Raw genomic sequence first — 54,897 nt, forward strand, 5'->3', positions numbered from 1 at the left:
ACGGTAGTAGTCCTCCCGGGACAGGAACTCCACCGGCAGCGAACCGGGCAGGGTCACCACCCCCACCGTCGGGCCGGGGGAGGCGGCGACCCGGGTGGCGAGCGCGTCCCGCTCCGGCGGGGACAGGTCGACCAGGTCGGAGTGGGCCAGCCGGAACCCGGCCACCGCGCGGCGTACCTGCCGGGCCAGCGTGGTGACCAGGGCGGCCGGGCCGGTGAGCGCCAGCGCCGGCTGCCGGATGGTGCGCAGCGCGTCGCAGACCACCCGCAGCTCGGACGTGTCGTCGTCGATCTCGACCAGCTCCAGCCGGGACGGCCACTGCCAGCGGATCTGACCGCTGACCAGGCGGGACAGCCGGACCGGGCGCCGGTGCCGGGCGCCGGTCGGGCCGTCCCGCCCGGGGACCAGGGACAGCTCGGAGCCGGTGCAGAGGTACGCCAGCCGCCGGTCGGTCACGGTGACCGACGCCGCGTCGGGCAACGCCCAGCAGCGTTCGTCCTCGGTGGGGCCGAGCAGGTGACCGGTGACCGGCAGCCGGTGCTGGGCGAGCAGCCGCTCACCGGGGTCGAGCACCAGCGCGTAGCGCCGGTCGAGCAGGGGACGGCTGGGGTCGTCGTCGGCGTCGAAGCGGTGTGGCCCGATGAAGAAGGGTGCGGCGTCCTCCGGCACGGTACGACCTCCCGGGACGGTTGGCGGTACCGGTGAGCCTGACCGATCACCGGGGCGGCTGTCATGACACCCGTTAGGGGGTCGGCCGGTCGGCCGACGCCTGTGACCGGTAGATGCCGATCTCTTCCGGTCGGACGAGGCCGTCCTCGATCGCGCGGGCGAGCAGCGCCGCCTTGGTGGCCGCCGGACGTCCGGCCCGGGTGTACTTGATCCGGGCCCGGTCCACGTACTGCTTCACGGTGTGCTCGCTGATCTGCATCCGGCGCGCCACCGACGCCTTCGACATCGACTGGAACCACAGCAGCAGCGCCTCACGCTCCTTGTCCGACAGGGACGGCCGGTCCGGCCGGGCGTCGCCGACCATCGCGCCGGCCAGGGCCGGCGGCACGTACGGGCGGTCGCTCGCCGCCGCCAGCACGGTGGCCACGCAGTGTTCCCGCCCCTCGTGCTTGGCGAGGAACGCGACCGCGCCAGCGTCCAGCGCGGCAAGCATGGTCTGCGGGTCGGTGTGCTCGGAGTAGACCACCACCCGCCGCCCGGCGGCGCTCAACTCGGCCAGCTTGTCGAGCACCATCCGCCCGTGCAGCCGCAGGTCGAGCAGCACCACCTCGGCCCCCGGCGCGGCCCGCAGCACCGTGTCCGGATCGTCGCCGGTCGCCAGCACCCGCAACCGGGGTTCGGAGGAGAGCCAGGCGCGAACCCCGTCGATCACCACGGGATGGTCGTCGACGATCGCCACCCCGACCGGCTGCCCGGCGTTCACGCCTGCCGCCAGCGGGTCTGCGTCCATCTGATCTCCCCGTCCCGCTCGTGCAGGTACGCCACCGGCCCGTCTGAGTCGGGCGGCGGCAGCGGATCGTCCGGGCCGTCGTGATCCGGTGTCACCAGGCTGACCACCACCTCGTCCGGACCGGCGACCACCGTCAACCGCGCCCCGCCACGGGCGCCGGCGAGCGCCGCCGTCAGCGGGTCGGCCAGGGCCCGGCGCACGTCGACCGGCAGTTCCGGCGGCGTGCCGACCGCCACCAGCTCGATCGGCAGACCGTTCCGCTCGGCCAGGTCGGCGGCGGCCCGCAACTCGTGCAGCAGCGGGTCGGGCACGTCGTCGGACTCGGCGATCAGCCGGCGCAGCCGGGCCGCGGCCAGCACCGCGCGGCGGCGTACCGCCGGGTCGGCCGGGTCGGCGTCGCCGGTCGCCAGCGCCGCCAGGACCTCCTCGGCGGTGCCGCTGACCAGGGCGAGCCGGGCCTGCCGTTCGCTCCGGGCCCGCTCGGCGGCCTCCCGTTCGGCGGCCACGGCCAGCGTCGCCGCGGCGGTGCCGGCCCGGTCCCGGGCCAGCGCGGTGAGCGCTGCCGCGCCGGCGAAGACCGCCACCGGCAACGTGGAGGTGCCATAGACATACATCGCGTACCGGCTCAGGTCGGCCGGCGCGGTGGTGCCGTGCAGCACCACCGCCACCAGCGCGATCGTCGCGTGCGCGGCGAGCAGCGCCAGCAGCCAGCGCACCGGCCGCTGCCAGAGCATCAGCAGGAAGAACCAGGCCAGCCCGCCCCACACCCAGTTGGCGGTGGTGAACAGGAACCGCTCACCGGCCGCCGCGAAGACCGCCGCGTCGACCGCCAGCAGCACCGCGGCCAGCCGCCGGGCCGGGGGCAACCCACCACCCAGCAGGCGTACGCCGGTGGCGACGCCGACCAGCGCGGTCACCAGCCAGCCGGCCGCCACCACCGCCGGAGCGGCCATGCCCGGCCCGGCCGCCAGCACCGCCGGCAGGCTGACCGCCAGGTGCCAGGCCAACGCGATGCCGACCGCCACGAGCCGGGCGCCCCGGTCCGACGCGTCCGCCACGGCGTGCGCCTGGGGTGCCGCCCCGGCCGTCCCGGCGCGGGCCACCGGCCGGATCCGGGGCGCCGCGCCCACCGCCGGGCCGGTGTGCACCGCCGTGCCGCCCGCCAGCGTCGTACCCGACTCAGTCGCCATCGGACCACTCCAGCCGGACCCGGGTGCCGGCGCCAGGGGCGGAAGTCACCACCGCCCGGCCGTTCACGGTGGCCATCCGCCCGTGGATCGACTCGCGCAGCCCGTACCGGTGGGCCGGGACCGTGGTCGGGTCGAAGCCGGGACCGTCGTCGGCCACCTCGACCACCACGGTGCCGCCCGCGCGGACCAGGCGCAGCGTGGTGGTCGCGCCCGGCGCGTGCCGGGCCACGTTGGCCAGCGCGGCGGCGGCGCTGTCGGCGAGCGCCGCGGCGACCTCCGCCGGCAGCCGGCACGGCGGCAGCGTCGCGGTCACGGCCAGCTCCGGCAGCCCGGCCAGCACCGTGCGCAGCCGCTCGTCGAGGTCCACCTCGCCGGGTGCGGTCGCGGTGCGCGCCCCGGCCAGGGCGCTGAGCGTACGCAGATCCGCCGCGCACCGCTCGCGCAGCGCCACGGAACTGCCTCCGACCGCGCCCAGCCCGACCATGGTCAGCGTGCCGAGCACGGTGTCGTGCAGGTCCCGGTTGTGCCGCCGTTCCGCCTCGCGGGCGGCGCGCGCCACCACCGCCTCGCGGGACAGCCGCTGGTAGCCGGCGAACGCGGCGTCGGCCCGGCCGAGCCAGCCGCGCATCACCGCGGTCATCACCGCCGCGCAGCCGGTCTGCACCAGCAGCGTGCCGGTGTGCGCGCGGGCCTCGACCGGGTTCCCGGCCAGCGTGGCGCCGGTCGCGTAGGCGGCGGTGACGAGCAGGCCGGCCGGCACCGACCAGCGGGCCGGCGCGGTGGCCTGCGCGTTGATCACGGTGGTGCTGGCCAGCACCGCCACCCAGCTCGCCTCGCCGGGCAGCACCTCCGGCGCGACCAGCCACGGCACGGCCAGCGCGGTGGCGGTGGTCAGCGCCACGTCGCCGGCCACCAACGCGCCGCCGACGCCGTGCCGGAACGCGCGGACCGCGTACCAGCCGGACCACGCGGTGAGCGCGACGACGGCCGGGACCAGCAGCGCCACCCGCACCGGCGCCGTCCGCACCGACAGGGCGGCCACCGCGCCGACCAGCCCGCAGGTGAGCCGGAGCAGCGCCGGCAGCGTGGTGAAGATCAGCGTGAACGCGCCGCCGGCCGGACGGTCCAACGGGGACCGTGGCAGGCTCGTGGCGGCAGCCACCGGCATCGGGGAGGTGTCCTTCCGGCAGCGACCCGTCCGGGTCCGCGCGGGATAGATTGACGCCGGAGAATAACACGCTTTGTCGGAACCCGTCACCCTCGGTACGCGGTGCGTCGCTACTCGGCCGGCGAAAGCGGAGCTGAACCGTCCGGTTTTCGGGTCAGTCGTGCCGGCGCAGCCACTCCAGGGCCGACTCGGCGTGCCGGAGCACGGAGATGTGCCCGTCCTCGGGGAAACGGCGCAACTCGGCCGACGGGCAACGGCCGGCGAGCCACTCGGCGTGCGCCACCGGCGCGATGCCGTCGCGGTCGCCGTGCAGCAGCAGCACCGGCCGCGCGACGTCGGCCGGATCGAAACCCCACGGCCGCACGTACGCCAGATCGTCGTCGATCAGCGCGCCCGGACCGGACGCGACGGCCGGGCCGACCACGCTGTCGAACCAGGACCACTCGGCACGCAGCGCGGCCAGGTCGGTGTCGGTGAACCCGAAATCGTACGACTCGTCGGCGGCCTCGTGCGCCTCCTTGGCGGCCCGTCCCGCGGCGGCGGCCCGCAGCGACGCCGCCCCGGACGGCGCCATGCCGGCGAACCAGTCCAGCCCGGTCGCGCCGTACGGCGCCAGCCCGGCGCCGGCCACCACCGCGACCACCCGCTCCGGCAGCAGCGCGCCGCAGGCCAGCGCGTGCGGTCCACCGCCGGAGTGGCCCATCACGGCGAACCGGTCGAGGCCCAACGCGTCGGCCACCGCAGCCACGTCGGACGCCACCGACGCGACGTCGCGATCCGGCAGCGGGGTGGAGCCGCCGTAGCCGGGCCGGTCGTACGACACCCAGCGCAGCCCGAGGCGGTCGGCGGCGGCGAACAGCGGGGCCGGCGGGGCGCCGACGTTCGGCGTGCCGTGGTGCCAGAACACGGGCAGCCGGCCCGCCCCGCCGGTGTCGTAGACGTGCAGGACGCGGCCGTCGGGCCGGCGGAGATGCGTCTCGGTCACCATGGACGGACCCTAGCGGCGACCGCCGACACTCCCACCCGCGCGGATGCGGATGTGGTGCACTCTTCGGATGGCCCCACCGCCGGCACCTCTCCCGCCCGACGTCGACGCGCGACTCGCCCACGAGCGAAACGTCTGGCTGTGCACGTTGCGCCCGGACGGCTCCCCGCACCTGACGCCGGTCTGGTTCGTCCACGTCGACGACGTCTGGTGGGTCGGCTGCGAGGCCGGCAGCGTCAAGGCCCGGAACGTGGCGGCGGACTCGCGCGTCTCCCTGGCGCTGGAGGGTGGCGACCACCCGGTCGTCGCGGAAGGCGCCGCCCGGCTGCGCCACGGCGACTTCCCACCCGCCGTCGTCGCCGCCTTCGCCGACAAGTACGCGGGCTGGGACATCCGGAAACCCGTCACGCCGGACGGGGCCCGGGTCCTGCTGGAGATCCCGGTTCGGCGGTGGCTGCTCGCCGGCACGGCACGTTAGCGCCTCAAACTTGCCAGGGCGTCATGTCCAGGTGCGGGTAACGCTGGGCCACACCGGCGACGGTCTCGGCGGTCCAGTAGGGGTGGCCCGGTGGCGGGAAGCCGAACAACGCGAGCTGCGCCGGGGTCGCCCGGCTCACGAAGCCGTACCAGCCGGGCTCGTGACTCCGCCCGGCCCAGGCGTGCCGGTCGCCCCACCCGACGGCGGCCGGCCGGAAGCAGAGATGCATGGTGTAGCGCGCCCCGCGTGGCGTGGTCATGGCGGTGCCCCGGTGGAACGTGCCGGGCCGGAACGCGACCACGGTGCCCGCCGGACCGGCGCCGGACACCTCCGCCTCGTAGAGATGTGGACTGCCGGTCGGGGCGACGAAGTCACCGAACCGTGCGCCCACGTCCGTTCGCGGGTACCAGTTCGGCTTGGCCGGCAGGTCCCGGGTGTGCCGCGTGGACAGCAGGTGCGGCGGGCCGAGGCCCTCGGGCACGTCGACGAGGTAGACGAACATCTCCACCTGCCGGTACCCGGGAGCGTCCGTCGGCACCAGCAGGGTGTGGTTCAGGTAGTCGCGGTGCAGCTCCTGGTCGTAGTCGGCCGCTCCGGTGAACTTCGCCCACGCCTCGGCCGAGGAGACCCGGAGATCGTCGGTACGCAGCAACGTGCGTGCGAGTCGCACCAGGCGGTCACCGGTCGCCAGGAGGCTGAGCGCCACGCTGTCGAACGGGAACCCCTGGATGCCGGCGAACTCGTCGCCGAGGTAGCGGGCCCGTCGCGGATCCGTCCCGTCGTGGAAGCCCGCCGGCGACGGGAACATGCTCTCCAGCTCGCCGAGCGCCGGCGTCAGTTCGACTGCCGGGAGGAAGCCGGGCAGGACCACGAAACCGTCTGCCTCCCACGCGTCCCGGAGGGCGTCATCGTCCACCCGGGCAGTATTCCGACGGATCAACGCGCGTGCATCCGATTTGCGCGCCGGTCGTGGTAGACCGGTACGAGAGTCCGGACGGGGGAGGACGACAGTGGAACAGCGCGCCTTCTGGCTCGACGAGAACTTCGATCGGGAGCGTGGCGCCGACGGGCGCGGTCGCTTCGAGAACGAGGTGCTCCGGCGTACGGATGAATTCGCCGGCACGTGGGGTGACATCGCGCCGGTCGCCTTCGCCGCGACGGCCTGGCGGCTCGCCACCGGGCTGACCCCCGGCTACGTCCGCTGGCACCGGCGGATCGTGTCGGCGACCTGCGCGCCGAGCCCGTGGGACGGCAGCCTGATCGGTGCCGTGTCGGTGGTGTCCCGATGGCCGGCCGAACTCACCTGGACCCGGCAGTGGCAACGCGACCGGGGATGGCGGGACTGGCCGCAGATGTTCGGCCAGTACACGACGCCGACCGACCAGGACCTGACGCGCAGCCCGCACCTGCGCGCCATGCTTCAGGTGGAGGCGCCGATCCCGTTCGGGGACCTGCCGCCCGCTCCCGACGGCCCGGAGGATTCCGTGGCGTCCGCGGCCCGGCGGGCGGTCGTCGTGCTGACCCGGGAACTCAACGAACTACTCGGCCCGGTGATCGGACAACTGGAGGCCGGGGTGCCGGCGAAGGGTGCCTGACCGTCCTGAAACGGGGCCGACCGTCGATCAGTCCGGCTTGGGGGCGAACGGATTGCGGCGGGGTTGTCGCAGCTCACGGTCCGCCGCGCAGAGGTGGCTCCAGGCGGCGCCCGCCACCGAGGCCAGATCCGGCAGCGCGCTGCCCCACCTCGGCGGGCGGTCGCCGACCTGGTCGAGATAGTGCTGGTAGACCACCATCTCGCGATACCGTCGGTCGTGCCGCCAGAGCGCGTACGGCTGCTCGCGCAGCCACTCGCAGGCCGCATCGCCCTCGGCGATCAGATCGGCGGTCGGCGGCAGCGTGCGCAGCGGCTCGCCGCTCTGCCGGTCGCCGTACTGCCGGAGGAGGGCCAGGTAGCCGTCCTCGTCCCGAGGATAGGTGACATGGACGCCGAGGACGGTGAGCGGTACGGCGAGCACGCCGGCCACCGCGAGTCCCAGCACCGTACGCAGGTGCCTGCGTGTGCGGCTCCGCATGCGGCGATGATAGGTCGAGACGATCGTGCCCGCGGACCCCGAGGATCCTGTATGTCGACCGAACCGGAGCCGGGCCTCGCGCCCGAGCACGTGGGACCCCGCCATACCGGGGACAAGCCGATCATGATGACGGTCGACGGGCAGGAGTTTCGGGTCAGAAGGCGGGTCGGACGGCCCGCCGCCTACGACTTCGACTGGTTGAGTGGGCCGCACGACTACGGCTTCACCAGTTCCGGACCGGCGATGAACCGGACGGAGATGGCGGAGGCCATCCGCGCCTTCCTCCGGGACATCGACCCGGCCACCGGCTACCTGCGGGAGTAGCAGTCGCGCTCTCGGGATCACGACTCCCAGGCGACGTAGGTGCCTCGATGCGGAACGGTGACGACCAGGCCGCGCTCGCGTAGTAGTGCCACCGCTTGCCGAGCTGTTCCCCGGGCGATGCCGTACGTCTGCTGGATCTGAGACTCGCTCGGGATCGGCTTCCGAGGTTCCAGCTTCCCCGCTTCGATCTGCTTCGCGATCAAATCCGCCACCTGGACGTACAGCGGCGTGGGGGAGAACGGATCGACGCTCATGACGTCACCTTCCCTGTACGTCTCTAGACGACTTGCTCCCGCTACGTCTATGGACGTACAGGACGTACAGGTCTACCTTCGGGGTGGGAGCCCAAACCTCCGGAGGTAGCCGTGGGGCGGTACGTCAAGGAAGACGATGAGGCACCCTTCGACATCCAGATCGCCTGGTACACGCTCGATCACCACCGTGCGCGAGGCAGGTGTGGCAGGTGTCGCGAAGGGTGGTGCCCGGTCGTCGTGGTGGCTGTCGCCCGCATCCGCGCGTGGCGGAAGGCCAAGAGGGCGTGAGCGGCTTCAAGGCAGGTGACCTGCTGCACGTCACGCGAGCGGCAGGCCCTCAGTTCGTGCGGCCGTTCGGCTTCCGCCTCATCCGTGCCCTGGACTGGACGACCTTCGACGGCTGGATCTGGCTGGACGGCTACCAGCTCGACGAGCGAGGCGACGCCGTAGCCCGGCGTTCGATCTTCGTGATGCAGAGTGGCTTGAGGCCGGCTGGATGCGCACCTTTAATCCGGCCGGGGATAAGCCGGCCGGATGTCCAAAGGAATGATTAGTCGCGCACCCGTACGACGCAGTACGTGGTGTCGGGAGTCGCCGGTACGGACAACCGCGCGTTGACCGCGTACAGGCTTGAGCCGAAGGAAACCACAGCCGACGGCTCGTCGAGGTCGCAGTCACGGATCACGTCGACCGGCGTGGCCCGGGTGAGCTGCTCGTTGAGACGGAACTTGGCGATCACGTTGTTCCGGTTGCGCACCACGTACAGCGTGCGCCCCCGGAGCAGGAGACCGTCGCCGTTGGCGACCGACACACCGCCCGTGCTGATCCGGGCGGCCATGCCCGCTTGGGGATCGAAGCAGTAGAGCCGGCCGGTCCTGGCCTGCACCACGATGAGCTTGCCCGCCCAGGCGGCCACGATGCCGGTGTTGCAGGCGTCGGAGTCACCGAGCCCGGCCGGCAACGGCAGCGCGCGTACGCCCGACTGCCCGGGCAGCGACCCGTGGCGGCCGAACTCCACGCAGTAGACCTTGGCCTTCTCCGAGTCGGTGAAGAACACGGCCTTGTCCGTGGCGGCCACGCTGTCGATGAACCCGCCGCCGAAGTCGTACGTCGCCAGGCATTCGCCTGTCGACTCACGGTAGACGGCCGCGCCGCCCATATTGCCGCAGGCCGCCCAGATCCGGCCCCGTTCGACGGCCAACCCCGTCGCCTGGGTGCCGGCCACCGGCGGCACGAGGAGCATCCCGTGGCCGGTGCGCAGGTCGGCGCACCAGATACATCCGTCGGCCATCGAGCTGACGTAGATCTTCGTGCCGGTGCCGCGGGCGATGCCCTCCGGGCAGAACCCGTTCGGCAGGTTGATCACCGAGGGATATCGGCCGTTCCGGTGGTGGGCCGAGGCCGGGGCCGCGCCGATGGCGACCCCGACGGGCGCGGCAACGGCCGCGGCCAAGAGCGTTCGTCTGTGCACTGTCGTGCCCCTTCTGTAGGCGAGCGAACACCTATATGGGTACCTGTGGATCAAATGACGGAGCCACCTCACCATTGCTCGACAGGTGGTCGCACGGAGCCCCGCATGTCGAACTCGCCGATCGGCTGCGAAGCATCTGCGCGGAGCTTCACGCATACCGGCGACTTTCCACCCGTTCCCGAAAACGGGATTGCCATCGGGCCGACGATCGCCCTGCGGCATTCTCAACCTGGCTCATCCACCCGCTGGTGTCGGTGGCACTGCAGGAGCGGCCGGGGTAAGCATCACCCGAGCGTGCAGGCGGGATCGAACCCCGCACCCTTGCCCCTTGCGCAAAAGGTGCTCCGTCTGTTGAGCTACCAGCATCATTGCCGCACGAATGCCGCCGGCACCGTGGTGTACGTAGTCATGCCGTCAGGCCGATTCTCCGTAGCCGGACTGCTCGATCGGTTCGGAGTGGCGCGCATGGGGACCGATCTCGTCGGAGTGAACGAGGCCATCCTCAATGGCTCGTGCCAACAGTGCTGCCTTGGTCGCGGCGGGTCGGCCGGTCCGGGTGTACTTGATCCGCGCTCGATCGATATATTGCTTGACGGTGTGTTCGCTGATTCCCATTCGGCGTGCCACCGACGCCTTCGACATCGACTGGAACCAGAGCAGCAGGGCCTCGCGTTCCTTGGGAGATAGAACCGGCCGGTCGGCGCTCTGGTCGGCAACGATCGCCCCAGCGAGGACGGGTGGCACGTAAGGCTGATCGCTGGCCGCTGCAATGAGTGCCTGGACGAAGTGCTCGCGCGGCTCATGCGTGCCGAGGAAAGCGATTGCGCCTGCCTCCAGCAGCGACATGGCAGTGTCGGGGCTCGTGTCTTCTGAGTAGACCACCACCCGCCTGCCTGCCCTACTAAGTTCGGCGACTTTGTCGATCACCAATCGACCGCCCGACCGCAAGTCGAGTAGGATCACGTCGACCGGTGACTGTTCATCGGCGAGCAAAGTCTCTAGGTCCGCGCCGGTCGAGCGCAGCGCCAGCCGAGGTTCGGCGGCAAGCCACGAGCGAGCACCTTCGATTACCATCGGATGCTGATCAACGATTGCCACGCTGATGCGGGATTGTGGCGGCGCTTCCTCGTCACCGGGCGGCACTGTTGACTGTTCGGTCGCTCCGGTTGCCTCCTGTGGAGGATCGGTCGGGTTTGCGAGCTGCGACGATGCCAGGGGATGAGTAGCCGACTTGCTGCGATAGTTCGCAATGAGCCTGACCGGTTCGGGCGTTTCTCGGCCGAGCTTTTGATCTAGTACGAGACGCAGTCTGGCGGCTGCCACGTGCTCTGCGGTTATGTCACGCTGCTGGGTCATAGCGACGGCCGCCCTCACTGTTGCCCGAGAGATCGCTCAAGAGTTCGTCGAGCACACGACCCTGGAACACATCGATCAGCAGGCATTCATCGCGCTTTGCCAATTCGGACTGGGCGAGCTTGGTCAGCAGCTTGAGTCCTGTGACCCGCTTTACCGGAGCATCATCTAGTGCGAGTTCTGCCGCCCAGGTGAAGCGCCTCCACCATTCCTCACGACGCCCTGCCAGCTCTCGCTGTTCGGTCGCCCGATCAGACCCGTGCACGGACAGTCGGACTCCGATCAAGGCGCCGGCCGCAGTCATCAAACCGACCACGACCGCCATACCGGCCTGCAACCAGGTATTCACCATCTCGTCCCGGGCTGTTGAGGTTTGGAGATAGATGCTACTGCCATAGGCGATGGACTGATATCCCACGAGGGGCGTGGCTGCCGCAACGATCGTGCGGGTGGTCGGTGACCGACGTGCCATGGCGATCGCTGCCGCGCCGGCCAACGTTTCCGCAGCTAAGAAGGTGTGCGCCCGGCAGGATTCGAACCTGCGGCCTTGGGATTAGAAGTCCCCTGCTCTATCCGCTGAGCTACGGGCGCGCGTCGACGGTCGTCGCGCCAAGAGGGTACCGCCGGCCCTGGCCCGCCCGGGGGTACGGGTCGGCGCGTCCACGTCGCCGCCCAGCGTGCCACGCCGGTGCCCGGACCGGCATCCCCGTTCCGGCGGGTCCCGGCCCGGCGACCGTATCTCGATCCGTACCCTCGGCGGATGCTGCTCGACCAGGACACCGAAAACGAGATCATCTTCGCGCTGTGCCAACACCTCGGACGGGCCATCCTGCCCGTTTTCGGGGGGACAGGACCGGGGGCTCCGGCTGGCACGGTCGGTACGGCGTTCTTCTACAGCGAGCTGGTCGGCGCGACAGACGACGGGGAGATCGCGCACGAGTGGCTGCTCACCGCCGACGCGCTCACCGACCGGGCGTACGGGGAGATCGGACTGCGGCCCAGCGTCACCGAGCCGGCGGAGGGCGCGGACGAGCCGATCGAGCTGGCCGGTTTTGCCGACCACTGGCTGCACCTGCCGGAGCTGGGGCTGGCCGCGATGCCCACCGGTGGGCTGCACGGCTACGCCGACGACCGGGGCTGGCGCTGGCGTACCCAGCAGGTGACCGAGGCGATCGCCGCGCCGGCCGACGCGGTGGCCCGGATCGGCGCGACGCCCGGCTCGGCGTTTGTGCTGGCCCTGGGCGTCGCCGAGGACGGGTCACGGCCGCTGGAGGCGGTGGCCGAGCGGGTCGCCCGGCACGACGACTCGGTGCGGGTGACCACCGAGCTGCCGGCCGGGTACGTGGGCGCGCCCGTCTTCGCGGTCGAGGCCGGGCCGGACGGCGGGCCGGTGCCGCACTGTCTGGGTGTGCTGCTGCCGTTCCGCGACGGTGGGCACCCGGTCGCCACGTTCGACCGGATCCGGTCCGCGCTCGTCGAGGTCGTCGACGGCTGACCGGCACGGCCGGGGCCCGCGCCGAGCCGGCGACGGGATCGTCGGGTCGGCCGCCGGCTCAGCCCTCGGCGGTGGCGCCGGCCGGTTCGTCGGCCGGCCGGCGCGGGGCCGGCGGCGCGGCCTCCGGCTCGGTCGGGCCCACCCGGAGGAAGCCCTCCGCCCAGCGCCCGACCTCCGCGAAGACCTTTTCGCGTACGGCGGGACTGGACAGCGTGAGGTCGTGCAAACCGCCGTCGAAGCGGGCCAGGGTGACGTGCCGGCCGAGCCGGGGCGCCCAGCGGACCATGTGCTCCACGTCGAGCACCGCGTCGGCCCCGGTGGCGCTGTCGTGCCACTTGGTGCCCCGGAAGGTGCGGGTGGAGCAGGCCAGCAGCACCGGCACCGGAATGTCCAGGCCGGCGCGCAGCCGACGCTGGCCGGTGCGGATCGCGTTGAGCCAGCCGGCCCGGACCGGGAACCCGGCGAGCGGCTTCCACTCCAGGTCGTAGCGCCACTCGCCACGGTGGTCGGCGTGCAGGCTCTCGCCGTACACGGTGCCGAGCCCGAACGGCAGGATGCGCTGCGGCGCCCGACGGCCCAGGCGGGAGACGGCGGCGGCGAGGGGTCGACGGACCACCCAGGGGGCGTTGATGTCGAAGAAGGGACTGTTCAGCACGATGCCGTCGACCAGGCCGGCGTCGCGGCGGGCGTCCGCCCAGAGCGAGATGATCAGCCCGCCGGTGGAGTGGCCCATGGCGAGCAGGGTCTCGTGCCCCTCCTCGGTGCGGATGATCTCCGCGGCGGCGTCCAGCTCGGGGAAGTAGTCGCTCAGGTCGCGGCAGAAGTTCGGGGTCTGGTGCGGCAGCAGGCTGCGGCCGTACTTCCGCAGGTCGAGGGCGTAGAAGTCCCAGCCGCGCTCGGCGAAGAAGTCGGCCACGTGGGTCTGGAAGAAGTAGTCGACGAAGCCGTGCACGTAGAGCACGGCGCGGCCGGTCGGCCGGTCGGCCCGCCGGCGGACCAGGGTCGCGACCACCGGCCCCTCGTCGTCGGTGCCCAACTCGATGGTGCGCCGCTCGTAGGGCGCCCCCAGCACGTCCGGTTCCACGACCGCGACGGTACGCCGCCGAGCTACCCGGCGGTAGGGGTGTAAGGAGGGGGCCCCGCTTAACGCACTTGGTAGAGGCGGGGGCCCGCTTAACAACGACCTGTTAAGCGGGGCCCCCGCCTAACCGGAAACGGTGGTGGCCCGCCCGCCGGCACCGTGCGGGCGGGCGTACCGGAATCAGGCGGTTTCGGCGTCCTCGCGCTCGCCCACCTGGAGCGGGACGGCCGCGGGCTGCTCCGTCGGGCGCAGGTGCTTGTTGCTGCGCGGCTCCTGCCGGGTCTTCGCGTCGTTGAGCTTGCGGCGTAGATCGTCCCGGACGTCGTTGAGCGCGGCGTGCAGGTCCTCCTCCGTCGAGGTGGTCACGATCTTCTGCCGGCCGGCGACCCAGCACTCCAGCGTCACCTTCTGGCCCCGGGCCTCGCGGTCCTTGACCGACACCTCCAGCTCGGTGGCGTCGGCGTGGAAGCTGGCGAGTCGGGCGTCAAGCGTCCCGAACTGCTCGGCGATCCAGTTGCGGTCACCCTGGGAGAACCCGGCGCCGACCCGCAGGCACTCGGCCACGGTCGCGGGGTTCGCCACGGCGCTCATCGCGCTGCCTCGCGGACGTCTCGGAGAAGCATCGGCGCTCCCTTTCTCTCGGTTGATCATTACTTACCCAGCCGGCGGGTTTCCGGAACGCCCCGCGCCGGTCACTTTCCGATCATGTGTCCCCGCAGGTCGACGCCGTAGGGGCCATCGGCCTAGCAGATCGGGACCTTGATCAGGGGGTTGTCCACAAGGCGGTCCGTCATCCACAGGCGGGAGCCGGCGGGTGGTCCGGGCGGGTCGTCCCGGCCCACGCTCTCCCGGACAAGCCGATCCCTGGGAGGGGCGATGTTCGACACCCACGTAACGATCGTCGGTAACGTTTTGACCGCGCCGGAGTGGCGGCGGACCACGCAGAGCGCAACGCTGGTGGCCAACTTCAAGGTCGCCTCGACCGCCCGCCGGCTCGACCGGGACAGCGGTCGCTGGGTCGACGGCAACAGCCTGCGGGTCCGCGTCAACTGCTGGCGACGCCTGGCCGAGGGCGTGGCCGCATCGGTGGCGGTGGGTGATCCGGTGATCGTCGCCGGCCGCCTCTACACCCGGGACTGGACCGACGAGGCCGGTAACCACCGCACGCTCTACGAGCTGGAGGCGGTCGCGGTCGGGCACGACCTGTCCCGGGGCCGGTCGCGCTTCCTGCGCAACCAGCCGCGCGCGGCCACCAGCTCGGTCGAGGACGCCGAGGCGGAGCAGCGGGTGCACGGCGAGGCGACCGAGCCGGTGCCCGACGAGCAGGTGCCGGCCAGGTTCGACGACCGGCCGCTCGACGACGACTTTCCGCCGTCGGAGTTCGCGCCGGCACGGGTCGGCCTCACCGGCACGCTGGACCGGGTGATCGAGCTCGACCCGTTCGACGACCGGCCCGCCGGTGCGGGGACCGGCGGCGGGACGCTCTCGGGCGGCGACCCGAGCGCCGGCCGGGACACCCGGCTCGGTGGACCGGAGATGGGCGAGGACGACGAACTGGCCGCCGAGGAGGGGGACGGGCCGGCCCCGGCCGAGGACGACGAGTTGGCCGAGATCGAGCTGCCGACCGAGGCCGAGCTGCCGACCGAGGACGGGTCGGGCGGTGCGGGATCGGCCGGTGCGGCCTCCGGCGGCGGGGCTGCCTCGGGCCGTCGCGGCCGGCGACGCACGCCGGTGCCTGCCTGAGCAACCGGCGGTGTACGCGGGTGCCCGCCGGTGCGGCTGGCGGCGTACGCCGGTGCCTGCCTGAGCGGTCGGTGGCGTACGCCGGTGCCTGCCTGAGCGGTCGGTGGCGTACGCCGGTGCCTTACCTGAGTGATCGGCCGGGCAACGGGGGTGCGGGGTGGCGGCGTCGGCGCTGCCACCCCGCGGCACGGCCCGCTCCGGACCGCCGGTACGGCTAGGCTGGCCGGCCGGAGGTGGTGACGGGTGCGGCAGGCGACCGCGATGGCGAACGCGACCGGGCTGGTGGCGGGCTACGTGCTCGACGCGCTGCTCGGCGACCCGCGCCGGTGGCATCCGGTGGCCGGCTTCGGCCACGCCGCCGGGGCGCTGGAGCGGCGGGTCTACCGCCCGGACCGCGCGGCCGGCGTGGTGTTCACCGCGCTCGCGGTCGGCGCGCCGGTGCTGCTCGGGGCCGCCGCCGAGCGCGTCACCCGACGGCATCCGGTGGCACGGGCCGTACTGGTCGCCGCCGGCACCTGGACGGTGCTCGGCGGGCGGACGCTGCGGCACGAGTCCCGGGTGATGGCACGGGCGCTGCGCCGGGCCGACCTGCCCGCCGCACGGGGCCGCCTCGGTCATCTCTGCGGACGGGACCCGTCGACGCTCGACGAACCGGAGCTGGCCCGGGCCACCGTCGAGTCGGTCGCCGAGAACACCTCCGACGCGGTGGTCGCGCCGCTGGTCTGGGGCGCGGTCGCGGGGCTTCCCGGCCTGCTCGGCTACCGGGCGGCGAACACGCTCGACGCCATGGTCGGCCACCGCTCGCCCCGGTACGCCCGCTTCGGCACCCCGGCCGCCCGGCTGGACGATCTGCTCAACCTGGTGCCGTCCCGGCTGACCGGGCTGCTCACCGTGGCCGTCGCGCCGGTGGCGCACGGGAACCGCGCCGCCGCGTGGCACGTGTGGCGACGGGACCGGGCCGACCATCCGAGCCCGAACGCCGGGCAGTGCGAGGCGGCGATGGCCGGCGCGCTCGGCGTCCGGCTGGGCGGGCGCAACGTGTACTTCGGTCGCTCGGAGACGCGGCCGTTCCTCGGTGACGGGCCTCGACCCGAGGCGCGGCACCTGAAGCGGGCCGCCCGGGTGTCGGACGCGGTGGGGTTGGCCGCACTGGGCCTGGCCGCGCTCTACCCGCTGACGGTGGGCCGGCTGGCCGGCGCCGCCGGCCGGGCCGCGCTGCGCACGGTGGCCGGCTGTTCGGCGGTCGCCGGTTGCCGGGCGGTGGCCGGTTGCCGGGCGGTGGCCGGTTGCCGGGCGGTGGCCGGTTGCCGGGCGGTGGCCGGGGCTTCGTCGGCGGGATCGGTCGCCGACCGGGGGAGCGGGCGGTGAGCGGCGGGCTGCTGGTCGCCGGCACCACCTCCGACGCCGGCAAGAGCGTGCTCACCGCCGGCATCTGTCGCTGGCTGCGCCGCCGGGACGTCCGGGTCGCCCCGTTCAAGGCGCAGAACATGTCCAACAACTCGGCGGTGGTGGTCGGCCCGGACGGTCGGGGCGGCGAGCTGGGCCGGGCGCAGGCGATGCAGGCCGCCGCCGCCGGGCTCGCTCCCGACCTGCGCTTCAACCCGGTGCTGCTCAAGCCGGGCAGCGACCTGGCCAGCCAGGTGGTGCTGCTCGGGGAGGCGGTCGACACGGTCACCGCCGGCAACTACCACGCGTTGCGCCCTCGGCTCGCCGCCACCGCGTACGCGGCGCTGGCTGAGCTGCGCGCCGAGTACGACGTGGTGATCTGCGAGGGCGCGGGCAGCCCGGCGGAGATCAACCTGCGGGCCGGCGACTACGTCAACATGGGGCTGGCCCGGCAGGCCGGCCTGCCGGCGATCGTGGTGGGCGACATCGACCGGGGCGGCGTGTTCGCCTCGATGTTCGGCACCGTGGCGCTGCTCGACGCCGCCGACCAGGCGCTCGTCGCCGGTTTCGTGATCAACAAGTTCCGGGGCGATCTCGGGCTGCTCCGCCCCGGGCTGGACATGCTGCACCGGGTCACCGGCCGTCCCACGTACGGGGTGCTGCCCTGGGCGCTGGACCTGTGGCTGGACGCGGAGGACTCGCTCGCGTACGGGCGGGTGCTCGGACGGCCGGCGGCGCCGCGCGGCACCGAGTGGCTCGACGTGGCAGTGGTCCGGCTGCCCCGGGTCAGCAACGCCACCGACGTGGAGGCGCTCGCCACCGAACCCGGGGTCCGGGTGCGGTTGACCGTCGAACCGGCCGAGCTGGCCGCCGCGGACCTGGTGGTGCTGCCCGGTTCGAAGTCGACAGTCGCCGACCTGGCCTGGCTGCGGGAGACCGGCCTGGCCGACGCGGTCCTCGGGCACGCCGCCGCCGGCCGTCCGCTGCTCGGCATCTGCGGCGGGTTCCAGATGCTCGGCCGGGCGATCCACGACCCGGTGGAGAGCCGTCGGGGCAGCGTTCCCGGCCTCGGCCTGCTGCCGGTCGAGGTGACGTTCGACAGGCGCAAGACGGTCCGTCGGGCCGAGGGCACGGCGGCCGGCGACACGGACGTGCCGGTGGATGGGTACGAGATCCACCACGGTCGGGTCTCCGCCGCCGACCCGGGCCTGCCGCCGCTGCTGCGCTACGCCGATGGCACCGGCGAGGGCGCCCGGCTCGGCGCGGTGTACGGCACGCACTGGCACGGCGCGTTCGAGTCCGACGCGTTCCGTCGCCGGTTCCTCGCCGAGGTCGCCGGCGTGGCCGGCCGGACCGGCTTCAAGGTCGCCCCGGACACGTCGTTCGCGGCGGCCCGGGAACGGACCCTGGATCTGCTCGGCGACCTGGTGGAGGAGCACCTGGACACCGGCGCGCTGTGGCGACTGATCGAGTCCGGCCCGCCGCCGGGCCTGCCGTTCGTGCCACCCGGCGCACCCGACTGAACCGGCGCGTCGGGCCGCCGGGCACCGGCCGCCGCGAACGGGCCACGACGGCAGCCGGCCGCCGCGAACGGGCGACCACGACGGCAGCCGGCCGCCGCGAACGGGCGGCGGGTGGCTCAGACGCGTACGTCGGCCGGGCGGTCGGACATCGGCAGCCCGGCCTCCCGCCAGCCCTGCACGCCGCCGATCATGTCGGTCGCCTGACGCAGCCCGAGCGTCTGGAGGCTGGCGGCGGCCAGGCTGGAGCTGTAGCCCTGGCGGCACACGACCACGATCTCGCGGTCGTACCCGGTGGCCTCCGGGATGCGCCACGCGCTGGCCGGGTCGAGCCGCCATTCCAGCACCGTGCGGTCGATGACGATCGCGCCGGGCAGCTCGCCCTCCTCACGGCGTTGCGTCTCGGTGCGGGTGTCGATCAGCAGCGCCCCGTTGCGGACCGCCTCGACGGTCTCGTGCGGGGTGAGCCGGCGGAGGCCGGCGCGGGCCTGTTCCAGGAGGGCGTCGACGCCCGGACACATCACGTCATGGAGCACCCCCAGATCATGCCCACCGGGCCGCCGCGCCGCCCGGTGAAACGGCCCGCCGGGTCGCAGGATCCAGCGGACGGGGGAACGTTAGCGTCGGTCGGGTGAACGTCGAGGTGGTCGAGGCGTACGCCGGGTTGGCCCGCCGGGTGCTGGCCGGGCCGGCGCGGTTGGGGCGTACCCGGCTGGTGGCGGTCGACGGGCCGAGCGGCGCGGGCAAGAGCGTGTTCGCGACGCGCCTCGCGGACGCGTTCGCGGCGGTTCCGGGCGGCGTCCGGCCGCCGCTGGTCCGCACCGACGACCTGCTCGACGGCTGGGACGACCAGCTCACGTTCTGGACCCGCCTGGAGGAGTGGGTGCTCGGCCCGGTACGGGCCGGGCGGGCGGGCGGCCACCGCCGGTACAGCTGGGTCCGCCGTCGCTTCCTGGACCGGGTGGTGCCGGTGCCGGCCGGGCCGGTGCTGATCGTCGAGGGGGTGAGCGCGGCGCGTGCCGCGGTGCGCCCCGAGTTGACGCTGTCGGTGCTGGTGACCGCGCCGGCCGAGCTGCGGTTGGCCCGGGCGCTGGCCCGCGACGGGGTCCGGGTGCTGCCGGAGCTGCGTCGCTGGCACGCCGGGGAGCGGGCGCACTTCACCGCGGACGGCACCGCGGCGGCGGTGGACCTGGTGGTGAACGGTGCGCCCGACCTGCCGCACGACGCGGACCACTACTACGTGCGCTTCGGCCGGCGACCGGGCTGGGAGGGCGTGGCCGGGTAAGGCCGGCATACGATTCCGGTCATGACCACTCCGATCATCTCCGAGTCCGACGTGCGGGCCGCCGTCGAGCGGGAACTGCCAGGTGTCCGCGCCGACCTGGAACGACTCGTCCGCATTCCGGGCATCGCCTTCGAGGGCTTCGACCACTCGCACGTGGAGCGCTCCGCCGAGGCGGTGGCGGAACTGCTGCGCGGCTGTGGCCTCGACACCCGGATCGTCCGCTCCGGCGGCCAGCCGGCGGTGATCGGGACGAAGGCGGCCCCGTCCGGCGCGCCCACCGTGCTGCTCTACGCCCACCACGACGTGCAGCCGGTCGGGGACCTGTCGCTGTGGGAGTCCGACCCGTTCGAGCCGGTGGAGCGCGATGGCCGCCTCTACGGGCGGGGCGCCGCCGACGACAAGGCCGGCATCATGGCGCACGTGGCCGCGCTGCGCGCGTTCGGCGACCGGCTCCCGGTGGGCGTGGTGCTGTTCGTCGAGGGCGAGGAGGAGTACGGCTCGGACTCGCTGGAGCGGCTGCTCGCCGAGCACCGGGACGACCTCGCCTCGGACGTCATCGTGATCGCCGACTCCACCAACTGGGACGTCGGTGTGCCGGCGCTGACCACCTCGCTGCGCGGCATCGTGAACTGCTTCGTGGAGGTGCGCACGCTCGACCACGCGGTGCACAGCGGCATGTTCGGGGGCGCCGTGCCGGACGCGCTGACCGCGCTGGTGAAGTTGCTCGGCACGCTGCACGACGACGCCGGCGACGTCGCGGTGGACGGCCTGACGGGCCGCGAGGGCGCCGTCGTCGACTACCCGGAGGACCGGTTCCGCGCGGAGGTCGGCCTGGTCGACGGCGCGCGGTTGTTCGGCACCGGCCGGATCACCGACCGGCTCTGGACCAAGCCGGCGCTCGCGATCCTCGGCATCGACGCGCCGGCCACCGGCGAGGCGCCGAACGCGCTGGTCCCGGCCGCGAAGGCGAAGCTGAGCGTACGGCTGGCGCCGGGCGACGACCCGAAGAAGGCGTACGCCGCGCTGACCGCGCATCTGGAGCGGAACGCGCCGTGGGGCGCGCAGGTGACGGTGACGTTCGAGCACGACGGCGCGCCCTGCGTGATCGACGCCAGCGGGCCGATGTTCGACGCGGCGCGGGCCGCGTTCCGGGGCGCCTGGGACGGCACCGACCCGGTCGACATCGGGGTGGGTGGCTCGATCCCGTTCATCGCCACGTTCCAGGAGATGTTCCCGCGGGCGGCGATCCTGGTGACCGGCGTGGAGGACCCGCACGCCCGGGCGCACGGCCCGAACGAGAGCCTGCACCTGGGCGAGTTCGCCCGCGTCTGCCTGGCCGAGGCGCTGCTGCTGGCCAAGGTGGCCGAGGCGGGCCGCGCCTGACCGGCGGGCGTCGTCACGGTGGCCGGTGTCGGCACGGTGGCCGGTGTCGGCACGGTGGCCGGTGTCGTCGGGGCGGCCGGCGCCGTCGGGTGCCCGGCTCGGTCTCGGTGCCCCTCGGTCACGGTGCCCGACTGCGTCACGGCGCCGGGCCCCGTCACGGTGGGTGATGAGAGGGCGAGGCTACTCGGTCGGAAGCGTTATGCCTGACGGTCATAATTATGCCTCTGTGGTATATCACCTCCGACCAACCTCATCGCCAGGTCGCGCCGCGCACGGTGTCGAAACCGTAACTTCGGGATGGATGTCGGAGTTTGCGGTGTGTCGGCGGGCTGGGTGTTATAGCCTTTCGAACATGCGTACGAACGAAGAGATGGCGCGGCTCCAGGCCGCCGTCCGTGCTCTGGGGGACGTCGACGTCTCCGCGTGGCCCGAGGCCACGCTCAAGGAACAACTCGGTGAGCTCTCCGCCACGCTGGTCACGCTCGACGCGCTGCTCACCCGGGTCGCTGAGGGCGTGCGCGGGCGCGGCCTGCGCGTGGAGGAGCCGGTCCCGGCCTGACCCTCCCGACCGGCCGCGCGATCCGCCCGTATGGCGCGATCCGGCCGGCCGCGCGATCCGGGCGATCCGGCTGACCGCGCGTCCGGCTCGGCGGGGCGATCCGGCCGGCCCGGCGCACCCGATGCGGTGGGCCGGGCCGCCGGAAGCGCCCCGCTGTCGCAGGTGACTGGCAGGATGTGGGCGTGCGTTTCGCGGAGCTGGCGGCCACCTCGGCCGCGGTCGGTGCCACCGGTGGTCGGCGGGCCAAGGTGGAGCTGCTGGCCGCCGCGCTGCGCGGGCTCGACCCGGCCGAGATCGCGGCCGGTGCCGGCTATCTCGCCGGTGAGCTGCGCCAACGGCAGACCGGCGTCGGTTGGGCGGGGCTGCGTGACCTGCCGCCACCGGCCGCCGCGCCGACGCTGACCGTGTCCGGCGTCGACGCGGCGATCGAGGAGATCTCCCGGGTCGGCGGCACCGGCTCGCAGGCCCGGCGGCGGGAGCTGGTCGGCCGGCTCTTCGCCGCCGCGACCGCCGACGAGCAACGCCTGCTGGTCGGGCTGTTCCGGGGGGAGCTGCGTCAGGGCGCCCAGGCCGGCCTGCTCGCCGAGGCGGTGGCCCGGGCCGCCGAGGTGCCGGTCACTGTCGTCCGCCGGGCCCTGCTGCTCGCCGGCGACCTGCGGGCGGTGGCGGTCGCGGCGCTCACCGGCGGCGCCGCCGCGCTGGCCGGGTTCGGGCTCCAGGTGGGTCGCCCGCTCGCCCCGATGCTGGCCCAGAGCGCGCCCTCGGTCGACGAGGCGCTCACCGCCACCGGCACGCCGGCGGTGGTCGACGTCAAGCTCGACGGCATCCGCATCCAGGTGCACCGCTCCGGGCAGGACATCGCGGTGTTCACCCGCAGCCTCGACGAGATCACCGGCCGGCTGCCCGAGGTGGTGGCCGCCGTCCGCGCGCTGCCCGCCCGGGAGTTGGTGCTCGACGGCGAGGCGATCGGGCTGGACGCGGCCGGCCGACCGCTGCCGTTCCAGCAGACGTCGAGCCACGCGGCCCGGCGCACCACGCCCAGCACCACCGGCCGCACCCCGGTCGCGCCGGCCGTGCTCGCCGCCGCCGAGCGTGCCGGCGAGCCGGTGCTCACGCCGTACTTCTTCGATCTGCTGCACCTCGACGGCGCCGACCTGATCGACCTGCCCGGGCGGGAGCGGTGGGCGACGCTGGCCCGCGCGGTCGACCCGGCGTTGCTGGTCGGCCGGGTGGAGGTGGACGACGCGGCGCAGGCCGCGGCGGCGTTCGCCGCGGCGGTCGACGCCGGCCAGGAGGGGGTGGTGGTCAAGGACCCGGCCGCGCCCTACGACGCCGGGCGGCGCGGCGCGGCCTGGGTCAAGGTCAAGCCCCGGCACACGCTCGACCTGGTGGTGCTGGCGGTGGAGTGGGGCAGCGGCCGGCGCCAGGGCTGGTTGTCCAACCTGCACCTCGGCGCCCGCGACCCGGGCACCGGTGAGTTCGTCATGCTCGGCAAGACGTTCAAGGGGCTGACCGACGAGCTGCTGCGCTGGCAGACCGAGCGGTTCCTGGCGTTGGCCGTGGAGAAGGGCGACTGGGTGGTCCGGGTGCGGCCGGAGCAGGTGGTCGAGATCGCCTTCGACGGGGTGCAGACCAGCAGCCGCTACCCGGGCGGGATGGCGCTGCGCTTCGCCCGCGTGGTGCGCTACCGGGACGACAAGACCGCCGCCGAGGCGGACACGATCGACGCGGTCCGGGCGATCCACGCCGGCCGGGTCACCGGCTGAGCCGGCCGGCCCGGGCTCAGGGGGCGGCGGGTCCGGCGGCTGCCGGTTCGGCGGCCCGGTCCACCGGCACACGCGGGCCGTCCAGGCCGGCCCGCCGGCGGGCCTCCCGGCGCGCCACCCAGCCGTAGCCGACCAGGCTCATCACCGCGAAGATCCACCACTGCCACACGTAGCCGAAGTTCTGCCAGTTGTTGGTGTGCCCGATCGGCACCGCCTGGAACGCCGGGTCGGCGGCCGGCGTCTGGCCGTCCAGCAGCACGTAACCGCCGGTGACCGGGTAGGGCAGTTGCTTCGCCAGGCGGGAGATGTCGATGCGGCGGGCCTCCAGCTTGCCGTCGCGGCGGGCCACCCCACCGCCGCCGCTCTCGCTGCCGACCACCCGGCCGGTGACGGTCACCTCGCCGGCCGGCGCCGCCGGCACCGAGGGCTGGACGGTCGCGCCGGCGCCCGGGACGGGCGGGATCCAGCCGCGGTCGACGAGCACCGCGGTGCCGTCGGCGAGCACCAGCGGGGTGAGCACCTCGAAGCCGACCGTGTTGTCGACGGTCCGGCCGCGGATCAGGACGACGTTGGCGTTGTCGTAGCGGCCGGTGGCGGTGACCCGGCTCCAGGTGAGGCGCTCCGCCGGGGCCGGGCCCACGTTCCCCGGGCCGCCGGTCGGCGCGGGCAGCGCGTTCCGCAGCGGTGCGGGCGTCATGGTGGCGCCGGCGTCGATCCGCTCGTTGACGGCGGTCCGCCCGTGGTAGCGGTCCAGCTGCCAGTTGCCCAGGAACACCATCACCGCGGCGGCCACCAGGGTCAGCGCCAGGTAGCCCAGCCAGCGCGGGGTCAGCAGGAACCGGTACACGGTGGTCAAGGCTACCCGTATGAGCGGGGCCACTCGCGGTTGCCGGCGGTGATCGGGGCGGCGGGCGGCCGTCGTGGAGCGGACCGGACGGGTATGGTCACGCGGGCGGAAATCACCCGGAGGATCCAGGAGTCGAGAATGACCGACGTGCCGCGGGTCGTGCTGAGCGCGCCCTCCTCGGGGCACGGCACCGGTGCCCTCTCCCTCGGCCTGCTCGCGGCCCTCGCCGACCGGGGGCTTGCGGTGGCCGGGTTCAAGGTCGGCCCGGACCAGGTGGACGCGGCGTACCTCGGGCTGGCCGCCGGCCGGCCGGGGCGCACGCTGGACCCGCGGCTGGTCGGCCCGGAGCGGGTCGGCCCGCTCTTCGCGCACGGGGCGGCCGGGGCCGGGCTCGCGCTGGTGCAGGGCACCATGGGGCTGTACGACTCGGTCGCCGGCCGGCCGGAGAGCGAGTCCACCGCCGCGGTCGCCACCGCGCTGCGCAGCCCGGTGGTGCTGGTGGTGGACGTGGCCGCGATGGGCCAGTCGGTGGCCGCGCTGGTGCACGGCTTCCGGGCGTACGACGAGCAGCTCTGGTTGGGCGGCGTGATCCTCAACCGGGTGGCCTCGCCCCGGCACGAGACGCTGCTGCGGGAGGCGCTCGACGACGTCGGGGTGCCGGTCTACGGCGCGCTGCGCCGGCACGAGCTGCCCCCGGTGCTGCCCGCCCGCCGGCACGGCGCCGCGCCGGTGGTGCGCGGCGACGCCGAGGCCGAGCGCGGGGTGCGCCGGCTCGGCGAGGCGGTGGCCGCCACCGTCGACCTCGACCGGCTGCTCACGCTGGCCCGCTCCGCCCCCGCGCTCACCGTCGAGCCCTGGTCGCCCGACCCGGCGGACGGGCCGTCGGACGGGCCGTCGGACGCCGCGGAGCGGCCGGTGGTCGCGCTGGCCGGCGGCCCGGCCGGCAGCTACAGCCATCCGGAGGCCGTCGAGCTGCTGCGCGCCGCCGGCGCCGAGGTGGTCACGCTCGATCCGCTGCGCGACGAGGCGCTGCCCGCCGGGACCCGCGCGCTTGTCGTCGGCGGCGCGCTCCCGGAGACGTACGCGGAGCAGCTCTCCGCCAATCGGCGGCTCTGCATCGCGGTGGCGGAGCTGGCCCGCTCCGGACGGCCGGTGGTCGCCGAGGGGGCCGGCCTGCTCTGGCTGGCCCGTGAGCTGGACGGTCTGCCCATGTGCGGGGTGCTCGACGCGGTCGGCACGGTCCGGGACGGCCTGGTGGTCGGCTACCGGGAGGCCACCGCGGTCACCGGCAGCGTGGTGGCCCCGGCCGGCGTGACGGTGACCGGGCACAAGCAGCACGCGGCGGTGCTCACCCCGCGGGCCGGTGACCGGCCGGCCTGGCAGTGGGGCGGGGGCACGCCGGAGGGCTTCGTCCGCCACGGGGTGCACGCCTCGCAGCTCGTGCCGCACTGGGCCGCGCTTCCCGGTGTCGCCGAGCGGCTGGTGGCCGCCGCCCGAGCGTCCGTGGCGGCTCCGGCGTGATCGGTCAGGTGGCGGTACGCCGGTTCCCGGCGCTGACCGTCTCCACCCCGCGGATCGAGGTGCGCCGGCTGGTCGCGGCGGACGCGGAGGCGGTGGACGAGGTGTTCGCCGACCGGCAGACCCAGCGTTGGCTGCCGCTGGCCGAGGCGGCCGGGCAGATCGACGGGCGGGCCTGGTGCACCGAGCTGGCCCGGCAGCGGCGGGACAGCGGCGACGGTGACCACCTGGCGGTGGTGCGGCGGGAGGACCAGCGGGTGGTCGGCTGCCTCTGGACCCGGCGCACCGACTGGGGCGCCCGGCTCACCGAGGTGTCGTACGCGCTCGCGCCGCACGCCCGAGGCTTCGGCCTGGCGGTGGAGGCGGTGGACGCGGTGGCGATCGCGTTGATCCTGGAGCACGGCTTCCAGCGGGTGGAGCTGCGGGTGGCGCCGGGCAACGTCGCCTCCCGGCGGGTCGCCGAGAAGGCCGGCTTCAGCTACGAGGGCCTGCTCCGCAACGCGGGTTTCGTCCGGGGCGCCCGCGTCGACCTGGAACTGTGGTCCTTCGTAGCCGCCGACCTCCACTGACCCCGGCCCCCGGTCCGCCCGGCCCTCGCCCGATGTCGATCAAGGAGTTCGCGTCGGGGGTCGGGCGATCCCGGACGCAAACTCCTTGATCAACTGACCCGGGCGCACCCCCGGGCGGTCGGTGGGGCGGGTGGGGTGGGTGGGGTGGGTGGGGTGGGGTGGGGGTCAACCGACGATCTGGTCGGAGGGCGGGGTGAACTGGCGCGTCGGTTGGCCCTTCAGGGCGTCGCGCAGCGTCTCGGCGACCGCGTTCACCGGGATCTGGGACTGCCCGTCACCCACCGCGTTGAACGGGTTGTCCGGATCGGCGATGAAGCTCGCCGCGGCCAGCTCCGGGGTGTAGCCGACGAACCACGCCGACCGGGTGCTGTCCGTGGTGCCCGTCTTGCCGGCGACCGGCCGGCCGACCGTCTTCCGTACGCTGTCCGCCGTCGACCAGCCGCCGCAGGTCCCCTTGGCCGGGGTGTCGCCGGTCGGGCAGCGGGCCGCGTCGGTGGCGGCCCGGGCCGCGTCCGCGTTGACCACCTGGCGGCACCGGGGCTTGGCCACCTCCCGCTGCACCCCGCCCGGCGTGGACCAGGTGGCCGGCGTGCCGTCCCGGTTCATGATCGCGTTGACCGGGATCGCCTCGCAGTAGCGTCCGTCGGCGGCGACGGCCGCGTACGCGTTCGCCATCTCCAGCGGGGTGGCGTCGGAGACGCCGAGCGTGAACGCGCCCCACTTCTTCGCCTTGGCCGGTGACGCCTGCTCCTTGTCGACGTCGGTACGCCAGCGCAGCCCGAGCTGTTCGGCCAGGCGCACCCCGGCGTCCGCGCCGACCTTCTCCTCCAACTGCACGAAGTAGGTGTTCACCGACTTGCCGAAGCCGGACCACATGGTCTGCCGGCCGGTCATCGCGCCGCTGGCGTTGGACGGCGCCCAGCCGTCGTAGATCGCCGACTGGTACCGGTAGGGCGAGTCGTACGCGGTGGACAGCGGCATCCCGGCGTTGAGCGCGGCGAGCATCGGGAACATCTTGAACGTGGAGCCGGCCTGGTAGCCGGGGAGCGTTCCGCCGCCGAGCAGCGGCGCCACCGTGTTCGGGTAGTTCGCCTTGACCTTCGGGCCGGCCTCCGGGTTCGAGCTGCTCGGGTTCTCGGCCAGGTCGAGCGAGTAGTTCCGGTTCACCGCCATCGCCTTGATCCGTCCGGTGCCGGGTTCGGCGACCACGATGCCGTTGGCGAACGGGCTGCCGGTGTTGTCCTTGGCGCCGACGTTCTTCTCGGCCGCCGCCTGCGTCTTCGGGTCGAGCGCGAGCACGATCCGGTAGCCGCCCCGGCGCAGCTTGTCCATCCGTTCCAGGCGGTTCTCGCCGAACGCGGGCTGCGCGCTCCACCAGTTCTTGAGGTAGTCGCAGTAGAAGCCCCAGCTCCGGTGCGCGCCGTCGATCGCGGCGCAGTCGTTCGGCGGGTCGGTCAGCTTCAGCGTGATCGGCTGGGCCTTGGCCGCCGCGGCGGCGTCCGGCGACAGGTAGCCGAGGCGGGCCATGTTGTCCAGCACGTAGTTGCGTCGGCCGGTGGCGTCCTTCTGGTCGGAGGTGATCGGGTCGTACTCGGAGGGGGACTTCACCAGCCCGGCCAGCGTGGCCGCCTCGACCGGGCTGAGCGTGGCCGGCGTCTTGGAGAAGAAGATCTGCGAGGCGGCGTAGATGCCGTACGCCCGGTGGCCGAAGTAGGCCGAGTTGAGGTAGCGCTCGAGGATCTGCTCCTTGCTCAGGTGCTTCTCGATGTCGAGCGCCATGCGCATCTCCTTGACCTTGCGCAGGCTGGTCTGCTGGGTGGCCTCCTGGACCTCCTTCGGCGTGCTCGCGCTGTCCCGCAGCGCCATCCGGACGTACTGCATGGTGAGCGTCGAGGCGCCCTGGGAGACGCCGCCGGAGCGGGCGTTGGAGACGAAGGCGCGCGCCACGCCCTTCGGGTCGACGCCGTGGTGCTGGTAGAAGCGGTTGTCCTCGGCGGCGACGATCGCCTGCTGGATGTTCGGCGACATGTTCTCGATCTTGGTGTACTGCCGGTACTCCTCGTAGAACATGGTCAGCACGGTCTTGCCGTCGGGCGCGTAGACGTACGAGGTCTCGGCCGGCAGCGCGGTCTTGAGGATGTTCGTCTTCTGCTCCACGGCGTGCGCGGTGGCCTTCGCGCCGATGCCGGTGACGGCGGCCATCGGGTACAACGCGGCGGCGACGACGATGCCGGCGATCAGCCCGGCACGGAGAAGGGGCACGGCACGACCGGCGGACGCAAGGGGTCGGTTGCTCACGGGGTCAAGCTATGACATTTCCGATTCGGAAATGAGAAGAATTCATAAACGGGCGAGCCGTGACGCGACCCACGCCGGGATGCGCTGTCCCGGGACGCGGCTTCCCGGCAGGATCGCGGTCATGCCCGCACCTCCGCCCGCCGCCGCGCCCGTCGAACCCGACCTGGCCCACCACGGGGACGCCGAGGCCACGCCCGGCCTGGTGGACCTGGCGGTCAACGTGCGCCGCGCCCCGATGCCCGACTGGCTGGCCGACCCGGTCACCGCCGCGCTGGGTGAGCTGGCCGCGTACCCGGACCCGGCCCCCGCCCGCGCCGCCGTCGGTCACCGGCACGGGCGACCCCCGGACGAGGTACTCCTCACCGCCGGCGCCGCCGAAGGCTTCGTGCTGATCGCCCGCGCGCTGCGCGACGCCCGCCACCCGGTGGTGGTGCACCCGCAGTTCACCGAGCCGGAGGCCGCGCTGCGGGCCGCCGGCCACCGGGTGGACCGGGTCCTGCTCGACCCGACCGGCGGCTTCCGGCTCGACCCGGCCCGGGTGCCCGCCGACGCCGACCTGGTCATGGTCGGCAACCCCACCAACCCGACCTCGGTGCTGCACCCGGCGGACGCGATCGCCGCGCTGGCCCGTCCCGGCCGGGTGCTGGTGGTCGACGAGGCGTTCGCCGACACCACCGTCGCGCCCGGCGTCGACGGCGAGCCGGAATCCCTCGCCGCCCGCCGCGACCTGCCCGGCCTCGTGGTGGTCCGCAGCCTCACCAAGACCTGGGGGCTGGCCGGGCTGCGGATCGGCTACCTGCTCGGCGCCGCCGACCTGCTGGCCCGGTTCGCCGCCGCCCAGCCGCTCTGGGCCGTCTCCACCCCGGCGCTCGCCGCCGCCACCGCCTGCGCCGGGCCGGTCGCGGTCGCGGCCGAGCGCGCGATCGCCGCCGGGCTGGCCGCCGACCGCGAGCACCTGGTGGCCCGCCTGTCCGACCTGCCCGGGGTACGCGTGGCGGGGCAACCGGCCAGCGCCTTCGTCCTGATCCACACGCCCGGCGCCGCCGCGCTGCGGGAGCGGCTGCGCGAACACGGCTGGGCGGTACGCCGGGGCGACACGTTCCCCGGGCTCGGCCCGGACTGGCTCCGGATCGCGGTACGCGACCGGGCCACCACCGACGCGTTCATCGAGACACTGGCACGGATCCTGGAGGCATGATGCTGGAGTCCACCGTCGCGGCGATCCGCCCGCTCGACGAGTCGGCCATGGCGGCGGCGCACGAGCTGCAGGGCCGGCTGACCAAGCCCGCCGGCTCGCTCGGCGCCCTGGAGCCGCTCTCGGTACGCCTCACCGGCCTGGCCGGGACCTGTCCGCCGCCGCTGCCCGATCCGGCCGCGGTGGTGATCTTCGCGGGTGACCACGGGGTGCACGCCCAGGGGGTGACCCCGTGGCCGCAGGAGGTCACCGCCCAGATGATCGGCAACTTCCTGGCCGGTGGCGCGGTGGTCAACGCGTTCGCCCGGCAGGCCGGCGCCTCGGTCACCGTGGTCGACGTCGGCGTCGCCACCCCGGTCCCGATCGGCCCGTCCGCCGACCCGGCCGCGCTCGCCGCCGCCTCGGACGGCCCGCTCGCCGACCCGGCCGCCTCGGACGGCCCGCCCACCGCCCCGGCGGTGCTCTCCGCCAGCCTGGTCGCGACGCCCGCCGACCCGGCCGGGCCGCGTCTGGTGGCGGCGAACGTGCGGGCCGGCACCCGGGACATGACGGTCACCGCGGCACTCACCCGGGACGAGGCCCGGGCAGCGGTGGAGACCGGCATCCGGATCGCCGGCGAACTGGTCGACGCCGGCGCCGGCATCCTGCTCACCGGCGACATGGGCATCGGCAACACCACGCCGGCCGCCGCGCTCGTGGCCGCGTTCACCGGCGTCGACGCGGCGGCGGCGACCGGCCGGGGCACCGGCGTGGACGACGAGACGTACGCCCGCAAGGTCGGCGTGGTGCGGGCCGCGCTGGAGCGGCACACCCCCGATCCGGCCGACCCGCTCGGCGTCCTCGCGACCGTCGGCGGGCTGGAGCACGCCGCGCTGGCCGGGCTGATCCTCGGCGCCGCCGCGCGTCGGGTGCCGGTCCTGCTGGACGGCGTGATCGCGGTCAGCGCCGCGCTGGCCGCCGCCGCGTTCGCGCCGGACGCGGTGGGCGCCATGGTCGCCGGGCACCGCAGCGCCGAGCCGGGCGCCACGGTGGCGCTGCGGCACCTCGGCCTGGAACCGCTCGTCGACCTGGGGCTGCGGCTCGGCGAGGGCACCGGCGCGCTGCTCGCGTTGCCGGTCGTCACCGGCGCGGTCCGGGTGCTGCACGAGGTGGCCACGTTCGACTCGGCCGGGGTGGCCGAGAAGTGAGCGGGCCGGCCCCGGAGGCGTCGCCCAGCCCGTACCCCCTGGGGTTGCGGCTGGCCGGGCGGCGCGTGGTCGTGGTGGGCGGCGGAGCGGTGGCCACCCGGCGGGTGCCCGCGCTGCTCGACGCCGGCGCGGACGTCTTGGTCGTCGCGCCGGAACTGACGCCGGCGCTGCGCGCCCACGCCGACGCCGGGCGGCTGCGCTGGGAGCCGCGGCGCTTCGCCGTCGGTGACCTGGACGGCGCCTGGCTGGCGCACGTCGCGGTGGACGACCGGGCCGCCGCCGCCGCGGTGAGCGCCGCCGCGGCCGAGCGGCGGATCTTCTGCGTCCGGGCCGACGACCGGGTCGCGGCCAGCGCGTGGACGCCCGCGGTGACCCGGCACGGCCCGGTGACGGTGGCCGTGCTCGGCGGTGGCGACCCGCACCGCGCGAGGGCGGTCCGCGACGCCGTCCGCACCCTCCTGAGCGCAAGGACGGGCCCCCGGTTAACGGATTCGGTAGCGGAGGGGGCCCCGCTCAACACCGCCGGCGGCGGTGGGCGCGTGGCGCTGGTCGGGGCCGGGCCCGGCGATCCGGAGCTGATCACGGTGAAGGGCTGGCGGCTGCTCACCGAGGCCGAGGTGGTGGTCGCCGACCGGCTCGTCCCCGGCCTCCTCCTGGACGAGTTGCGGCCGGACGTCGAGCTGGTCGACGCGTCGAAGATCCCGTACGGGCCGTCGCGCGCCCAGGAGGAGATCAACCGGATCCTGGTGGACCGGGCCCGGGCCGGCAGGGTGGTGGTCCGGCTCAAGGGCGGCGACCCGTACGTCTTCGGGCGCGGCGGCGAGGAGTTGCTGGCCTGCGCCGAGGCGGGGGTGCCGGTGACCGTGGTGCCGGGGGTGACCAGCGCGATCGCGGTGCCCGGGGTGGCCGGGGTGCCGGTGACCCACCGGGCGGTGGCGCACGAGTTCACCGTGGTGTCCGGGCACGTCGCGCCGGACTCGCCGGCCTCGCTGGTGAGCTGGGAGTCGCTTGCCGGCCTGCGGGGCACGCTGGTGATCCTAATGGGCCTGAAGAACCTGGCGGCGATCGCGGCGACGCTGATCGCGCACGGCAGACCGCCGACCACCCCGGCGGCGGTGATCCAGGAGGGCACCACCGCCACCCAGCGCACGCTCCGCTCGACCCTCGGCGCAGTGGCCGCCGACGTCACCGCCGCCGACCTCCGCCCACCCGCCGTCGTGGTCATCGGCGACGTCGTCAACGCCCTGACGACTCCCTGACCCCCTGACCCCTACCCGCGCGCCGCCCCGCGCCGTCGATCTTGCGCTTGATGCCCCGGGGGTGCCCGGATTCGCCCGTTTGGTCGGGGCGGTAAGTGCAAGATCCACGGGGTGGGGTGGGGTGGGGTGGGGTGGGGGATGTGGGGCGGCCCGGGACCGTGGGGTCCCGGGCCGCGTCAGGTGTGGCGGGTTACTGCTTGAGCATGTTGTCCAGGAGCAGGGCGCAGCGGATCAGGCCGAGGTGGCTGTACGCCTGGGGGTGGTTGCCCAGGCCCCGCTCGGCCAGCGGGTCGTACTGCTCGGGGAGCAGGCCGGTGGGGCCGGCCGTGTCGATCATCTGGGTGAACAGCTCCTCGGCGTCGGTGCGGCGGCCGGTGCGCAGGTACGCCTCGATCAGCCACGCCGTGCAGATGTGGAAGCCGCCCTCCCGGCCGGGCAGGCCGTCGTCCCAGTGGTAGCGGTAGACCACCGGGCCGCTGCGCAGGTCCGCCTCGATCTTGAGCACGGTGGAGAGGAACCGCGGGTCGTCGCCGGGGAGCAGCCCGGACAGGCCGATCCAGAGCGACGAGGCGTCCATCTCGTCGTGCCCGTACGCGACGCTGTACGCCTCGGCCTCCGGGTGCCAGCCGTGCTCCAGCACGTTGGCCCCGATCCGGTCGCGCAAATCGACCCACTCCGGCCGGTCCTGGCCGCCGTGCTGCCGCACCACGTGCAGTGCCCGGTCGACGGTCATCCAGAGCATGACCTTGGAGAACACGTGGTGCCGGGGTGGGAGGCGGGCCTCCCAGATGCCGTGGTCGGGCTCGTGCCAGCGGCGGCGTACCGCCTCGACCATGTTCTCCAGCACCCGCCACTCGTCGTCGCGGACCGAGCCCCGGGCGTCGGCCACCGCGGCGATCAGGTCCGCCACCGGGCCGAACACGTCGAGCTGGAGCTGGTGGTTGGCGAGGTTGCCCACCCGCACCGGCCGGGAGCCGGCGTAGCCGGGCAGCGTGTCGATGACCGCCTCGGCGCCCAACTCGAAGCCGTCGACGGTGTAGAGCGGATGCAGCCGCTCCGGGTGCCCGCCGGTGCGCTCCACCACGCCGTCGATCCAGCGCAGCAGCCCCTCGGCCTCCTCGGTGGAGCCGAGGTCGACCAGTGACCGCGCGGTCATCGCCGCGTCCCGCAGCCAGCAGTAGCGGTAGTCCCAGTTGCGGACGCCGCCCAGCTCCTCGGGGAGCGAGGTGGTCGCCGCGGCGAGGATCGAACCGGTCGGCTCGTGGGTGAGGCCGCGCAGGGTCAGCGCGCTGCGGGCGACCAGGTCCCGGCCGGTGGTGGGCAGCCGCAGCGAGGCCACCCAGTCCTTCCAGGGCTGCTCGGCGGCGGCCTGCCGCTCGTGCACCGGCACCCGGTGCGGCTCCAGGCTCTGCGTGCCGAAGCGCAGCTCCAGCACCACCTGCCCGCCGGCGGCGGAGAGGTCCACCACCGCCTTCGCGGTCTCGTACCCGGCGTCGTTGGTGACCTCCCACTCGACGCCGGGGGAGTGCAGCGCGACCGGCTCGTTGGAGCCGAGCACCAGCAGCCCGTCGTCGAGCGGCTGGAGCTGCACCGCCACCTGCCCGAACTCGGGGCGCGGGGCGAACTCGACGCGGGCCCGCCCGGTGCCGCTGAGCACCCGGACCAGGGTCGAGTCGCCGCTGACCACGGCCGGGTCGTCCGGCGTCGTCTCCCGGACGGGCAGGTCCAGCCAGTCGGTGACGGTCAGGCCGGACCAGCGGGTCTCCACCGTCATGGTGTTGCTGCGGTAGCGCTGGCCAAGCGGGATGCCGCCGCGCTCCGGGCCGATGGTGAAGTGCCCGGCCGGGCTGCCACCCACCAGGTCGGCGAAGATCGCCGCCGAGTCCGGCTTCGGGTGGCACAGCCAGGTGATCTTGGCTTCCGGTGTGACGAGCGCGACCGTACGCCCGTTGGCGAGCATCGAGTGCCGCTCGATCGGCACCGCCCGCTCCCCGAAGAGCCAGTGCCGCCGGGTCTCCAGCAGCAGGCCGAGCGCGCGGGCCGCCTCGATCGGCTCGGCCACCCGGTAGTCGGCCTGGGTGTCGCCGGGGCCGATCTTGATGCCGACGTCCGGCCCGTGCAGGTTGCCGAACGCGTTCTCGTCGGTGACGTCGTCGCCGATGAAGAGCACCGCACCGGCCGCGAGCTGGGTCCGGAGCTGGTCGACCGCGGTGCCCTTGTGGGTGGCCACCACCGACAGCTCGATGACCTCCTTGCCCTGGGTGACGGTGACGCCGTCCCAGGTGGCGGGGCCGCTGCGGACCGCGTCCACGGCGGCGGCGGCGACCTGCGGGTCGACCCCCCGGGTGTGGACGGCGACGCTGGCCGGCTTGCGCTCCAGCCGGATCCCCGGGTGGGCCGCGGCGATCTCGCGCAGCTCCTGGCGGAGCCGGTGCCGGACCGCGATCAGCTCCGGGCTGAGCCGCTCGACGAAGCCGATGTCGAACTCGGAGCCGTGGCTGCCGACCAGGTGCACCTCACTCGGCAGCCGGGAGAGGGTGGCCAGGTCGCGCAGCGCGCGCCCGGAGACCACCGCGACGCTGGTCTGCGGCAGCGAGGCCAGCGCGCGGATCGCGGCCACCGACTCGGGCAGCGGTACGGCCCTGGTCGGATCCTCGACGATCGGCGCCAGTGTGCCGTCGTAGTCGCAGGCGATCAGGAGTTGGGGAGTCCGGGCGATGCGGCCGATCGCGGCTCGCAGTTCCGGGTCGAGCACGCCACCGGAGGAGGTGGCGGCAGCGGGCGGGGTCACGCAGCCTCCGTATCGGGGACACCGAGCTCGCTGAGGAACGACTTGGCCCAGTGGCCGACATCGTGGCTGCGCAGATGGCGCTGCATGACGCGCATCCGGCGGCGGGCTTCGGGCTTTTCGACGTGCACGGCCCGGAGCAACGCGTCCTTCACCGCGTCCGGGTCGTGCGGATTACACAGGAACGCCTGGCGCAGCTCGGTGGCGGCGCCGGCGAACTCACTGAGCACGAGCGCGCCGCCCTGGTCGGCGCGCGATGCGACGTACTCCTTGGCCACCAGATTCATTCCGTCTCGCAGCGGGGTCACCATCATGACGTCGGCGGCCACGTACATCGCCGCCAACTCGGAGCGACTGTACGACTGATGCAGATAATGAACAGCCGGCACGCCGACCCGGCCGAATTCACCATTGATCCGGCCAACCTCGCGTTCCACCTTCACCCGTAGTGCCTGGTAGTGCTCCACGCGCTCGCGGCTGGGCGTGGCGACCTGCACCATAACCGCGTCCGGAACTGTCAACTTTCCGTCAGCAAGGAGTTCCCGGAAGGCCTTGAGTCGAAGCTCGATGCCCTTGGTGTAGTCGAGCCGGTCGACGCCCAGGATGATCGTCTTGGGGTTGCCCAGCTCCTCGCGGATCTGCTTGGCCCGGGCCTGGATCGTCGGGTCCTCGGCCAGCCGTTCCATCTCCCTGGTCTCGATCGAGATGGGGAACGCGCCGGCCTTCACCTGCCGGCCGTCGACCTGGATCATCTGCCCCTCGTAGCGCAGGCCGAGCAGGTGCCGGGCCAGCCGGACGAAGTTCTGCGCCGCCAGCCGCTGCTGGAAACCGACCAGGTCGGCGCCGAGCAGGCCGCGCAGGATCTCGGCGCGGAACGGCATCTGCATGAACAGCTCGATCGGCGGGAACGGGATGTGCAGGAAGAACCCGATCTTCAGGTCGGGGCGCAGCTCGCGCAGCATCGCCGGGACGAGCTGGAGCTGGTAGTCCTGGACCCAGACCGTGGCGCCCTCGGCCGCCACGTCCGCCGCGGCCTCCGCGAACCGGGCGTTCACCAAGCGGTACGCCTCGCGCCAGCGCCGCTTGTAGGCGGGCGTCTCGACGGCGTCGTGGTAGAGCGGCCAGATCGTCGCGTTGGACTGGCCCTCGTAGTAGCGCTCCAACTCCTCGGCGCTCAGCGGCACCGGGTGCAGCCGGATGCCCTCCAAGTCGAACGGCTCGGGCGCGGCGCCGGTGCCGCCGGCCCACCCGACCCAGGTGCCCTGGTGCTCGGCGAGCACCGGGTGCAGCGCGGTCACCAGGCCGCCGGGGCTGCGCCGCCACTGCCGTCCCTCGGGTGTGCTCACCTCGTCGACCGGCAGTCGGTTGGCCACTACGACAAAGGAGCTACGGACGGTCACGATCGGCCACCTCCGGGTACTGACGGGTCCACCGCGATGAGCGTACTGAGCGTAGCTGCGGCGTCTGATCCCCCGTGCCGGAGTCCACTACCCGCCCCCGGAACCGCCGAACCCTGGCCGTGATCTTGTCGACACCCGGCTCAGAGGTCGATGACCGGCCATTCCTTCGGCAGCACCTCGCCGAACAGCTCCCGCCGATCTGTCATGATCGGTGTGGTGGCCCGAGCGGCCTCCAGCGCCGTCTGGGCCAGGTCCGTGCTGCCCAGGGTGCGCGACCAGCCGCCGAGGAACATGCACATGTCGTGCGCGACCGGCGCGACGACCACCTGGTCGAGGTCGCCGAGAATGTCCAGAAGGCGCCAGCCGTCGGTGCTCACCCGGCGGTACGCCTCGGCAAGACAGAGCGCGGGGACGATCACTGACTGCCGCCGGTCCGCCACCTCGGCGAGCTGCTCGCCGACTGACTCGGCACCCTCTGCGTAGGCCAGCAGACACGCGGTGTCGAGCACGAGGCCGGCTTCAGTCACGGACGGCCAGCCGTCCGCGGGACGACTCGCTCAGCAGGGTCGCCGCCCGGGCGCGCAGCTCCGGTGTGATCTTCGCCTGCGCCTCGTCAAGCGCGCGACCCGCCTCGGCGAGCCCGTCCTCGGAGAGTCGGAAGCCGACCTCTCGCAACGCTCGCCGGGTGCGCTCACCCGCCATTCGCTGCCGCACGCTCTCGGTGACAAACGCGGACACGTTCGGCTCCTCGGCCAACCGCGCGGCGACATCGTCAGGAACGCTGATCGCGATCTTCTTGGTCATACCGAGAAGGCTAGTGAGTAGTATCGAGGGCTGCAACGTGCCCCGCCGTACCGCTGCTGGGGTGGGGTGATGTGGGCGCGGCGGCCCGTACCTGTCAGGATTGACGGCGGCGTGCGCACGGCCGGCTCCCGGCCGGCGGCGGCGGGCGGAGTCGAAGCCCGCGCCCCGCGCCCCGCAAGCCCGCGATCGCAACCGACGGAGGTAGCCCGCACCGTGGCTCAGTTCATCTACGTCCTGGAGAAGGCACGCAAGGCGCACGGCGACAAGGTCGTGCTGGACAACGTGACGCTGAACTTCCTGCCGGGTGTCAAGATCGGTGTGGTCGGTCCGAACGGCGCCGGTAAGTCCAGCCTGCTCAAGATCATGGCAGGGCTCGACCGGCCGAGCAACGGCGAGGCCCGGCTCATGCCCGGCTTCTCCGTCGGCATGCTGGCGCAGGAGCCGCCGCTGAACGACGCCAAGACCGTCCTGGGCAACGTCGAGGAGGCGGTCGCCGAGACCAAGGCCAAGCTGGAGCGGTTCAACAAGATCGCCGAGCAGATGGCGACGGACTACTCCGACGAGCTGATGGAGGAGATGGGCAAGCTCCAGGAGGACCTGGACGCCGCCGACGCCTGGGACATCGACTCCAAGCTCGAACTGGCCATGGACGCGCTGCGCTGCCCGCCGCCGGACGCCGACGTGACCCAGCTCTCCGGCGGTGAGCGCCGCCGGGTGGCGCTGTGCAAGCTGCTGCTGGAGGCGCCCGACCTGCTACTGCTCGACGAACCCACCAACCACCTGGACGCGGAGAGCGTGCAGTGGCTGGAGCAGCACCTGGCCAAGTACGCCGGCACCGTCCTGGCCATCACCCACGACCGGTACTTCCTGGACAACGTGGCCAACTGGATCCTGGAGCTGGACCGCGGCCGGGCCTACCCCTACGAGGGCAACTACTCCACGTATCTGGAGAAGAAGGCCGCCCGGCTCTCCGTGGAGGGTCGCCGCGACGCCAAGATGCGCAAGCGCCTCTCCGACGAGCTGGAGTGGGTCCGGTCGAACGCCAAGGCGCGGCAGACCAAGTCCAAGGCCCGCCTCGACCGGTACGACGAGATGGCCGCCGAGGCGGAGAAGACCCGGAAGCTGGACTTCGAGGAGATCCAGATCCCGCCGGGCCCGCGCCTGGGCAGCACCGTCATCGAGGCGCACGGCCTGACCAAGGGCTTCGGCGACCGGGTGCTGATCGACAACCTGTCGTTCTCGCTGCCGCGCAACGGCATCGTCGGCATCATCGGGCCGAACGGCGTCGGCAAGACCACGCTGTTCAAGACCATCGTCGGGCTGGAGCAGCCGACCGGCGGCGAGGTCAAGGTCGGCCCCACCGTGCAGTTGTCGTACGTCGACCAGAACCGGCAGGGCCTGGACGGCGACAAGACCGTCTGGGAGGTCGTCTCCGACGGGCTGGACCACCTCATGGTGGGCAAGGTCGAGATGCCGTCCCGGGCGTACATCGCGGCGTTCGGCTTCAAGGGGCCGGACCAGCAGAAGCCGACCAAGGTGCTCTCCGGCGGCGAGCGCAACCGGCTCAACCTGGCGCTGACGCTGAAGATCGGCGGCAACGTCATCCTGCTCGACGAGCCGACCAACGACCTGGACGTGGAGACGCTCTCCAGCCTGGAGAACGCGCTGCTGGAGTTCCCCGGCTGCGCCGTGGTCATCTCCCACGACCGGATGTTCCTGGACCGGGTCGCCACGCACATCCTGGCCTGGGAGGGCGACGACACGAACCCGGCCAAGTGGTTCTGGTTCGAGGGCAACTTCGAGGCGTACGAGAAGAACAAGATCGACCGGCTGGGCGCCGACGCGGCCCGGCCGCACCGGGTGACCTACCGCAAGCTCACCCGTGACTGACCGGTTCGTCTACCACTGCGCGCTGCGCTGGTCCGACCTGGACGCGTACGGCCACGTCAACAACGCCCGCTTCCTCACGCTCTACGAGGAGGCCCGGGTGGCGATGATGTTCGCCGGCGGCCGGGCGTGGGGCGTCGACTCGTTCGCCGACGGGGTGGTCATCCGCCGGCACGAGGTCGACTACCTGCGCCCGGTCGACTACGCGCTCGGCCGGGCCAGCGCGGAGGCGGCGCCGACCGTCCGGATCGAGCTGTGGGTCGACGAGATCCGGGCCGCCTCCTTCTCGGTCGCGTACGAGCTGTACGACGGTGACACGCTGGCCGGCACCGCCCGGTCGGTGCTGGTCCCGTTCGACCTGTCCACCCAGCGCCCGCGCCGGATCTCCGCCGACGAGCGGGTGTTCCTGCTCCGCCACGCCCCCGGGCTGACCGGATGACCGGGACGACGCGCGGGCACGGGTTGACCGGGGTGGCCGACGCCGGCGCGTTCCTCGCCCGGCTGGTCCGGCTCGACCCGGCCGTCCTGGTCCGGCTCCGTCCGGTGCCCGGCGCCGGCCGTACCGCCCTCTGGGCCCGCCTGCCCTGGGGGGTGCTCGTGGTGCGCACCGTGCCGGGGGACGCGCCCGGCGACGTCACGGTCGCCGCCGCGGACCTGCTGGCCGAACTCTCCGCCGGGGGCGCGGCGCTGCCTCGGCGACGCGACGACGGCTGGCGCTGGCCGCTGCCGCCACCGGTCAGCCGCCCGGTCGAGCTGCTGCCCGGTGCGGAGCTGCGCCGGATCGCGGACGCGGCGGCCGGGACGTTGCGCGAGGCGGCCACCCACGGGGTGGCGGGCCGGGCGGTCGGCCAGCGGGTGCTGCGGGACGCGCTGCTGGACCACGTCGCGGTGGTGGTGACCCCGGACGGGGAGCCCGGCACGCCGGTGGAGGTGTCGCAGCGGCTGGTGCAGGGCGTGGTGCGGCTCGGCTTCCTCGGCACCGGCGCCGGCGACGTTCAGGTGCGGGTGGCCGGCCACTGGGTCGGGCTGGTCGGGCCGTACGGGGCGGCGTGGTCGCGGACGGTCGCCGACCTTGCACTCACGCCTACCCGAGTTCATCCGAACGGATGACCCGGCATCATTCTTCCGGGCTGGGGCGGCCGGTGGGGGGATGCCTCCTGCCGGCTGTCCGGGTACCGTCCATCCTCGGATCCAACGCACCGTAGGCGGCTGGATCCGCTGGGGAGTGAGGTGCGCGAGCGATGCCGTGGTGGTCATGGCGCCCCGGTCCCGCCGGTGGCGGCGATCCGGAAACCCGAAGCGGGACCACAGTGGACGACAGCGTCCGGGTCGGGCCACCGACCCCACGCCGGCCGGACGACGACGCGGCGGCGCCCGAGCGGCCCGTCATCGCGGACATGCCGGCCACGGTCGCCCCGGTCACGCTGAGCCGGGTCTGTGACGCGCTCGACCTGCTCGACGTGCGTTACCTGGCCGACGGTGACGGCAACCTGCTGGCCATGTGGGAGCGGCACGCCGTGCTGGTCGCGCTGGAGGGGCCGGAGGACGAGATCCTCGTCATGCGGGCCCGTCCACACGCGACCGTGCCGCCGGACTGGGCCGACCGGGCCTACCGGGTGGTGAACGAGTGGAACCACACCCGGCGGTTCTGCAAGGCGTACATCGGCGACCCGACCGAGCGTGGCCAGCTCCCGATCTACGCCGAGCTTCAGGTGCCGCTCGGCGCTGGCACCCACGACGCGCTGCTGGTCGAGATGCTCGACTGCGGCGCGGCGGTGGCCACCACGTTCGTGGACTGGCTGCACGACGAGGGCGCCCTGCTCTGAGCTTGCGCCGCCGGGCCGCCGGGCCGCCGGTCAGCCGGCGGCCGGGTCGTCGTCCGCCGCGTTCACCATGAAGTACGCGGCCCGCTCCAGGTAGTCCCAGAGCGCGACGGCGAGCTGCGGCGGCAGGTCCAGCGTCTCCACCGCGTGCCGCATGTGGCGCAGCCAGGCGTCGCGTTCGGCGGCGCCGATCCGGAACGGGGCGTGCCGCATCCGCAGCCGTGGGTGCCCGCGCTGGTCCGAGTAGGTGCGCGGGCCGCCCCAGTACTGGATCAGGAACAGGGTCAGCCGGTCCGCCGCCGGGCCCAGGTCCTCCTCCGGGTACATCGGCCGCAGCAGCGGGTCGTCGGCGACGCCGGCATAGAACTCGTCGACCAGCTTGCGGAAGGCGGGTTCACCGCCGATCGCCTCGAACAGCGTCATCGACTCGCCTGGGGAAGTCACGCTCCCATCCTGCCAGGCGCGCCCCGGTGGCCGCGCCCGCCCGCCGGGCGGCGGAGGTCACGTCACCGCGTGCCGGTGCCGGGTGGGCTCCCGCCCCCGGTCGCCCCCGGCCGGCTCCCGGGCCGCCGGAGGGCCGCTCCCGGCGGCCGACTCGGCGCGGGCGGCGTCGACGGCGGCCCCGATCGTCGCCGGGCGGGGCCAGGTGACCGCCGCGACGATCATGAGCAGCACGCCGGCCGCGCTCCACAGCCCGACCACCGTCGGAATGGTGAACCGCTCGGCGAGCGCGCCGGTGGCCAGCACCGAGACGCCCTGGAGGATCTGCGTGCCGCTGGCCATCACGCCGAACGCCCGGGCCCGGTAGCCGTCCGGCAGCGCCTGCACGAAGAGGCCGTTGGCGACCGGGACGATGCCCCCGACCGCGAAGCCGCACGCGGCGGCCAGCAGCGCCACCACGACCGGCGGCGGATCGAGGAGCGAGGGTACGAGCACCGCCGGCGCGAGGACCGCCAGCGGCGGCATCAGGGCCAGCCGGCGGGCCGGCGTGGTGAGCCGGCCGATCAGCAGCCCGCCGAAGACGTAGCCGATCGGGTTGGCGGCCATGATCACCGCCTGGGCGGTGCCGGTGTCCATGCCGCCGTCGGTGCGTTCGGCGGCCCAACCGGCGGCCAGCCCCTCCGGCACGATCGAGAAGAGCATGGCGCTGAACACCAGCACCGCGATGGCGCGCAGCACCGGCCGCTCGAAGACGATGCGGAAGCCCTGCGCGGTCTCCCGCAGCAGGTGACTGCGGTGCGCCTCGGTCATCGACGGGGCGCGGTCGCGCAGGCCGAACCGGACCAGCGCGGCCGACAGCGCGAACGTGCCCGCGTTGAGCAGCAGCGCGGTGCTCGGATTCAGCACCGCGATGGTCGCCCCGGCGAGGTAGCCGACGACCTGGGCGGCCTGCGCCGCGCTTGTCGAGGCGGCGAGGCCCACCACCAACCGGTCGCCGGCGAGGACGTGCGGCAGCAGCGCCGAGCGCGCCGCCTGGCTCGGCGGGTTGGCCAGCGTCGCCAGGAAGATCAGGCCGAGGATCGACCAGGCCGGCATGAACGGCATGGCGACCAGCACCATCAGCGCCATCCGGATCAGGTCGCAGAGCACCATGACCCGGCGGTAGCGGTGCCGTTCGGCGAGCGCCGAGAGCAGCGGGCCGCCGATCAGCCAGGGCAGGTAGCTGGCCGCGAAGGCGGCGGCGGAGAGCGCGACCGACTGGGTTTCGCGCAGCACGAGCACGGTGACCGCGGCCTTGGCGAGGTAGTCGCCGACCCAGGACAGGACGTTGGCGGCGAACAGCGCGCGGAACTCCGACTGGCCGAACACGTCACGGAAGGTGGCCGGACTCTCCTCGGCGGGTCGCTGGTCGGACACCGTCGCCTCCATCGTTCCGAGCCGGCCACTTGTGGTGGCCCGACCGGGAACCGTCGTCAGATCAACCGATCGGCGAGGACACGACACACTCCCCGGGGGAGCGTGTTCACCGGATTCTGCCCGATCGTCTGACAACTGACTAGGGCGAACGGATTGATCGTCGCATCTCCGACTGAACGAACGGACGATACCCGAGGGGCCGCGCGAGGCGCGACCCCCGGAAATCGGTCGTCCACGCCGGCCCTCAGGCGGCCCCGCCGGTGCCGGTTCCCTCCGGCCGGAGCGGCGCCGGCGGCTGCGGCGGCAGCCCGGGATAGAGCCGGGCGGCGGCGATCCGGGCGGTGATCCCGGAGTTCTCCAGCGCCTCCGCGAGCCGGCGGCGCAGCTCACGGCCGACCGCGAACTGTCCGTCGGCGGTGGTCTTGACCACGGTGCGGATCACCGCGCCGTCGACGGTCATCTGTTCCACGCCGAGCACCTCCGGCTGCTCCACGACCTCCGGGGCCAGCTCCGGGTCCAGTGCCACCGACGCCGCCGCGGTCCGCAGCACGGCGGTGGCCTCCTCGGTGCCGGCGAAGCCGATCGGCAGGTCCACCACGACCAGCGCCCAGCCCTGGCTCTTGTTGCCGACCCGGATGATCTCCCCGTTGCGGATGTACCAGAGCACGCCCCGGCCGTCGCGGACCGTGGTGACCCGCAGGCCCACCGCCTCCACCACGCCCGTCGCCTCGCCGAGGTCGACCGTGTCACCCACCCCGTACTGGTCCTCGATCAGCATGAACAGGCCGGCGATCAGGTCCTTGACCAGGCTCTGCGCGCCGAAGCCGAGCGCCACGCCGGCGATGCCGGCGCTGGCCAGCAGCGGCGCCAGGTCGAAGCTGAACTCCTTGAGCACCATCAGCAGCGCGATGCCGAAGACGAACGCGGTGACCATGCTGCGCAGCACCGACCCGATCGCCTCGGCGCGCTGCCGCCGGCGCTCCGGCACGAACTGCTCGGGGTCGAGGGTGGCGCTGGGGATCCGCTCGCGCAGCGGACGGAGCATGGTCGGCACCGCACCCTGCGTGGTGGTGCGCACCAGCCGGTTGATGGTGCGGTGCAACGCCCAGCGGGCGGCGACGGCCAGCAGCAGGATCAGCGCGATCCGCAGCGGCTTCAGCAGGATCCAGTAGCTGCTCTCGGCGAACCAGGCGGAGTTGGTGGCCCGGTACACCCACTCGCAGGAACTGCTGCCCTTGCAGTCCGGGCGTCGGTCGGAGACGGCGGACAGCACGGCGGTGATCAGGTCGGAGACATTCACGGGAAATTCGTACCCCAACGGCGCGGCGCCGACCGCACGGACCCGCCCCGATGGGACGGTCCGGGGGAGGCGATCATGCCGGCCGGAACCGGTCATCTTGGCATGCCGGGGTCAGCCTCCCAGCGGGTACCCCGGATTAGTGCGTGCAATCCGGGGCGCGATCAGGGACTATTGGCCCAACGGACGTCGGTGATCCGGCCGGCGTCGGGGCCGTTCCGCGCAGTGCGCGGGGCGGTCTCGGCGTGGTGGCGGCGGGAGGGCTGGACCGGGAGGGTGAGCGCGATGCCTGACATACGACCCACGGCGGGCTCCGGTGCACTCGTTCTCAACGCCACCTACGAGCCCCTGTGCGTCGTGTCGGTGCGTCGGGCCGCCATCCTCGTCCTCTCCGCCAAGGCGGTCTGCGTGGCCGACGGCGAGGGCATCCTGCACAGCGCGCGCAACGCGCTCCCGGTGCCCTCCGTGGTGCGGCTGACCCGCTACGTCCGGGTGCCCTACCGCACCCAGGTGGGCCTCTCCCGCCGGGGGATCTTCGCCCGGGACGGGTGGCGGTGCGCCTACTGTCGCGGGCCGGCGGAGACCATCGACCACGTCTTCCCACGCAGCCGGGGCGGCCGGCACGCCTGGGAGAACGTGGTGGCGGCCTGCGCGCGCTGCAACCACACCAAGGGCGACAAGACGCCCGCCGAGTTGGGTTGGCGGCTGCACCACCTGCCGGCGGCGCCGAAGGGCAGCGCCTGGCGGGTGCTGGGGCACCGCGCTCCCGACCCGCGCTGGGCCGACTGGCTCGACCTGCGCGAGCCGGAGCCCGAGGCGGCCTGACCGGCCGGCCGCTCAGCGCGCCCGCACCAGCGACGCGTAGACGACCAGGTTGTCGGCGTACCCGGTCTCGCCGCCCACCCAGCGCCCACCGCAGGTGATCAGCCGCAGGTTGGGGCGGCTGAAGTCGCCGTAGACCTCCCGCACCGGCAGCTTCTCCTTGCCGTACCGCTCGATCGAGGTCACCTCGAAGACCGCCACCGACCGGTCCTGGCGGGTCACCTCGATCCGGTCGCCGTCGTCGAGTTCCCGCAGCCCGTGGAAGACGGCCGGGCCGGTGGTGGTGTCGACGTGACCGACGAGCACCGCCGGGCCGTACTGGCCGGGGGTCGGGCCCTGGTCGTACCAGCCGACCTCGCCGGCCCGGCTGACGTCCGGCACCGCGATGCTGCCGTCCGGCGCGATGCCCACCCGGTGCACCGGGGCACGCAGGTTCAGCTTGCCGATGGTCAGGTCGGTCGGCGGGCTGGCCGGCAGCACCGGGAACTTCTTCGGCGGCGGGCGCAGGCCGGCGACGATCCGGTCCGGCAGCACGCTCGCGCCGGTCACCCGCTCCACGCCGAGCATCGCCACGATCAGCACCATCAGGCCGGCCACCACCAGCACCGGGACGCCGGGGCCGGACGTCGGGGCGTACCGGCGGGTGGTGGGCGTGGTGGCGCGGGCCGTGACCGGGCGGACGCGCGGGTCGGCGGTGGTGACGCTGGCCGAGAACGCGTGCCCGGCGGCGTGGGCGAACCGGCGCGCGGCCCGGGACGTCACGCGGAGCGCGGCCCGCAGCCGCCCGGTCCGGTCCGGCCGGTCGGCGGCGGGGCGGGTCCGGCCGCGGCGGGCGCGGCGTGTGGAGCGGGCCATGGCCGGGTCCCGTCAGACGCGGCCACCGGGCTTGCGGCGGGCGCTCACCCCGGCGATCACGGCCACTGCCGCGAGCCCTCCGACCAGCAGCAGCGAGCCGGTGCCCCGGCCGCCGGCCGCGGTGCCCCCGCCGCCGGTCGCCGGCCCCTTGCTCGGCTGCGACATGTTCAGCACGGTGAGCATGGTCGAGGCGGTGTTGCCGTTGGCGCAGTCCAGGTTCACCGGGTAGTCGCCGGGCGCCTTGTTGCCGGGAACGGTGACCGAGCCGGTGAGGAAGCCGTTGTTCGACCGCAGCGTCACCCGGCCGAACGCGTCCGAGGTGACCTGGGCCTGGCGGTTGTTGTTGGCGTCGCAGCCGGCCCGGAGGTTCACCCGCGAGCCCGCCTGGACGCTGTTCGGCGTCACCTCGATGAAGACACTCTCCCCGGCCCGGGCCGGTACGGCCGTGGTGAGGACGAACGCCGCGACCAGGCCGAGCAGGCCCAGTACGGATGACAGCGCGCGATGTGACAGGAGCCCTGGCATGATTCCCCCCTCCCGGTGCGACGGCGCACCGGAATCCTGCTGACGGGCAGCGGGGGCTGCCTTCCCGGCCGGCCGGGGAGTTAACCGGGGCCCCTTCCGCTGCCGCAGGCGTTAACCGGGGGCCCCGCCTTTCACCACCGGGTGCCAGGCCAGCGGCGTCGACAGGACCATGGTGCTGGAGGGCTGGCCGTAGGGGGCCAGGCGGTCGATGACGGCCTCGAACTCGCCCATCGAGGCGGCGGCGACCTTGAGCATGCTGCACGCGTCGCCGGTGATCCGGTGGATCTCCATGATCTCCGGCCACCGCGTCACCGTCGGGTCGTTCAGGATGCAGCGGGAGCCGTAACAGGACATCCGGATCAGCGCCAGCACGGTCCGCCCGGCCCGGGCCAGGTCCACGTGGGCGTGGTAGCCGGTGATCACCCCGGACTCCTCCAGCCGCCGGACCCGCTCGGCGACGGCCGGCGGGGACAGGTGCACCCGGCGGGACAGCTCGCTGAACGAGAGCCGGGCGTCGGCCTGGAGCTCCCGGAGCAGCGCCCAGTCCATGTCGTCCACGCGGCGGCCTTTCTTCCGTGAAGTCGGAGACCCGAGATGCTTTCGGCTCGTGAGGTCAGACCACCATACCGCCGTTGAACCGGCATTCCCTCGGCGCGCGTACCGGCGAGATCATGGCGATTACCCGCGCACGGACGGAGATGACGGTGGAACAGACGACGGCGGTGCGCCCGGCCACCCCGCAGCAGCGGGCGGCCCGAGCGGCGCGTAACGGAGGCGAGCCGACGCTGGAGTTCGCCGAGCGCGTGCCGTACGACGCGTACGTGCACGCCAGCACGCTGCACCAGCTCCAGCAGCCGCTCAGCGACGACCCGGGCGAGATGTCCTTCCTGATGGTCAGCCAGATCATGGAGCTGTACTTCAAGCTGACCTGCCACGAGCTGCGGCACGCCCAGCGTGAGCTGCGGGCCAACCGGATCTGGGAGGCGCTGCCGCCGCTGCGCCGCGCCGCGCTGCACCTGGAGGGGCTCAACGCCGCCTGGCAGGGGCTGCGCTGGATGACGCCGGCCGACTTCAACCGGTTCCGGGACCGGCTGGGCGAGGGGTCCGGCTTCCAGTCCGCGATGTACCGGCAACTGGAGTTCCTGCTCGGCCTGCGGGACCCGGCGCTGATCCGCCCGTTCCGCCGGCAGACCGACGTGCACGCCGAGCTGACCGCCGCGCTGGCCACGCCGAGCCTCTGGGACGACGTGGTGGCGCTGCTCGCCCGCCGCGGCTTCCCGCTGCCGGCCGAGCTGCTGGAGCGGGACGTCGCGGTCGAGCACGAGTCGCACCCGGCGGTCGAGGCGGCCTGGGTGCGCGTCTACGGCGACGGCGGTCCGGACAACCACCTGCGCCTGCTCGGCGACGCGCTCACCGAGGTGGCCGAGCAGTTCGGCGACTGGCGGTGGAACCACGTCAAGGCGGTGCAGCGCACCATGGGCGCGAAGGTCGGCAGCGGCGGCTCGGCCGGCCTGGCATGGTTGCAGCGCAGCATGGCCCGGGTGGTCTTCCCGGAGCTGTGGTCGGCCCGTACCGCGATGTGACCGGAGAACACACGATGATCACCCCCGAGAGCGAAGCCCACCGGCTCGACGCCACCGACGCCGGTCACCGGCACCTGTTCCACGTGCCGCCGGCCGAGGGCGGGCGGTACCCCGACGTGGCGTACCTGGCCGGCAACTCGCTGGGTCTGCAACCCCGGGCCACCCGCGACGAACTCGTCGCCGACCTGGACGCCTGGCGGCGGCTGGGCGTGGAGGGGCACCTGGAGGCGGAGCGGCCCTGGCTGTCGTACCACGAGTTGTTGACCGCGCCGGCCGCGCGACTGGTCGGCGCGCTGCCCACGGAGACCGTGGTGATGAACTCGCTCACCGTGGACCTGCACCTGCTGATGGTGAGCTTCTACCGGCCCGCCGGGGAACGCACGCGGATCGTCATCGAGGACAGCGCGTTCCCGTCGGACAGCTACGCGGTGCGCAGCCAGGCCCGGTTCCACGGCCTGGACCCGGACGCCACGGTGGTGCGGCTGAAGCCGCGTCCCGGTGCGGACACCCTGCGCACGTCCGACGTCACCGACTTCCTGGCGGCCGAGGGGCACACGGTGGCGTTGCTGCTGCTCGGCGGCGTCAACTATCTCACCGGCGAGCTGATGGACATCCCGGCGATCACCGCCGCCGGGCGGGCCGCCGGCGCGGTCGTCGGCTGGGACCTGGCGCACGCGGCCGGCAACGTGCCGCTGGCGCTGCACGACTGGGACGTCGACTTCGCCGCCTGGTGCTCCTACAAGTATCTGAACTCCGGTCCGGGCGCGCTGGCCGGCGTCTTCGTCCACGAACGCCACCTCGGCGACGCGTCGCTGCCCCGGTTCGAGGGCTGGTGGAGCACCGAGGCGGCCACCCGGTTCGAGATGACGCCGGTGTCCCGACCGCCGGCCACCGTGGAGGCGTGGCAGATCTCCAACCCGCCGATCCTCGCGATGGGCCCGGTACGCACCTCGCTGGCGCTGTTCGACGCCGTCGGCATGCCCGCGTTGCGGGAGCGCAGCCTGCGACTCACCGGCTGGCTGGAACGGCTGCTCGACGAGGTGACGCCCGGCCGGCCGCTGACCGTCATCACGCCGCGCGACCCGGCCCGCCGGGGTTGTCAGCTCTCGGTCCGCATCTCCACCGGCAGCGCGAACGGGCTGACCAAGCGGCTGCGGCACGAGCACGGCGTGATCGCCGACGCCCGGGAGCCGGACGTGGTCCGGTTCGCGCCGGTGCCGCTCTACTCGACGTACCACGACTGCTGGCGGGTCGCCGACGCGCTGGCCGCGACCGTGGAGGCCGCCTCATGAGTACGGAACGCGACGAGATCGCGGTGGTCGGCGCCGGGCTGGCCGGCTGCCTGCTGGCCTGCTTCCTGGCCCGGCGCGGCTACCCGGTGGCGCTCTACGAGCGGCGGGGGGACCCGCGCACCGGCACCGTCGAGCGCGGGCGCTCGATCAACCTGGCGCTCTCCGAGCGCGGCCTGGACGCGTTGCGCCGGATCGGCCTGGACGAGCAGGTGATGGCGGACGCGCTGCCGATGCGCGGCCGGATGATCCACCCGGTCGAGGGCGAGCCGCAGTTCCAGTCGTACAGCGTCTCCGGCGACCGGGCGATCAACTCGATCAGCCGGGGCGCGCTGAACAACGCGCTGCTCGACGCCGCCGCCGCGCTGCCGGGCGTGCGGGTCGCGTTCGACCACCGGCTGGTCGGCCTCGACCCGGTCGGCGGCGAGATGACGTTCGAGACCCCCGAGGGCAAGGTCACCGCCACCGCGTCGGTCGTCCTCGGCGCGGACGGCGCCGGCTCCGCGGTGCGCGGGCAACTGCTGGCGTACGGGGGGCTGACCGAGAGCCTGGACTTCCTCGACTACGGCTACAAGGAGCTGACCATCCCGCCGATCGGCGGGGAGTTCGCCCTGGACCCGGGCGCGCTGCACATCTGGCCGCGCGGCACCTCGATGATGATCGCGCTGCCGAACCCGGACCGTTCCTTCACCTGCACGCTGTTCTGGCCCACCCACGGCAGGAGCAGCTTCGCGTCGCTGAGCAGCCCGGCCGCGATCGAGCGGTTCTTCGCCGTTCACTACCCGGACCTGGTGCCGCTCGCGCCGAACCTGGTCGACGACTACCAGCACAACCCGGTCGGCGTGCTCGGCACGGTGCGTTGCACGCCGTGGCAGGTGGCCGGCCGGGTCGGCCTGCTCGGCGACGCCGCGCACGCCATCGTGCCGTTCTACGGCCAGGGCGCGAACTGCGCGTTCGAGGACGTGGTCGAGTTGGACCGCTGCCTCGACGAGTGCGACGACGAGTGGGCCGCCGCGCTGCCGCTGTTCCAGCACCGCCGCCAGGACGACGCGGAGGCGATCGCCCGGATGGCGCTGGCCAACTTCGTGGAGATGCGGGACAAGGTCGCCTCGCCGGTGTTCCGGGCCCGCAAGACGGTCGAGCACGCGCTGGAACGGGCGCTGCCCGGCCGCTACGTCTCGCAGTACGAGCTGGTCTCGTTCTCCACCACCCCGTACGCCCAGGTGCGCCGCCGGGTCCGCCGGCAGTACGCCGCCGTCGGCGCGGTCGCGGCCGGCGCGGTGACGCTGCTGGCCGCCGGTGTCGGCGCGGCGTTGGGGAGGCGGCGGTGACGCGCTGGGACCCCCGGCTGATGACCGGGCACGCGCCGGACGGGCCCGGCCTGCTGCGCAACTTCGTCGGCGGCGCGTTCGTCGACGCCGGCCCCCGGTTCACCAAGCGCAGCCCGGTCACCGGCGAGCCGGTCTTCGAGGTGGTGGAGGCGTCGGAGTCGGTGGTCGACGACGCGGTGGCCGCCGGCCGGGCCGCGCTGCGCGGTCCGTGGGGCCGGATGGGGGAGCGGGAACGCGCCGAGGTGCTGCGCCGGGTCGCCGACGAGTTGGAGCGCCGATTCGACGACCTGGTGGCGGCCGAGGTGGCGGACACCGGCAAGGCCATCTCGCAGGCCCGCACGTTGGACATCCCGCGCGGCGCGGCCAACTTCCGGGCGTTCGCCGAGATCGTGGCGACCGCGCCGACCGAGTCGTTCACCACGGTCACCCCGACCGGCGGCCGGGCGCTCAACTACGCGGTCCGCAAGCCGGTCGGCGTGGTCGCCGTCATCGTGCCGTGGAACCTGCCGCTGCTGCTGCTCACCTGGAAGGTCGCCCCGGCGCTGGCCTGCGGCAACGCGGTGGTGGTCAAGCCCAGCGAGGAGACGCCGGCGTCGGCCACGCTGCTGGCCGAGGTGATGGTCGCGGCCGGCGTGCCGGACGGCGTGTTCAACCTGGTGCACGGCTTCGGACCCGGCTCGGCCGGCGAGCACCTGACCCGGCACCCGGGCGTGGACGCGATCACGTTCACCGGCGAGTCGGCCACCGGCAGCGCCATCATGCGGGCCGCCGCCGACGGCGTGAAGGCGGTCAGTTTCGAGCTGGGCGGCAAGAACGCCGGCCTGGTGTTCGCGGACGCCGACCTGGACGCCGCGGTCGCCGGCTCGGTGCGCTCCAGCTTCACCAACGGCGGCCAGGTGTGCCTCTGCACCGAGCGGATCTATGTGCAGCGGCCGGTCTTCGAGGAGTTCACCGCGCGGCTGGCGAAGCGCGCCGACGAGTTGGCGTACGGCTGGCCGGCGGACGAGGCCACGGTGAACATGCCGCTGATCTCGCACGCCCACCGGGACAAGGTGCTCGGCCACTACGCGCTGGCCCGTACCGAGGGCGCCGAGGTGCGCGCGGGCGGCGGCACGCCGCGCTTCGGCGACGCCCGCGACGGCGGCGCGTACGTGCAGCCGACCGTGCTCACCGGCCTCGGGCCGGACGCCCGGACCAACCGCGAGGAGATCTTCGGGCCGGTGGTGCACGTCGCGCCGTTCGACTCCGAGGACGAGGCGTACGCGCTGGCCAACGGCACCGACTACGGCCTGGCGGCGACCGTCTGGACCCGGGACGTGGGCCGGGCGCACCGGGCCGGGGCGCGGCTGGACGCCGGCATCGTCTGGGTCAACACCTGGTTCCTGCGCGACCTGCGCACCCCGTTCGGCGGGGTGAAGGCGTCCGGGGTCGGCCGGGAGGGCGGCGTGCACTCGCTCGACTTCTACTCGGAACTGACGAACGTCTGCGTGGACCTGACGTGACCGCGAGTGAGGAGCCGACATGACCGTGGACATCGAGGCCGCCAACCGCGAGCTGGCGGTGGCCCGGCAGGAGGGGAGACCCTGCCCGCCGCTGCGCGGCCGGCTGCTGCCGGAGGGCGACGTCGAGGCCGCGTACCAGGCGCAGCAGGTCTACACCCGGCAGCGGCTCGGCAAGGGGCGCCGCCGGGTCGGCGCGAAGATCGGCCTGACCTCGCGGGCGGTGCAGGAGAGCTTCGGCGTCTTCCAGCCCGACTTCGGGATCCTCTTCGACGACATGGCCGTCGGCGACGGTGTGGAGGTGCCGATCGACCGGCTGCTCCAGCCCCGGGTGGAGGCGGAGATCGCGTTCGTGCTCGGCGTCGACCTGCCGGACGAGCGGGTCACCACCGTCGACCTGGTCCGGGCCGTGGATCACGTGCTGCCGGCCATCGAGATCGTCGACTCGCGGATCGCCGGCTGGGACATCTCCATCGTGGACACGATCGCGGACAACGCGTCCAGCGGACTGTTCGTGCTCGGCACCGCGCCGCGCCGGCTGGCCGACGTGGACCTGCGGCTGTGCGGCATGGTGCTGGAGCACGCCGGCGAGCCGGTCTCGGTCGGCGCGGGCACGGCCTGCCTCGGCAACCCGCTGCACGCGTTGGCGTGGCTGGCCGGCACGCTGGCCCGTGCCGGTGACCCGCTGAAGGCCGGTGACGTGGTGCTCTCCGGGGCGCTCGGCCCGATGGTGCCGGTCACGCCCGGCGCCGCGTACGAGGCGCGGATCTCCGGGCTCGGCTCGGTGCGGACCTGCTTCTCCAAGGAGGCGTCATGACTGTCGGGGTGGCGGTGCTCGGGTCGGGCAACATCGGCACCGACCTGATGATCAAGGTGCTCAGGCTCAGCACCGACCTGCGGATGGTGGCGATGGCCGGCATCGACCCGGCCTCGGACGGGCTGGCGCGGGCCCGCCGGCTCGGCGTGACCACGACCGCCGAGGGCGTCGACGGTCTGGTCGCGCTGCCCGAGTTCGCCGACGTCGAGCTGGTCTTCGACGCCACCTCGGCCGGCGCGCACCGCCGCCACGACGAGGTGCTGCGCGCCCACGGCCGGACCGTGGTCGACCTGACCCCGGCCGCGCTCGGCCCGTACGTGGTGCCGCCGGTCAACCTGGACGAGCACCTGACCGAGCCGAACGTCAACATGGTCACCTGCGGCGGGCAGGCCACCGTGCCGATCGTGCACGCGGTCGGCCGGGTCACTCCGGTCGCGTACGGGGAGATCGTCGCGTCGATCGCCTCGAAGTCGGCGGGGCCGGGCACCCGGGCCAACATCGACGAGTTCACCGAGACCACCGCGCGGGCCATCGAGGTGGTCGGCGGCGCCGAACGCGGCAAGGCGATCATCGTGCTGAACCCGGCCGACCCGCCGCTGCTCATGCGGGACACCGTCTACTGCCTCTGCCCGGACGCCGACGCCGACCGGGCCGCGATCGCCGCCTCGGTCGCCGACATGGTCAAGACCGTGCAGGAGTACGTGCCCGGCTACCGGCTCAAGCAGGAGGTGCAGTTCGACCCGGTCGACACGTACGCGCCGGTGCTCGGCCGGCACGTCACCGGGCTCCAGGTCTCGGTGTTCCTGGAGGTCTCCGGCGCCGGGCACTACCTGCCCGCGTACGCCGGGAACCTGGACATCATGACCTCGGCCGCGCTGCGCACCGCCGAGCGGCTGGTCACGCTCCGGAAAGCGGCTGTGCGATGACCGACCTCTACATCCAGGACGTGACGCTGCGCGACGGCATGCACGCCATCGCCCACCGCTACACCGTCGACCAGGTCCGCACCATCGCCGCCGCGCTCGACGCCGCCGGGGTGGCCGCCATCGAGGTCGCACACGGCGACGGGCTGGCCGGCTCCAGCGTCAACTACGGCCACGGCGCGGCCTCCGACGCGGAGTGGATCTCGGCCGCCGCCGAGGTGCTGACGAACGCCCGGCTCACCACGTTGCTGCTGCCCGGCATCGGCACCATCGCCGACCTGAGGGCGGCGAAGGCGCTCGGCGTGACAAGCGTGCGGATCGCCACCCACTGCACCGAGGCGGACATCTCCGCCCAGCACATCGCCTGGGCCCGGGAGAACGACATGGACGTCGCCGGGTTCCTGATGATGTCGCACCTGAACGACCCGGCCGGGCTGGCCGCCCAGGCCAGGCTCATGGAGTCGTACGGCGCGCACTGCGTCTACGTGACCGACTCCGGCGGCCGGCTGCTGATGTCCGACGTGGCGCAGCGCGTCGACGCGTACCGGCAGGTGCTGGCGCCGGAGACGCAGATCGGCATCCACGCGCACCACAACCTGTCGCTGGGCGTGGCGAACAGCGTGCTCGCGGTCGAGCACGGCCGCGTGCTCGGCGACGGTCCGGTCGGCGCGCCGACCGGGCGCACCGTGCGGGTGGACGCGTCGCTGGCCGGCATGGGCGCGGGCGCCGGCAACGCCCCGCTGGAGGTCTTCGTGGCGGTCGCCGAGCTGCACGGCTGGAAGCACGGCTGCGACGTGTTCGCGCTGATGGACGCCGCCGACGACCTGGTCCGCCCGTTGCAGGACCGGCCGGTCCAGGTGGACCGGGAGACGCTCTCCCTGGGGTACGCGGGCGTCTACTCCAGCTTCCTGCGCCACGCCGAGCGGGCCTCGGCGAAGTACGGCGTGGACGTGCGCTCGATCCTGGTCGAGCTGGGTCGCCGCCGGATGGTCGGCGGCCAGGAGGACATGATCGTGGACGTGGCGCTGGACCTGGCGAACAAGGAGAGCAGCTCATGATCGGGCCGGACGTCGCGGGCATCGCCGAGAAGCTGGGCGCGGCGGCCGACTCCGCCACCGCCATCGGACAGCTCGCCGCCGAGACCGGCCTCGACGTGGACGCCGCGTACGCGGTGCAGGCCGCGTTGGTGCAGCGCCGCCTCGACCGGGGCGAGCGGCTGGTCGGGCTGAAGATGGGGCTGACCAGCCGGGCGAAGATGGCCCAGGTCGGCGTGGACGAGGTGATCTGGGGCCGGCTCACCGACGTGATGCGGGTGCCGGACGGCGGGACTGTCGACACCGGCGGCTTCATCCACCCCCGGGTCGAGCCGGAGGTGGCGTTCCTGCTGGGCCGACTGCCCGAGCCCGGCGAGCCGGTCGGCTCGTTCACCCGGGCCGTCCGCGCGGTCGCCCCGGCGATCGAGCTGATCGACTCCCGGTACGCGAACTTCACGTTCTCCCTGCCGGACGTGGTCGCGGACAACACCTCGGCCGCCGCGTTCGCGATCGGGCCC

General features: G+C 73.6%; 55 protein-coding genes, 1 tRNA gene and 1 pseudogene (2 of these 57 cut by a window edge). 30 read left to right on the forward strand and 27 right to left on the reverse strand.

Annotation, left to right across the window (positions count from 1 at the left end):
• The 5 genes from ACIA6B_RS26700 to ACIA6B_RS26720 all read right to left on the reverse strand — a co-directional run.
• On the reverse strand, positions 1–669 hold the 5' portion of the coding sequence (locus ACIA6B_RS26700) for a hypothetical protein (protein ID WP_396777393.1). The gene continues 75 nt to the left of window position 1, outside the view; the window shows 669 of its 744 coding nt (coding positions 1–669); its start codon is at positions 667–669; its stop codon lies off the left edge, out of view.
• Between the two features lie 73 nt (positions 670–742).
• A complete protein-coding gene (locus tag ACIA6B_RS26705; protein WP_107157094.1) occupies positions 743–1,459 on the reverse strand; it encodes a response regulator transcription factor in 717 nt (238 codons plus the stop codon).
• Entirely contained in the window at positions 1,429–2,649 is a 1,221-nt protein-coding gene (locus ACIA6B_RS26710) for a hypothetical protein (RefSeq protein ID WP_396777395.1), read from the reverse strand. The genes ACIA6B_RS26705 and ACIA6B_RS26710 overlap by 31 nt, the downstream gene beginning before the upstream one ends.
• The gene (locus ACIA6B_RS26715) at positions 2,639–3,817 is read right to left on the reverse strand and encodes a sensor histidine kinase (RefSeq protein WP_396777396.1); all 1,179 of its coding nucleotides are present in this window, start codon (positions 3,815–3,817) and stop codon (positions 2,639–2,641) included. The genes ACIA6B_RS26710 and ACIA6B_RS26715 overlap by 11 nt, the downstream gene beginning before the upstream one ends.
• Before the next feature lie 154 nt (positions 3,818–3,971).
• Positions 3,972–4,805 carry an alpha/beta fold hydrolase gene (locus tag ACIA6B_RS26720; RefSeq protein WP_396777398.1) on the reverse strand — a complete coding sequence of 278 codons (834 nt, stop codon included), beginning with the start codon at positions 4,803–4,805 and terminating at the stop codon, positions 3,972–3,974.
• A 67-nt stretch (positions 4,806–4,872) separates the two neighbouring features.
• Here ACIA6B_RS26720 and ACIA6B_RS26725 point away from each other — a divergent pair, with 67 nt between their 5' ends.
• Positions 4,873–5,280 (forward strand): pyridoxamine 5'-phosphate oxidase family protein, encoded by a 408-nt coding sequence (locus ACIA6B_RS26725; protein WP_396777399.1) that lies wholly within the window; start codon positions 4,873–4,875, stop codon positions 5,278–5,280.
• A gap of 4 nt (positions 5,281–5,284) precedes the next feature.
• Here the strand turns inward: ACIA6B_RS26725 and ACIA6B_RS26730 are convergent, their stop codons facing one another.
• Positions 5,285–6,196 carry a phytanoyl-CoA dioxygenase family protein gene (locus ACIA6B_RS26730; protein ID WP_396777401.1) on the reverse strand — a complete coding sequence of 304 codons (912 nt, stop codon included), beginning with the start codon at positions 6,194–6,196 and terminating at the stop codon, positions 5,285–5,287.
• A gap of 94 nt (positions 6,197–6,290) precedes the next feature.
• Between ACIA6B_RS26730 and ACIA6B_RS26735 the strand changes: the two genes are divergently transcribed.
• A complete protein-coding gene (locus ACIA6B_RS26735; protein WP_396777403.1) occupies positions 6,291–6,875 on the forward strand; it encodes a hypothetical protein in 585 nt (194 codons plus the stop codon).
• 27 nt (positions 6,876–6,902) lie between these two features.
• Here ACIA6B_RS26735 and ACIA6B_RS26740 read toward each other — a convergent pair whose 3' ends face one another.
• On the reverse strand, positions 6,903–7,352 hold the full coding sequence (locus ACIA6B_RS26740) for a hypothetical protein (protein WP_396777404.1): 450 nt from the start codon (positions 7,350–7,352) through the stop codon (positions 6,903–6,905).
• 51 nt (positions 7,353–7,403) lie between these two features.
• Between ACIA6B_RS26740 and ACIA6B_RS26745 the strand changes: the two genes are divergently transcribed.
• A complete protein-coding gene (locus ACIA6B_RS26745; RefSeq protein WP_396777406.1) occupies positions 7,404–7,676 on the forward strand; it encodes a hypothetical protein in 273 nt (90 codons plus the stop codon).
• A 17-nt stretch (positions 7,677–7,693) separates the two neighbouring features.
• Here the strand turns inward: ACIA6B_RS26745 and ACIA6B_RS26750 are convergent, their stop codons facing one another.
• Positions 7,694–7,930: a winged helix-turn-helix domain-containing protein gene (locus ACIA6B_RS26750; protein ID WP_343445501.1), complete on the reverse strand. Its 237-nt coding sequence runs from the start codon at positions 7,928–7,930 to the stop codon at positions 7,694–7,696.
• A 284-nt stretch (positions 7,931–8,214) separates the two neighbouring features.
• On the opposite strand from ACIA6B_RS26750, the gene ACIA6B_RS26755 reads away from it, so the two are divergent.
• The gene (locus ACIA6B_RS26755; RefSeq protein WP_396777408.1) at positions 8,215–8,484 is read left to right on the forward strand and encodes a hypothetical protein; all 270 of its coding nucleotides are present in this window, start codon (positions 8,215–8,217) and stop codon (positions 8,482–8,484) included.
• On the opposite strand, the gene ACIA6B_RS26760 is transcribed toward ACIA6B_RS26755, so the two are convergent.
• The 4 genes from ACIA6B_RS26760 to ACIA6B_RS26775 form a co-directional block, all read right to left on the reverse strand.
• Positions 8,481–9,383 (reverse strand): superoxide dismutase, encoded by a 903-nt coding sequence (locus ACIA6B_RS26760; RefSeq protein ID WP_396777410.1) that lies wholly within the window; start codon positions 9,381–9,383, stop codon positions 8,481–8,483. The genes ACIA6B_RS26755 and ACIA6B_RS26760 overlap by 4 nt on opposite strands.
• 432 nt (positions 9,384–9,815) lie before the next feature.
• Positions 9,816–10,475 (reverse strand): sigma factor-like helix-turn-helix DNA-binding protein, encoded by a 660-nt coding sequence (locus ACIA6B_RS26765; RefSeq protein WP_396777518.1) that lies wholly within the window; start codon positions 10,473–10,475, stop codon positions 9,816–9,818.
• Between the two features lie 265 nt (positions 10,476–10,740).
• A complete protein-coding gene (locus ACIA6B_RS26770; protein ID WP_396777412.1) occupies positions 10,741–11,250 on the reverse strand; it encodes a hypothetical protein in 510 nt (169 codons plus the stop codon).
• A gap of 22 nt (positions 11,251–11,272) precedes the next feature.
• Positions 11,273–11,345: transfer RNA gene (locus tag ACIA6B_RS26775), tRNA-Arg, on the reverse strand.
• 169 nt (positions 11,346–11,514) lie between these two features.
• Between ACIA6B_RS26775 and ACIA6B_RS26780 the strand changes: the two genes are divergently transcribed.
• On the forward strand, positions 11,515–12,249 hold the full coding sequence (locus ACIA6B_RS26780; RefSeq protein WP_396777414.1) for a hypothetical protein: 735 nt from the start codon (positions 11,515–11,517) through the stop codon (positions 12,247–12,249).
• 58 nt (positions 12,250–12,307) lie between these two features.
• Here ACIA6B_RS26780 and ACIA6B_RS26785 read toward each other — a convergent pair whose 3' ends face one another.
• Complete coding sequence (locus ACIA6B_RS26785; protein ID WP_396777416.1) at positions 12,308–13,333, reverse strand: alpha/beta hydrolase; 1,026 nt, start codon at positions 13,331–13,333, stop codon at positions 12,308–12,310.
• Positions 13,334–13,510: 177 nt separating this feature from the next.
• Positions 13,511–13,921 carry an HPF/RaiA family ribosome-associated protein gene (locus ACIA6B_RS26790; protein ID WP_107162685.1) on the reverse strand — a complete coding sequence of 137 codons (411 nt, stop codon included), beginning with the start codon at positions 13,919–13,921 and terminating at the stop codon, positions 13,511–13,513.
• A gap of 285 nt (positions 13,922–14,206) precedes the next feature.
• Between ACIA6B_RS26790 and ssb the strand changes: the two genes are divergently transcribed.
• The 3 genes and pseudogenes from ssb to ACIA6B_RS26805 all read left to right on the forward strand — a co-directional run bounded on the left by ssb (position 14,207) and on the right by ACIA6B_RS26805 (position 17,982).
• The gene (gene ssb, locus ACIA6B_RS26795) at positions 14,207–15,073 is read left to right on the forward strand and encodes a single-stranded DNA-binding protein (protein ID WP_396777418.1); all 867 of its coding nucleotides are present in this window, start codon (positions 14,207–14,209) and stop codon (positions 15,071–15,073) included.
• Between the two features lie 243 nt (positions 15,074–15,316).
• Positions 15,317–16,291, forward strand: a pseudogene (locus ACIA6B_RS26800) (cobalamin biosynthesis protein); the annotation flags it as partial.
• A gap of 146 nt (positions 16,292–16,437) precedes the next feature.
• Complete coding sequence (locus tag ACIA6B_RS26805) at positions 16,438–17,982, forward strand: cobyric acid synthase (RefSeq protein ID WP_396777420.1); 1,545 nt, start codon at positions 16,438–16,440, stop codon at positions 17,980–17,982.
• A 116-nt stretch (positions 17,983–18,098) separates the two neighbouring features.
• Here the strand turns inward: ACIA6B_RS26805 and ACIA6B_RS26810 are convergent, their stop codons facing one another.
• Entirely contained in the window at positions 18,099–18,500 is a 402-nt protein-coding gene (locus ACIA6B_RS26810) for a rhodanese-like domain-containing protein (protein WP_343447654.1), read from the reverse strand.
• Between the two features lie 110 nt (positions 18,501–18,610).
• Here ACIA6B_RS26810 and ACIA6B_RS26815 point away from each other — a divergent pair, with 110 nt between their 5' ends.
• The 4 genes from ACIA6B_RS26815 (at position 18,611) to ACIA6B_RS26830 (ending at position 22,972) form a co-directional block, all read left to right on the forward strand.
• On the forward strand, positions 18,611–19,264 hold the full coding sequence (locus ACIA6B_RS26815) for a uridine kinase (RefSeq protein WP_396777422.1): 654 nt from the start codon (positions 18,611–18,613) through the stop codon (positions 19,262–19,264).
• A gap of 21 nt (positions 19,265–19,285) precedes the next feature.
• Entirely contained in the window at positions 19,286–20,647 is a 1,362-nt protein-coding gene (locus ACIA6B_RS26820) for a dipeptidase (RefSeq protein ID WP_396777424.1), read from the forward strand.
• A 352-nt stretch (positions 20,648–20,999) separates the two neighbouring features.
• Entirely contained in the window at positions 21,000–21,206 is a 207-nt protein-coding gene (locus tag ACIA6B_RS26825) for a hypothetical protein (protein ID WP_396777428.1), read from the forward strand.
• 182 nt (positions 21,207–21,388) lie between these two features.
• The gene (locus ACIA6B_RS26830; protein ID WP_396777430.1) at positions 21,389–22,972 is read left to right on the forward strand and encodes an ATP-dependent DNA ligase; all 1,584 of its coding nucleotides are present in this window, start codon (positions 21,389–21,391) and stop codon (positions 22,970–22,972) included.
• A 16-nt stretch (positions 22,973–22,988) separates the two neighbouring features.
• On the opposite strand, the gene ACIA6B_RS26835 is transcribed toward ACIA6B_RS26830, so the two are convergent.
• On the reverse strand, positions 22,989–23,819 hold the full coding sequence (locus tag ACIA6B_RS26835) for an SURF1 family protein (RefSeq protein ID WP_396777519.1): 831 nt from the start codon (positions 23,817–23,819) through the stop codon (positions 22,989–22,991).
• Positions 23,820–23,957: 138 nt separating this feature from the next.
• Here ACIA6B_RS26835 and ACIA6B_RS26840 point away from each other — a divergent pair, with 138 nt between their 5' ends.
• Both ACIA6B_RS26840 and ACIA6B_RS26845 read left to right on the forward strand, forming a co-directional pair.
• Entirely contained in the window at positions 23,958–25,340 is a 1,383-nt protein-coding gene (locus ACIA6B_RS26840) for a cobyrinate a,c-diamide synthase (RefSeq protein WP_396777431.1), read from the forward strand.
• Positions 25,337–25,906 (forward strand): GNAT family N-acetyltransferase, encoded by a 570-nt coding sequence (locus ACIA6B_RS26845; protein ID WP_396777433.1) that lies wholly within the window; start codon positions 25,337–25,339, stop codon positions 25,904–25,906. Before ACIA6B_RS26840 ends, ACIA6B_RS26845 begins: the two co-directional genes overlap by 4 nt.
• 165 nt (positions 25,907–26,071) lie before the next feature.
• On the opposite strand, the gene ACIA6B_RS26850 is transcribed toward ACIA6B_RS26845, so the two are convergent.
• The gene (locus tag ACIA6B_RS26850) at positions 26,072–28,204 is read right to left on the reverse strand and encodes a transglycosylase domain-containing protein (RefSeq protein WP_396777434.1); all 2,133 of its coding nucleotides are present in this window, start codon (positions 28,202–28,204) and stop codon (positions 26,072–26,074) included.
• A 121-nt stretch (positions 28,205–28,325) separates the two neighbouring features.
• Here ACIA6B_RS26850 and cobC point away from each other — a divergent pair, with 121 nt between their 5' ends.
• From cobC to cobA, 3 genes are read left to right on the forward strand one after another with little or no spacing between them, the layout of a single operon-like run.
• Complete coding sequence (gene cobC, locus ACIA6B_RS26855; protein ID WP_396777436.1) at positions 28,326–29,402, forward strand: Rv2231c family pyridoxal phosphate-dependent protein CobC; 1,077 nt, start codon at positions 28,326–28,328, stop codon at positions 29,400–29,402.
• Positions 29,402–30,586 (forward strand): nicotinate-nucleotide--dimethylbenzimidazole phosphoribosyltransferase, encoded by a 1,185-nt coding sequence (locus ACIA6B_RS26860; protein ID WP_396777521.1) that lies wholly within the window; start codon positions 29,402–29,404, stop codon positions 30,584–30,586. The genes cobC and ACIA6B_RS26860 overlap by 1 nt, the downstream gene beginning before the upstream one ends.
• Positions 30,583–31,845, forward strand: coding sequence for a uroporphyrinogen-III C-methyltransferase (gene cobA / locus ACIA6B_RS26865; RefSeq protein ID WP_396777437.1), 1,263 nt, complete (start codon positions 30,583–30,585; stop codon positions 31,843–31,845). Before ACIA6B_RS26860 ends, cobA begins: the two co-directional genes overlap by 4 nt.
• A gap of 190 nt (positions 31,846–32,035) precedes the next feature.
• On the opposite strand, the gene otsB is transcribed toward cobA, so the two are convergent.
• From otsB to ACIA6B_RS26885, 4 genes are all read right to left on the reverse strand, one after another.
• The gene (gene otsB, locus ACIA6B_RS26870; RefSeq protein WP_396777439.1) at positions 32,036–34,636 is read right to left on the reverse strand and encodes a trehalose-phosphatase; all 2,601 of its coding nucleotides are present in this window, start codon (positions 34,634–34,636) and stop codon (positions 32,036–32,038) included.
• Positions 34,633–36,033 (reverse strand): trehalose-6-phosphate synthase, encoded by a 1,401-nt coding sequence (locus ACIA6B_RS26875; RefSeq protein WP_107155943.1) that lies wholly within the window; start codon positions 36,031–36,033, stop codon positions 34,633–34,635. The genes otsB and ACIA6B_RS26875 overlap by 4 nt, the downstream gene beginning before the upstream one ends.
• Before the next feature lie 140 nt (positions 36,034–36,173).
• Positions 36,174–36,560: a hypothetical protein gene (locus ACIA6B_RS26880; protein WP_396777441.1), complete on the reverse strand. Its 387-nt coding sequence runs from the start codon at positions 36,558–36,560 to the stop codon at positions 36,174–36,176.
• The gene (locus ACIA6B_RS26885) at positions 36,553–36,837 is read right to left on the reverse strand and encodes a hypothetical protein (protein WP_396777443.1); all 285 of its coding nucleotides are present in this window, start codon (positions 36,835–36,837) and stop codon (positions 36,553–36,555) included. The genes ACIA6B_RS26880 and ACIA6B_RS26885 overlap by 8 nt, the downstream gene beginning before the upstream one ends.
• 213 nt (positions 36,838–37,050) lie before the next feature.
• Between ACIA6B_RS26885 and ettA the strand changes: the two genes are divergently transcribed.
• From ettA to ACIA6B_RS26905, 4 genes are all read left to right on the forward strand, one after another.
• Positions 37,051–38,727, forward strand: coding sequence for an energy-dependent translational throttle protein EttA (gene ettA, locus ACIA6B_RS26890; protein ID WP_396777444.1), 1,677 nt, complete (start codon positions 37,051–37,053; stop codon positions 38,725–38,727).
• A complete protein-coding gene (locus tag ACIA6B_RS26895) occupies positions 38,720–39,163 on the forward strand; it encodes a thioesterase family protein (RefSeq protein ID WP_107155939.1) in 444 nt (147 codons plus the stop codon). The genes ettA and ACIA6B_RS26895 overlap by 8 nt, the downstream gene beginning before the upstream one ends.
• Positions 39,160–39,834: a hypothetical protein gene (locus ACIA6B_RS26900; RefSeq protein WP_396777446.1), complete on the forward strand. Its 675-nt coding sequence runs from the start codon at positions 39,160–39,162 to the stop codon at positions 39,832–39,834. The genes ACIA6B_RS26895 and ACIA6B_RS26900 overlap by 4 nt, the downstream gene beginning before the upstream one ends.
• 131 nt (positions 39,835–39,965) lie before the next feature.
• Positions 39,966–40,550, forward strand: a complete 585-nt coding sequence (locus ACIA6B_RS26905) for a YbjN domain-containing protein (RefSeq protein ID WP_281937367.1) — start codon at positions 39,966–39,968, stop codon at positions 40,548–40,550.
• 30 nt (positions 40,551–40,580) lie between these two features.
• Here the strand turns inward: ACIA6B_RS26905 and ACIA6B_RS26910 are convergent, their stop codons facing one another.
• From ACIA6B_RS26910 to ACIA6B_RS26920, 3 genes are all read right to left on the reverse strand, one after another.
• Positions 40,581–40,970, reverse strand: a complete 390-nt coding sequence (locus ACIA6B_RS26910) for a globin (protein WP_396777523.1) — start codon at positions 40,968–40,970, stop codon at positions 40,581–40,583.
• 78 nt (positions 40,971–41,048) lie between these two features.
• Entirely contained in the window at positions 41,049–42,416 is a 1,368-nt protein-coding gene (locus ACIA6B_RS26915; protein WP_396777448.1) for an MFS transporter, read from the reverse strand.
• 232 nt (positions 42,417–42,648) lie between these two features.
• Positions 42,649–43,704, reverse strand: a complete 1,056-nt coding sequence (locus ACIA6B_RS26920) for a mechanosensitive ion channel family protein (RefSeq protein WP_396777450.1) — start codon at positions 43,702–43,704, stop codon at positions 42,649–42,651.
• 282 nt (positions 43,705–43,986) lie between these two features.
• Here ACIA6B_RS26920 and ACIA6B_RS26925 point away from each other — a divergent pair, with 282 nt between their 5' ends.
• On the forward strand, positions 43,987–44,526 hold the full coding sequence (locus ACIA6B_RS26925) for an HNH endonuclease (RefSeq protein ID WP_107156075.1): 540 nt from the start codon (positions 43,987–43,989) through the stop codon (positions 44,524–44,526).
• Positions 44,527–44,538: 12 nt separating this feature from the next.
• Here ACIA6B_RS26925 and ACIA6B_RS26930 read toward each other — a convergent pair whose 3' ends face one another.
• From ACIA6B_RS26930 to ACIA6B_RS26940, 3 genes are all read right to left on the reverse strand, one after another.
• Positions 44,539–45,378: a class F sortase gene (locus ACIA6B_RS26930; protein WP_396777453.1), complete on the reverse strand. Its 840-nt coding sequence runs from the start codon at positions 45,376–45,378 to the stop codon at positions 44,539–44,541.
• A gap of 12 nt (positions 45,379–45,390) precedes the next feature.
• A complete protein-coding gene (locus ACIA6B_RS26935; protein WP_396777454.1) occupies positions 45,391–45,903 on the reverse strand; it encodes a hypothetical protein in 513 nt (170 codons plus the stop codon).
• A 111-nt stretch (positions 45,904–46,014) separates the two neighbouring features.
• Positions 46,015–46,461, reverse strand: a complete 447-nt coding sequence (locus ACIA6B_RS26940) for an Lrp/AsnC family transcriptional regulator (protein ID WP_396777455.1) — start codon at positions 46,459–46,461, stop codon at positions 46,015–46,017.
• A gap of 140 nt (positions 46,462–46,601) precedes the next feature.
• On the opposite strand from ACIA6B_RS26940, the gene ACIA6B_RS26945 reads away from it, so the two are divergent.
• The 8 genes in view from ACIA6B_RS26945 to ACIA6B_RS26980 are tightly spaced (at most 20 nt apart) and all read left to right on the forward strand, a layout consistent with a single transcriptional unit that may run on beyond the window.
• On the forward strand, positions 46,602–47,486 hold the full coding sequence (locus tag ACIA6B_RS26945) for a tryptophan 2,3-dioxygenase (protein WP_281937358.1): 885 nt from the start codon (positions 46,602–46,604) through the stop codon (positions 47,484–47,486).
• Between the two features lie 14 nt (positions 47,487–47,500).
• A complete protein-coding gene (kynU, locus tag ACIA6B_RS26950) occupies positions 47,501–48,778 on the forward strand; it encodes a kynureninase (protein ID WP_396777456.1) in 1,278 nt (425 codons plus the stop codon).
• Entirely contained in the window at positions 48,775–50,106 is a 1,332-nt protein-coding gene (locus tag ACIA6B_RS26955) for an FAD-dependent oxidoreductase (RefSeq protein WP_396777457.1), read from the forward strand. Before kynU ends, ACIA6B_RS26955 begins: the two co-directional genes overlap by 4 nt.
• A gap of 20 nt (positions 50,107–50,126) precedes the next feature.
• On the forward strand, positions 50,127–51,608 hold the full coding sequence (locus ACIA6B_RS26960) for a 2-hydroxymuconic semialdehyde dehydrogenase (RefSeq protein WP_396777525.1): 1,482 nt from the start codon (positions 50,127–50,129) through the stop codon (positions 51,606–51,608).
• A gap of 19 nt (positions 51,609–51,627) precedes the next feature.
• On the forward strand, positions 51,628–52,422 hold the full coding sequence (locus ACIA6B_RS26965; protein ID WP_396777459.1) for a 2-keto-4-pentenoate hydratase: 795 nt from the start codon (positions 51,628–51,630) through the stop codon (positions 52,420–52,422).
• On the forward strand, positions 52,419–53,348 hold the full coding sequence (locus ACIA6B_RS26970) for an acetaldehyde dehydrogenase (acetylating) (protein ID WP_396777461.1): 930 nt from the start codon (positions 52,419–52,421) through the stop codon (positions 53,346–53,348). The genes ACIA6B_RS26965 and ACIA6B_RS26970 overlap by 4 nt, the downstream gene beginning before the upstream one ends.
• Positions 53,345–54,403, forward strand: a complete 1,059-nt coding sequence (gene dmpG, locus ACIA6B_RS26975; protein WP_396777463.1) for a 4-hydroxy-2-oxovalerate aldolase — start codon at positions 53,345–53,347, stop codon at positions 54,401–54,403. Before ACIA6B_RS26970 ends, dmpG begins: the two co-directional genes overlap by 4 nt.
• Positions 54,400–54,897, forward strand: partial view of a 2-keto-4-pentenoate hydratase gene (locus tag ACIA6B_RS26980; protein WP_396777465.1) — the 5' portion only. 276 nt of this gene lie beyond the right edge of the window; the window shows 498 of its 774 coding nt (coding positions 1–498); its start codon is at positions 54,400–54,402; its stop codon lies off the right edge, out of view. The genes dmpG and ACIA6B_RS26980 overlap by 4 nt, the downstream gene beginning before the upstream one ends.

The sequence above is a fragment of the Micromonospora sp. NPDC051141 genome, from assembly GCF_044455765.1.
In the GTDB taxonomy this organism is placed as follows: domain Bacteria; phylum Actinomycetota; class Actinomycetes; order Mycobacteriales; family Micromonosporaceae; genus Micromonospora.

Coding starts and splice junctions, on each gene's coding strand:
- ACIA6B_RS26705 (WP_107157094.1), bottom strand. CDS start 1,459: ATGGACGCAGACCCGCTGGCGGCAGGCGTGAACGCCGGGCAGCCGGTC.
- ACIA6B_RS26710 (WP_396777395.1), bottom strand. CDS start 2,649: ATGGCGACTGAGTCGGGTACGACGCTGGCGGGCGGCACGGCGGTGCAC.
- ACIA6B_RS26715 (WP_396777396.1), bottom strand. CDS start 3,817: ATGCCGGTGGCTGCCGCCACGAGCCTGCCACGGTCCCCGTTGGACCGT.
- ACIA6B_RS26720 (WP_396777398.1), bottom strand. CDS start 4,805: ATGGTGACCGAGACGCATCTCCGCCGGCCCGACGGCCGCGTCCTGCAC.
- ACIA6B_RS26725 (WP_396777399.1), top strand. CDS start 4,873: ATGGCCCCACCGCCGGCACCTCTCCCGCCCGACGTCGACGCGCGACTC.
- ACIA6B_RS26740 (WP_396777404.1), bottom strand. CDS start 7,352: ATGCGGAGCCGCACACGCAGGCACCTGCGTACGGTGCTGGGACTCGCG.
- ACIA6B_RS26745 (WP_396777406.1), top strand. CDS start 7,404: ATGTCGACCGAACCGGAGCCGGGCCTCGCGCCCGAGCACGTGGGACCC.
- ACIA6B_RS26750 (WP_343445501.1), bottom strand. CDS start 7,930: ATGAGCGTCGATCCGTTCTCCCCCACGCCGCTGTACGTCCAGGTGGCG.
- ACIA6B_RS26765 (WP_396777518.1), bottom strand. CDS start 10,475: ATGGTAATCGAAGGTGCTCGCTCGTGGCTTGCCGCCGAACCTCGGCTG.
- ACIA6B_RS26780 (WP_396777414.1), top strand. CDS start 11,515: ATGCTGCTCGACCAGGACACCGAAAACGAGATCATCTTCGCGCTGTGC.
- ACIA6B_RS26790 (WP_107162685.1), bottom strand. CDS start 13,921: ATGAGCGCCGTGGCGAACCCCGCGACCGTGGCCGAGTGCCTGCGGGTC.
- ssb (WP_396777418.1), top strand. CDS start 14,207: ATGTTCGACACCCACGTAACGATCGTCGGTAACGTTTTGACCGCGCCG.
- ACIA6B_RS26810 (WP_343447654.1), bottom strand. CDS start 18,500: ATGTGTCCGGGCGTCGACGCCCTCCTGGAACAGGCCCGCGCCGGCCTC.
- ACIA6B_RS26820 (WP_396777424.1), top strand. CDS start 19,286: ATGACCACTCCGATCATCTCCGAGTCCGACGTGCGGGCCGCCGTCGAG.
- ACIA6B_RS26825 (WP_396777428.1), top strand. CDS start 21,000: ATGCGTACGAACGAAGAGATGGCGCGGCTCCAGGCCGCCGTCCGTGCT.
- ACIA6B_RS26840 (WP_396777431.1), top strand. CDS start 23,958: ATGACCGACGTGCCGCGGGTCGTGCTGAGCGCGCCCTCCTCGGGGCAC.
- cobC (WP_396777436.1), top strand. CDS start 28,326: ATGCCCGCACCTCCGCCCGCCGCCGCGCCCGTCGAACCCGACCTGGCC.
- ACIA6B_RS26860 (WP_396777521.1), top strand. CDS start 29,402: ATGCTGGAGTCCACCGTCGCGGCGATCCGCCCGCTCGACGAGTCGGCC.
- ACIA6B_RS26885 (WP_396777443.1), bottom strand. CDS start 36,837: ATGACCAAGAAGATCGCGATCAGCGTTCCTGACGATGTCGCCGCGCGG.
- ACIA6B_RS26900 (WP_396777446.1), top strand. CDS start 39,160: ATGACCGGGACGACGCGCGGGCACGGGTTGACCGGGGTGGCCGACGCC.
- ACIA6B_RS26905 (WP_281937367.1), top strand. CDS start 39,966: ATGCCGTGGTGGTCATGGCGCCCCGGTCCCGCCGGTGGCGGCGATCCG.
- ACIA6B_RS26910 (WP_396777523.1), bottom strand. CDS start 40,970: ATGACGCTGTTCGAGGCGATCGGCGGTGAACCCGCCTTCCGCAAGCTG.
- ACIA6B_RS26915 (WP_396777448.1), bottom strand. CDS start 42,416: ATGGAGGCGACGGTGTCCGACCAGCGACCCGCCGAGGAGAGTCCGGCC.
- ACIA6B_RS26925 (WP_107156075.1), top strand. CDS start 43,987: ATGCCTGACATACGACCCACGGCGGGCTCCGGTGCACTCGTTCTCAAC.
- ACIA6B_RS26930 (WP_396777453.1), bottom strand. CDS start 45,378: ATGGCCCGCTCCACACGCCGCGCCCGCCGCGGCCGGACCCGCCCCGCC.
- ACIA6B_RS26935 (WP_396777454.1), bottom strand. CDS start 45,903: ATGCCAGGGCTCCTGTCACATCGCGCGCTGTCATCCGTACTGGGCCTG.
- ACIA6B_RS26945 (WP_281937358.1), top strand. CDS start 46,602: ATGACGGTGGAACAGACGACGGCGGTGCGCCCGGCCACCCCGCAGCAG.
- kynU (WP_396777456.1), top strand. CDS start 47,501: ATGATCACCCCCGAGAGCGAAGCCCACCGGCTCGACGCCACCGACGCC.
- ACIA6B_RS26955 (WP_396777457.1), top strand. CDS start 48,775: ATGAGTACGGAACGCGACGAGATCGCGGTGGTCGGCGCCGGGCTGGCC.
- ACIA6B_RS26960 (WP_396777525.1), top strand. CDS start 50,127: ATGACCGGGCACGCGCCGGACGGGCCCGGCCTGCTGCGCAACTTCGTC.
- ACIA6B_RS26965 (WP_396777459.1), top strand. CDS start 51,628: ATGACCGTGGACATCGAGGCCGCCAACCGCGAGCTGGCGGTGGCCCGG.
- ACIA6B_RS26970 (WP_396777461.1), top strand. CDS start 52,419: ATGACTGTCGGGGTGGCGGTGCTCGGGTCGGGCAACATCGGCACCGAC.
- dmpG (WP_396777463.1), top strand. CDS start 53,345: ATGACCGACCTCTACATCCAGGACGTGACGCTGCGCGACGGCATGCAC.